Origin of the sequence: Pseudogemmobacter bohemicus (genome assembly GCF_003290025.1) — a bacterium.
Lineage (GTDB): Bacteria > Pseudomonadota > Alphaproteobacteria > Rhodobacterales > Rhodobacteraceae > Pseudogemmobacter > Pseudogemmobacter bohemicus.
In genome coordinates, this window is record NZ_QNHG01000008.1 from 95,847 (window position 1) to 152,796 (window position 56,950).

Genomic DNA, 56,950 nt, shown 5'->3' on the forward strand with positions numbered 1-56,950 from the left:
GGGTTGAAAAGGAATATCACGATGGCCAATGGCACCGTGAAATGGTTCAACTCCACCAAAGGCTTCGGCTTTATCGCCCCCGAAGGTGGCGCCAAGGACGTCTTCGTCCATGTCACCGCGCTGGAACGCGCCGGACTGCGCGGCCTTGATGACGGTCAGGCTGTCTCGTTCGACATCGAGCGCGACCGCAATGGCCGCGAATCGCGCTACGAATCTTACGCTCGCCTGAGTCCAGGCAGCTTTGCTGCGGGTGGGATCGGCACTGTCCGGACCCGCCCGTGCTCCTGAACCGGATGCACATGGTGAATGTGCCGGTTCTCTTCTCCCTGAAAGAGTTGACTTGATAGAAATCCACTGGGGGGAACCCCTGTCCTTTGTCATGTCGCCGGAAGGCGACGTGCAGAAATTCAGTACCATCGAACAGGCAAGATACTGGCTGTCCAGAAAATGGCCGGTGTCAGATGACGCTCGCGAACGTGCGCTGCATCATCTTGATGCTGCCATGGACTGCCTGGGCTCGGTCGGAACCGCGCGCCGTGCCTTCATCGCCGCCGCTCGCAGCGCTGGCTTCGTCCCCGAGGATCTGATCGCCCTTTCTCGCCGTCAGGCCGCTTGAGTTAGGGCCTGCGTGCGCGGCGACCGGGTTTCTTGCTGCAGGACCAGCCCCGGTTGTCTTCGGACCGAGACAGGGTGTCGGCCTTGTCGCTGGTCAAGACTACAGGCCGGATCTTGCGCGAACCTCGGCAAAGGACACCAGTCTGCCCTCTGTCTCATCCCAAAGATGCAGCCGCACCGTCGCAAGGCTTTCGCCAATGGTAAGGCGTTGCGCCTCTGCCAGTTCGCGGTGATCGCGGAGGACTTCGGGCAACCGATAGAACGGAATCCGGGAATAGAGGTGATGCACATGGTGGATGCCGATGTTCCCGGACAGCCATTGCAGCGGCTGTGGCAGCACATAATGTGAACTGCCCTCGAGCGCCGCATGATGCAGCTGCCACTGCTCCCCGCGAGACCAATGGGTCTCTTCGAACTGGTGCTGGACGTAGAACAGCCAGACCCCGATCGTCGCCGCCACGACAGAGGTGGGAAGGAAGATCAGCAGCACCGGCATCAGCCCGCCGAACCAGATCATCAACCCTAGGGCTATGCCGATCATCGCATTGGTGCCCATGGCCGAGGTCCAGTAGCGCCAGCCGGCGTTCATAATGACAACTCATCTTGCGATGACAAGCACAGAGCCCAGCAGTTCGTCGATAGAGTTCGCGTACTGCCGCCGTGGGGGGCATCAAATAGGTGCGCGTTGTCCGACAGCATCACCGGAGGCTTCACGCGCCAGATCAACTGAGCTACTCCCCGATTCTTGGACAGTTTTCGAGGATGTTTAAGCTACTGCCTGTGCCTGCCGGTCGGTTTCGATCCTGTTGAAGTAGACCACGGCGGGGGGCAACCCGCCATGGGCAGTGTGTGGCCGCCGATGGTTATAGAAGCTGACCCAGGATCCGATTGCGGCCTTTGCCTGAGACCCGGTCTCCCAGGCATGCAGATAGACGCATTCGTATTTCAGGGACCGCCACAGGCGCTCGATGAAGACATTGTCGATGCACCGCCCCTTGCCGTCCATCGAGATGCGGGTTCCGACGCGTTTCAGCCGATCTGTCCAAGCGAAGGACGTGAACTGGCTGCCTTGGTCAGTGTTCATGATTGTGGGCGCGCCGAACCGGTGGATGGCCTCGTCCAACGCCTCGACGCAGAAGTCCGCTTCAAGGGTGTTCGATATGCGCCAGGCCAGAACTTTGCGCGTGAACCAGTCCATGATGGCGACCAGATACAGAAACCCCCGCCGCATCGGGAGATAGGTAATGTCGGCGTACCAGACCTGACCGGGGCGATCGACCCGCAGCCCGCCCAGCAGGTAGGGATAGGTCTTGTGGCCCTTTCTCGGCTTGCTGGTGTTGGGCTTCTGGTAAATCGGCATCAAACGCATGAGCCGCATCAGCCGCCGGATGCGCTTCTGGTTCACGCCGTGCCCCTCGTTTTGCAGGTGCCGGGTCATCTGCCGGACGCCGTAGAAGGGCGTATCCATGAACTGCCGGTCGATCAGCTGCATCAGGCCGAGGTTCTGATCAGTCTCTCCAGCCGGCTCGTGGTAGAACGACGAGCGCGAGATCGATAGCAGGCGGCACTGCGCCCCGATCGACAGTGCAGGGTGGTCCCGTTCGATCATCCCACGCCTCACTTTCCGCTCCACGGCTTGAGCTTTCGTGACAAAAAGATCCTATGAGTGCGGCTTAGGGCGTTTGGATAGGCTGGCCGTATTAGATCGTGGATCAGGAGGCCATCATGGAAGGAATAGCAGGCAACGGGGCGAAGACTGCCTATGTCGCGATTGAGTTGAGCAAGAGAAGCTGGATGGTCGGGGCCCTGTTGCCGGACCGTGACAAGCCAAGCATTTACCGACTGTCAGGCGGTGATACGCTCGGACTGCTTTCGCGGCTGGCGAGGCTGCGACAACTAGGGGTTGACCGCTTGGTTTTATGTTTTGAAGCAGGGCACGATGGGTTCTGGCTGGCCCGGTTTCTGCTCTGCCATGGGATCGATGTCCGCGTCTTTGACCCGGCTTCCCTTCAAGTGAACAGACGAGCGCGGCGGGTCAAGACGGATCGGATCGATGTCCTGTCGCTATTGAACGCCCTCGTGGCCGTTGACAGGGGAGACCGCCATGTCTGCTCTATCGTCCGGGTTCTAAGCGCTGAGGAGGAGGATGCCCGACGGTCACATCGCGAACGGGATCGGCTCATCCAGGAGCGGACTGCTCACATCAATCGGATCAAGGGACTGCTCTTTGCTCAAGGTATCCGCGAAGTGGAACCACGGCTACGGCGCGCAAGAATTGATTTTACGGTGCTGAGAACCGGAGAAGGCCACCCTCTTCCGCCCCGCCTTCGCGCTGAACTTGAGCGCGAGTATGCCCGCCTCAATATGGTCGAAGACCAATTGCGCACGGTAGAGAAAGAACGTGATCTGGCCGATGCACAGGATCCGGCGGTAGAAGTCAAACGTCAGAGGCTTGAACAGCTTCAAGGCGTTGGTGGGGCCGCTTCATCCATCATGGCTCGGGAAGTATTTGCCCGTTCCTTCGCCTCGCGCCGACACTTGGCATCCTATCTGGGTCTGACGCCAAGCGCCTATGACAGTGGCGCGGTCACCCGTTGCCAAGGCATCTCGAAGGCCGGCAACAGCTGGGCCCGACGGATCCTGATCGAGATTTCGTGGCTCTGGCTGCGTTACCAGCCCCAGACAGCCTTGGCACAATGGTATGGGCGGCGCACCCGCGGACAGGGTCCGCGCGTGCGCCGCGTGATGCTGGTGGCGCTGGCCCGCAAACTGGCCGTGGTGCTTTGGAGATATGTCGAGACCGGTGCCCTGCCGCACGGGGCAACGCTGTCGCGGAAAGCAGCGTGAGCTTCGAGACCTGAGAGCTTCAGGCCCCTGGCCGGGGGTCAGAAGGCGGGATGACGGGCGTCGTGTCAACGATTGGCATCTCAGCCATGCCGACAAAAAGTGTGAACCCGTCCCCGATCGGACAACGTGTATGCAGGATTGTGGTCAGCCGTCATGGAGCTGCCGGATATAAGTTGATGCGACCCGGATCGCATGCCCAACACGAGCCGATCAGCCCGCCCATACAAGCCCAGCATGCTGCCCGTGATCCCACGGTCGAGCGATGGAGTATGCGCTATTGACAGAATCTCTCTCATATAAATCGTTGGCGACAGCCAGCTCCCCGATCTTGGCGTGCAATGACCGGACCGTCTCTTCATCCACCTCCGTCGCGGGCTTCTTGCCGCCGCGCTCGAAGATGTCCGCAGCCCCGTCGAGCAGCGATTTCTTCCATTGATGGATCATCGTCGGATGCACGCCGTATTCGGCCGCCAACTCCGACACAGTGCGCTCGCCCTTAACAGCCTCAAGTGCCACGCGCGCCTTGAAGCCCGCGTCATGGTTCCTGCGTTTCCGCATTCCTGATCTCCTCGTCCTTGGAGACCAGCAAACGTCAGATCGTAGCTTCCGTCACTGTCCGATTTCCGGGGAGTAGCTCAAACTTCATCTAAAGCGTCACACCATGCCCTGCTTTTTGAACCATGCCACTTCGTCGCGGATCGTCTCGGCGATTGGGCGGAAGGTCAGGCCAAGCTCGTCGTGTGATTTCGCTGGATTGAAACGCGTGCGCTCGGCTTCGGCCCGCATGGTGCGCACGGTGGCGAGGCTCAGAAGTGCTGGGCGGCCAGTGATCCGGGCGACCAGTTCCTGCGATGCCGCAATGGGCCACAGGATCGCGACCGGAATCTTGCGCTTCGGTGCGGGAACCCCGGTGACCTGCTGGTAGATTTGTACCAAATCCGGCATGGCGATATGGTGTCCGGCGGCGAGATAGTGCTCGCCCCTTCGTGCCTTCCCGGCGGCGGCGGCCATGGCAAAGGCCACATCCCGCGCATCGACGAATGAGAATGTTCCGGGTGGAATCCCGGGCAGCGCCCGTTTCAGATAGTCCCGCGTGAACTGACCCGCCGCCGTTGGCCCCAGATCGCCGGGGCCATGCGTCCAGCCCGGCATGACGAAGGCCGCAAACATCTCGGGGTGGCTGCGCAGGAAATCCTGCACAACAGCATCGGACTGTATCTTGCTGCGGTAGTAGTCATCGGCATCCCGCGGGTCGCGGGTCATGCTCTCATTGATCAGCGCGCCGCGCGGACCGTTCACCACGGCGATTGAGCTCGTATGGATGAGCCGGCGCACACCTGCCGCATATGAGGCGGCGATCAGCTCGGCCGTCGCATCGACATTGATCCGTTTCAACATCGCCCAATGCTTGCCGCCGCCATAGCTCTCGCGGAAATAGGCGGCGGTGTGAAAGACCACATCGCAGCCCGTGAGCGCCGGCGCAAAACCCGCAACATCCTGCATATCGCCCTCTATGATCGTCAGCCCGGGGATTTCGCCGAACTGCGCCCTTGCCTTTGCCTGCGATCGGGCCAGCGCCCGCACCACCAGGCCGCGCTCCAGCAGGAGTCGCACGAGGTTGTTGCCCAGAAGCCCGGTCGCGCCGGTGACGAAGACGGTGTGCATGTCGATTATCCTGCCCGGCGCGGAATGCGCCTGTTGCCCTGCAGATAGCGCGGCAGGGCTTTGCGCAGAACGTGCACCATGGCAAAACGGCTTTGCCTGAGTGCAAAGCGAGGTGACGAGATGAACTGGGATGATCTGCGCCTTTTGCTGGCGGTAGCGCGGCGCGGTAGTTTCCTGCGCGCGGGCGAAGCGCTCGGGATCGCGGCCTCGACGCTCTCGCGCCGGATCACCCAGCTGGAGGCGGGGATCGGCGCGGCGCTTGTCGAGCGCGGTGCGGATGGCACCAGGCTGACCGCGCGTGGCGCAGCCTTGGTCCAGGCGGCGCAGGATTTTGAAACTGCGCTGGTGCCGCCACCGGAAACCACCGGCCTTTCTGGTCGCGTCAGGGTCACCGCAGGCGAGGGCTTCATCGGCCCCGTCACCGATGCGGCGGTGGAATTCACGACACGGCATCCTGGATGCACGGTGGATTTCACCGTCACACCCGATCTGGTGAAACTGTCGCAGGGCGCCTCGGATATCGCAATCCGCACGCTGCACATGGGCGAGCCCTCGCTGATCTACACGCGCCTGCCTGACGTGGCCTTCGGCGTCTTTGCCATACCGGATCTGGCTGCCCGGTCCGGCAACGCAGCCGAGAGCCTGCCAATGATCGGGTTGTTGCCGCCACAGGACCAGCTTCCGCATATGAAAGCCGCGCGGGCCGCCGGATTCGGCAACATCCACATCCGGGTGTCCTCCTTTGCCGCTCAACTCGAGGCGGTCAGGCGCGGCCACGGCGCCGCAATCTTGCCACGGGTTCTGGCGACCGGACTCGTCGAGCCATTCCCCGATCTGTCGCTGCCCCGGTTGGAGGTCTATCTTTTCACACGGCCACAGGCCCTGCGGCAGCCTCAGATCAGAGCATTCCTGGACTTGCTGAAGGTGCGGATGCTGGGCTCAAGCGCAGCCGGCCTGCCTGATGCGTGAAACGTGCACTTCCGCGTCCTGTGCCGATGCCCGGTTCCTCACTGGGCTGCCGGAAAATCCTTTGAGACGCAGTCCTTCAGGCTGCCTTCCTCCAGCTCATTCTCAAGCGTGGCGTTTTCGCCCTTCGACCACCAGATATACGGGCCCGAAGCATAGCGTGCGCCCGACCCTGAAACGACATTGACGAAGATGCGCTCCTCACCTTCGACAGGCAACACTGCCAGCGCATTGGCCCCGGCATTGAGATATTGCACCTGGAAGGGCTCTCCCCCGGCGCAGTTATAGGTCGCGGTTGTCACTGTGCTGGTCGCCCCGGCTTGCAACGGAATCGACAAGGACACCTCGGCAAAGGCCGAACCGGCGATCATTGCAGCACCAAAACCCAGGATTAGGGTACGCATGGTGAAAGCTCCTTATTTTCGTCGAGCATAATGCGCCGTCTCACCTGCCTGCAAATCACGAACGGCTGTGAACGGCGGCCGCAGTGATATAGGCGGCCACCTGCTTTGTCGTGATGTCTGCTTCGCTTTCCAGCTGGATATGACGGCGCAACTTGCCCTTGCCCTCAAGCACCTTGAAGGGATCCGAAAGTGCATGACCTTCGCTGAACTCGACGGTCACATGCGATTTATAGGCAAAAACGCCGCAGAAATGACGCGGCGCGCCGAACAGAATACCGCCATATTTGAAGTCCTCGGCAACATCTGTTCCCGACGCCAGCGCCAGCTGACGCAGTGCGCTGACCATCGGAGAGAGTTCACCTCCCTGCAGGCGCAGATCTTCCAGATATTGCGTGATCCTGTCCATCTGGTTTTTCCTCGATCGGGACTGCGACCCGCTCCGGATCGACCATCCAAATATTTGCGCACGATCATTGCAGCCGGTTGCCCACCGCTGCAAGCTTGAGACGGGCAGGCTGGCCCTATTCGCTGGCGGGACAAAAAGGAAGAAAACCAGGATGGCCGTTCCCCAGTCTTCGGACGAGTTGATCGCCGCTGTTGAGACAACATTCGGCAAACTCATCACCGATCTGGAGCGCGTGCCGCCACAGCTTGCACGTGATGCATCGCTGGACGGCCATGTGGCAGGGACGCAGATGAGCCCCGCCGATCTGGTTGCCTATCTGATCGGCTGGAACGAACTCGTGCTGAAATGGCTTGATCTCGATGACCGCGGCGTGACCCCGGACTTTCCAGAGACCGGCTTTCAGTGGAACCGGCTTGGGCAGCTGGCGCAAAAATTCTATGCGGACCATCAGACCGATCCCTGGCCCGCCTTGTTGACCAGGCTGAAAGCGGTCAAGGCACGACTGTCAGAGACGATCGCTGCGCGCTCCGATGCTGAGCTTTATGGCGAGCCGTGGTATGGCAAATGGACGAAGGGCCGGATGATCCAGTTCAACACCTCATCGCCTTACACCAATGCGCGCGGCCGGATCCGAAGCTGGCTGCGCAAGCAGGGCCAATAATGTCGCGCCCCTATCGCATCACGAAGACCTTCGCTCCCTCGCGCGAGGGGGACGTAGAGCTGGAACTCGTCATCGCAAACCCACCCGGCTCTGGCCGCTTTCCGGCGATGATCTTCAACCATGGATCGACCGGACGCGGGCTGAATGAGGCGGTCTTCCGGCGCACGATCAGCCCTGCCGTCATTGCCGGATATTTCGCGCAGCGCGGCTGGATGACAATCTTCCCGCAGCGGCGCGGAAGGGGGAAGTCGGGCGGCGTTTATAGCGAAGGGCTGGCACCGGAGGGAGGCTACTCCTGTCACACGGCAATTGCATTGGCCGGTTTTGAGCGCGCGGTCGAAGATATCGATGATGTGATGGATTATCTGCCCGCGCTGGCAGGCGTCGACATGACCCGTCTGGCCATCGGAGGAGTGTCGCGTGGCGGGATCCTTGCCATCGCCTTCGCAGGTATGCGGCCGGGGCTGTTCAAAGCGGCGGTAAATTTCAACGGCGGCTGGCTCGGGCAAGCCTGCCCGGGCTATGAGGCGCTTAATCCGCAGCTCTTCCGTCGCGGGGCAACCGCAGGCGTTTCTACGCTTTGGCTCCACGGCAGCAATGACCCATATTACAGCATCGCCCATTGCGTGAAAAACCATGCGCAATTTCTGGAGGCGGGCGGCCTGGGCCAGTTTGTCGCTCTGCGCGCGGGTCACGGGCTGATGTTCAAACCGGCACTCTGGTCAGCCCATATGGACAAATATCTCGACGCTCAGTTCCCGTTCTGAGCACCTTCGCCCCTATGTCTCATATTCCCGCCAGAAGTGTGCCAAGTGCCAGCAGCGCGGGCAACGTCTGGATGAACAAGATCTTGCTAGTCGCGGTCGCCGCACCGAAAACCCCTGCAACTGCTACACAGATCAGAAAGAACAGTTTGAAAGCCATTCCGGCCGGCCCCATCACAAGGCCCGTGATAAGCCCCGCTGCCAGAAACCCGTTGTAAAGGCCCTGATTGGCGGCCATCACTTTGGTCTTTGCCGCGAGATCTTCGGTCAGATTGAACGCGCGCCGGGCCCTCGGTGTGGTCCAGAGAAACATCTCGATGACCAGAATATAGATGTGAAGCGCGGCGATCAGAGCAATCAGGATATTGGCGATCATGAGCGAATCTCCTTCAGTTTCGGTGTCTCAGACGCATTCTGGGAGGTTTTCCGGACGTATACGATGCAGAGCAATGCTCCTCTGGTACAGATATTAGGGGCCGCGCGAAAAAAGAGATCCCGTAGATGACCACCTCGACCCAAAGCCGCCGTTCGACCCCGAAAGCTTCTGCGTGACGGCTCCTCGGAAACTTAAGATAGATTGGCCCTGCAACAAAGTTGCGGCCGCGATGGTTGCGCTGCGGACGTGCAGTGAAGTCTTGCAAAACTGAGTTGCCATCGCCCTAATGTCGAATGGAACTTCTGTTATTGGTAGGCGTTTTAGAACATAGTTCCCCACATCCGGGTATCCTCGACATGACCATGCCTCAGATCGCGGCATTCGCCATCATCATCGGTATGATGGCGCTCTTCATCTATGGGCGGTTGCGCTATGATGTGGTTGCAATGGTCGCGCTGGCAGCATCGGTGGCGGCAGGGACGGTGGCACCGGAGAACGCATTCAGCGGCTTCAGCGACGATATCGTCATCATTGTGGCCAGCGCGCTTGTCGTCAGCGCGGCCGTATCGCGCTCCGAGCTTATCGAAATGGCGCTGCGCTGGCTGGTGCGGAAGCTGTCGCGCTTCCAGATTCAGCTTGTGGTGCTGATCGGCTCGGTGACGGTCCTGTCTGCGCTGATCAAGAACATTGGTGCATTGGCGATGATGATGCCTGCGGCGCTGAAGATGGCGAAGAAATCCGGCAATTCGCCCTCGCTCTATCTGATGCCGATGGCCTTCGGTTCGCTCTTGGGCGGTCTGATCACTCTGGTCGGAACGTCGCCCAACATCATTGTCAGCCAGCTTCGCGAACAGATGACCGGCACGCCGTTCCGCATGTTCGACTATGCGCCGGTCGGCCTTGGGCTTTCGCTTGTCGGGCTCATCTTCCTGGTCTTCGCATCCCGTTTTCTGCTGCCGTCAGACCGGCGCGCGACCGCATCGCTGGGTGAGGCGGTCAATATCAGCGATTACAACACCGAGGCCCGGGTCGATGCGGCCTCCGCCCTGTGCGGGAAAACCATTGGCGAGTTCCTCAGCCTTGCAGATGGGGAGGTCACCGTTACTGGGGTAATCAGGGACAAAAAGCGGCGGGCAGTGACGCTTTCGGATTCAAAGATCGAGACCGGGGATATCCTGCAACTCCGCGGCCAGCCGGATAGCCTGGAGCGCGCGGTCACAAAGGCGGGTTTTGTCTTGGCGCGTCAGGATGAGCCAGCACGCGGCGATGCCCCAGCTGGCAAGATCGGCGTGATCGAGGCGGTCATGAAGGTGGATTCGGCGCTGATCGGCCAGACCGTCAAACGGGTGCATCTCTTCGATGAGCATGGCGTCAATCTGATCGCGATCTCACGCTCTGGCCAAAGGATGACGGCTCGGCTCTCAGAGACGGTTCTGGCGCCGGGTGATGTGATGCTGTTGCAGGGCCCTCTGGAAAGTCTGGGCGAGCGGATGCAGGCGCTCGGCCTCTTGCCGCTCGCGGAGCGCGAGATGCGGCTTGGCTCAGTCCGGCGGGATATCTTGCCGGTGCTCATCCTTGCGGTAGCGATGGGGGCGACTGCGTTTGGGCTGGTGCCGGTGGCCATCGCCTTCTTCGGTGCGGCACTGGCGATGATCCTGACCGGGGCGATCAGCCCGGAGGCGGCCTATCAGGCGATTGAGTGGCCGCTCCTTGTGATGCTCGGCGCGCTGATCCCGGTCAGCGAGGCCATGCAGACCACCGGTAGCACGGAACTGATAGGGGATATGCTCTCCTCGATGGCGACGGGGCTTCCGGCATGGGGCGCGGTGGGATTGATCATGATGGTCGCAATGGCCGTGACGCCGTTTCTCAACAATGCTGCGACCGTCCTGGTCATGGCACCGATTGCGGCGATTTTTGCGGAACGCCTGGGCCATGCCCCCGATGCCTACCTGATGGCGGTGGCGGTCGGGGCTGGGTGTGACTTCCTGACCCCCATCGGCCATCAGTGCAACACGCTGGTGCTGGGCCCAGGCGGGTATCGGTTTAGCGACTACGCGCGGCTTGGCGCGCCGCTGTCTCTGCTGGTCGTAGCGGTCGGGGTGCCGCTAATACTGCTCACCTGGCCGGTCTGACCAAGATAGCCACGCTTACAGTCTGAAGCGCTCGTGTTGAGGATCCCCGATCTCGGCTTCTGCTGCGACGCCCCAATTCGACGCAACCCATATGGCGGGATTTCCGCAAACAGCTCGGCGCTCGGGTGGGCCAACATCGGCCCTTGGACGAAGCCGCTCCGCGGCATTGGCGCCCTTGGTGAGGGTTCAGCGATGATATGAGCCGCGTGCATTTGTATGCGGGCATTTCTGTCTGACGATTGGGGACTTTCCCCTTCATCAGACAGGAGGTTTCCATGACGGAGGAACGAACCACTCCGCTGCGCCAGCGGATGATCGAAGACATGCGCATCCGTGGCATGGGCGAGAAGGCCCAGCAAGCGCACATCCGTGCCATCAAGGATTTCGCGGCCTTTCTTGGGCATTCGCCTGATACGGCCACGCGCGAGGAACTGCGGGCCTATCAGTTGCACATGACCGACACCGGCGTCACGCCGTCGACGTTCAATGTGCGGATCGTGGCACTCAGGTTCTTCTTCGGCATGACCTGCGGGCGCGAGGATATGAAGCGGTTCATGCAGTTCAGGACCGAGCCGCGCAAACTGCCGGTAGTGTTCAGCGTCGAGGAAGTCTCCGACATCCTGATGGCGGCGCCTGGACCGGGGCTGAAGTATCGCGCCGCGCTGAGCATTTCCTACGGCGCGGGACTGCGCGCAGCCGAGGTCTGCAACCTGAAGATCGGCGATATCGACAGTGACCGGATGCTGATCCATGTCGAGCAGGGAAAGGGGAGGAAGGATCGCAAGATGATGTTATCGCCGGGCCTTCTGAACCTGCTGCGCGACTGGTGGCGTGAGGCACGGCCAGAGGGCTGGTTGTTTCCAGGCAAGCCGAAGATCAACCCGATCTCGCCGCGCCAGCTGAACCGGGCCTTCACGTCCGCCAGGCACATGGCCGGGATCAGCAAACCGGCGACATTGCACACGCTGCGCCACAGCTTTGCTACGCATCTCCTGGAGGCGAACACCGATGTCCGGGTGATCCAGGTTTTGCTCGGCCATGCCAAACTGACAACCACAGCGCAATATACCCATGTCGCCACCAAGACGATCCGCGATGTTGTCAGCCCCTATGAGATGCTGGCGAAGCTGCAGGATCAGACCGTTAAGCGAAGCCTAGAGTGACCGGCGCCGGGTGTGACCCGGCTGGGGCTGGAGATCGCTGACATCTTCCGCGCCCATGGTCCTGCGTGGCGACAGGCCAATGCGGGGCACGTCAGCCTGCCCCAGCTCAGGGTGATGTCGGCCATCGAGGCCTGCCGGACCGAGGCACTCGGCGGGCATGTGGCGGGCTGTGCCAAATGCGGCTACCACCATATCGCTTACAACTCCTGCAAGAACCGGCATTGCCCGAAGTGTCAGGGATCCGCAGCACGCGACTGGATGGCGGCGCGCGCCGAAGACCTGCTGCCCGTGGAGTATTTCCACGTCGTCTTCACCCTGCCGGCCGAGATCGCGCAGATTGCATTCTGGAACAAGAAGGCGGTGTATGACCTGCTGTTCCGCGCCTCGGCCGAAACGGTCATGACCATCGCGGCCGACCCAAAGCGGCTGGGTGCCCGTGTCGGCATGACCAGTGTGCTGCACACCTGGGGATCAGCACTGACACATCATCCCCACATCCACATGATCGTCCCGGGCGGCGGCCTGTCACCCGAAGGCGCTCGCTGGGTGCCTTGCCGCCCGGGCTTCTTCCTGCATGTGCGGGTTCTGTCACGGCTGTTCCGGCGCCTGTTCATCGAGGGGCTGTGCGCACTGCATCGCGCAGGCGCGCTCAGCTTCTTCGGCGACATGGTCAGGCTGGGGGACGGCGCGGCCTTCGCCGCCTGGCTGACCCCATTCCGCAGATCTGAATGGGTGGTCTATGCCAAGCCGCCCTTCGGAGGACCCGAGGCCGTGCTGGCCTATCTGAGTAGATACACGCACCGGGTGGCGATCTCGAACAGCCGCCTGGTCAGTGTCGATGCCCATACCGTCACCTTCCGCTGGAAGGACTATCGCATCAAGCAGGGCGACCGGCGATCGGTCATGCGCCTGGCCACCGGCGAGTTCATCCGTCGCTTCCTGATCCACGTCCTGCCTGATGGCTTCCACCGCATCCGGCACTACGGCCTGCTGGCCAGTTCGGCCCGCAAGATAAACATCGCGAAGATTCGCGCCTTGCTCGGCGTCCGGCAGCCTGAACAGGTCACCGTGCCGGAACCCCGGACCGATATCGTCCCATTCACCCTGCGCGAACCATGTCCCTGCTGCGGCGGCCCCATGCGCATCGTCGAGATATTCCGCCGAGGGCAGACACCGATGTCGCGGGCCCCACCGAGGGAGCGGGCCGCATGACATATAGCCTGTCATCCGTAGAAAATAGCGGCTGTGCCTCGCAGACCCGGCCAAGTCCGCATGCGCCTATCGCCCCCTGGCGCGCCACACGGCAGCAACCACGGCGCAACCAGCAGCTTTCTCGGAAGCATCGACCAAGTTTGCGCCCTTCTCAGGCGCTATGCGCACCTTCAGCCGCCCTCCCTGACCCAGCCGCTGCCACGCCCGTCCGCGCACTTTCCCCATAGGGTGATCCTAGACCCCCGCGGCTTCCTCCTTGGGAGGTTTTCCAACGCGGGTCGTGGTCGCATATCGATGCAACCGTTACGCCGCGACCCGCATCAGAAAACCTTCACCTTAGCTGCCGGTCGACCTCGATCGATGCTGCTTCGCCGCGTTCTCCAAAGCCGCCGTTCGGCCTCCGCGGCGACACCGAGCAAGTGGCCATTCAAACAGCGCGCAGCAGGGTGCCGCGTATTTGTCCTGAGCGGAAGTGAAGCCGGATGTGTGCGTTGCGGCACCGCACCTGAGACGAACCCGAGAGGCGGACGTCGGTGCGCGGCGCAGCGAACGCTGTGGTCATGGGCTTGTGAGGGTCGGCGTGCAGCCTCGTGGCATACGTCGTTGAGCATGCGGAAATCAGCAATGGCTACCTTCCGTGAACGCCACTGCTATAGACCCAAAATCGCTTGGCAACGGGTTTACGATTGATGTATTTTATGAGACCGCACCCGCGTGGCGCGCTCTTATATAGATGGAAATCGCTAGGGTCAGGACCCATTGATTGTGCTTTTGTTCGGTGATTCAGAAGGTGTCAGGAGACCCTTCTGATGAGCAATCTTTTCTGGCTGACAGACGCGCAGCTGGCGCGGCTTGAGCCCTTCTTCCCCAAGAGCCATGGCCGTCCGCGGGTGGATGACCGCCGCGTTCTGAGCGGCATAATTTTTATCAATCGCAATGGGTTGCGCTGGTGCGATGCCCCTCGTGAGTATGGCCCGCCCAAGACGCTCTATAATCGCTGGAAGCGCTGGAGCCGGATGGGGGTGTTCACCCGAATGATGCACGGACTGGCGTCGGAGGCTGCCGACGAGAAGACCATCATGATCGATGCGACATACCTGAAAGCTCATCGCACGGCCTCCAGCCTGCGGGTGAAAAAGGGGGGCGTGGTCGCCTGATCGGGCGCACAAAGGGTGGTATGAATACCAAGCTTCACGCCGTTGCTGATGCCCAAGGTCGCCCGATCAGCCTGTTTGTCACAGCCGGTCCGGTCAGCGACTACAGCGGAGCCGCTGCTCTGCTGCGCAGCTTTCCAAAGGCAGAGTGGATGCTGGCGGATCGGGGATACGACGCCGATTGGTTCAGGGATGCGTTGAAAGACAAGGGCATAAGCGCCTGCATCCCGGGGCGGAAAACCCGCAAGAAGAAAGTTCGATACGACAAGCGCCGCTACAAACGCCGCAACCGCATCGAGATCATGTTCGGCAGGCTCAAGGATTGGCGACGAGTTGCAACCCGATACGACAGGTGCCCCATTGTCTTCCTCTCGGCCATAGCTCTCGCTGCAACCGTCCTCTTCTGGCTCTAAAGTTAATGAGTCTAGAGCCTAGGTGTCTCGACGAAGATGCCTAGCTCGCCCTGCTTTAGGATGAAGGCCGTCTGCGCCTCTCCCAGCCCAGAAAGGATAGCAGGGAAGCCCAGCTTCAAATGGTCCAGCTTTCAGGGGCCGAGCAGCTAAGAATGACTCTAATTTTAGTCTACATGCGGTTATTCTGTGAGGTGAAGCATCAATATGAGCCAAGTCAGAAAGGTATGCCTTGTCCGAGCATGAGTATTCAGTCGTCGGCCATAGCCGATCCAAGATTGGCATGTACATTGCATTCTTCGCAGGAACGATTGCTGGTGCCTTGGCTACTGGCGCGGGGTTTATCATGACTATCGCGCAGGATGCAGGTTACCTGAGTCTTCCGGAGATAGTCTTCTGGCCCGTCACAGGAGCCGCAGTATTCGCGACGATGTTCTTTGTTTTCGATAGGTTTGGTTGGCGCTGGAAGGGAGTTCGCGCCGCTGTTGGCATTCCTGATGTTTCAGGAACCTGGTTGCTTGAAGGCCTTTCCTATGACCAGGATCATCAGCCGAAATGGCAATGGTCAGGTCAGGTCGAGATCACCCAGAAATACGAGAAGATTTTCGTGTGCCTCCGCACAGTACAGAGCGGATCACAAAGCATCTCGGCGGCTCTGGTCCCTGAGGGCCGCCGGTACAGGCTCATCTATAGTTACAGAAACCAGCCGAAACCGGGAGAGCCGGAGCTTCAGGCCCATATAGGCCACTGCGAACTCCTGTTCGAACCTGACCTTCAGACAGCGGAGGGCAGCTATTTCAACGGCGGCGGCCGCTTCACGCATGGAACCATGAATTTGAAGAGGAGCGTGCCTAATGCCGCGTAATTTTGATGATCGACTTGCGCGTTTGCGTATGCGCCGGATGGACGATCAGAACATTGTTCTTAACTCCCAAGGTTTTGGTGAGGCTTACGAGAAACGCGCGACAAGCAAGGCGACGAAGTATGCCCTCGGTGCGATGCAGGAGGTTGATCCTCGCTCCACCCAGATTTCGCACGAAGAAGCCGAGAAGGTTGAGCGAAACCTGAAAGAAGGCCTTTCCTCAGAAGGGCTGTATCCCGCCTTCCGGCTTCAGGGTTCGGTTCCCCTGAATGTCCATATCCGTGGCGTCAGTGATGTGGACCTGCTCGTTATCGAAGGTGTCTGCCTTCACCGGCAATACTGTGAAGGAAGCTTGAAATCATACCTTCCGTATTCAGGCGTCGGTTCGGTGACCGACGACGTCCTGCTTCTCAGAGCAAAATCAGAAGAGGTCTTGGAACGCCGCTTCTGGGGAGCGACTGTCGACAGGACGCCGGCTAAATCCATTCAGCTTTCGGATGGTGCCTTTCGACGCAAAGTCGATGTGGTCCCATCGAACTGGTTTGACACGGCAACCTATCAGCGGACGCTTGAAGAAGCGCAGCGCGGCGTTGAGATCGTCAACAAGTACACGCGCGAGCACATCACCAACTATCCTTTCATCTATATCGCCGAAATCACTGCCAAAGCCCGCCAGACCAACGAGGGGGCCCGTATGGGTATCCGATTGGCCAAGAATGTTAAGAACGATGCAGACGTCGAAATTGCGCTCAGCAGCTACGACATCGGAAGCCTGATCTACCATTGTCCCAATCACTACATCACGCATCTGGTCGCACGGGACCTGATGATTCTGTCGGGTGTCGAGCGCTGGTTCGATGAATTGTCTCGTGATCATACTCGCGCGACTTCCCTCATGACGCCGGATGGAACGCGGCGCATCTTGAATGACGTTGCAAAATGGGAGGGTCTTGTGAAGCTGTCCGGTGAACTGACCAGCTTGGCTCAGGCCGTCGAGAGGGAGCTTGCGAGCCCCTATGACTTTACGCTTCCAGATCGTGATATGCTCCGTAAGAGATTGAACGATAACTCAATCCCCCTGGCGCCGGAATTTATCGGCGGTGGCATTCGGTTTTGAAAAGCACCATTGAAAGCGGACCCAATGTTCAAGAATCTTCAACGGGAGCTCGAAAGGCTTGGACGGATGAAAGAAATACCCGTCCCTATCAAGCTTGATGCCGAAGGGTATCTCGACAAGGAATGCCCTTCCGAGCCATGCCTTTTCCTCTTCAAGATTTATGGTGAAGACTGGTCGAACATCGTTCGAGACGAAGAGGTGTTCTGTCCATCCTGCGGGCATGTAGCTCCTGCCAAGTCGTGGTATCCTAGGGCGCAGGTAGAGGCTGCCCGAGATTACGCACTCGGTACGATCACCAACTCTATGAACAAGGCGATGAGAGCGGACGCGGCGGCGTCGAAGCGCCGCCAGAACCGCAACTCCTTCCTGAGTATCACCTTGGACGTGAAAGGCGGACGGGACGCCGTACTTGTGCCAGTAGCAGCTGCGGAGCCGATGCGGCTGCGTACATCCTGCGAGAGCTGCGGTTGCCGCTATTCCTACGTTGGCGCTGCATACTTCTGCCCGAGCTGTGGAGCGAACTCTGCAAGCCATACCTTCACGCAAACCTTGAACACGATCCGCACCGCCGCAGGGCTTGGCAAAACCCTGCGGAACACGCTCGGTCCCGATGATGCCGAGGTGATGTTCCGAACGCTTCTGGAGAAGGCCATCCAAGACACGGTAATGTCGTTCCAAAGGTTGAACGAGCAGCTATATGAGCGTCAGAGCGGAAAGACGGCTCGCCGCAATGCCTTCCAGAATCTCGATGCGGGGTCGGACTTGTGGAAGGCTGAGATTGGGTACGCCTATGTCGATCTGATCGGGCAGGCCAAGCTTGACCAGCTCAAGGTTTACTTTCAGCAGCGCCATCTTCTCGCGCATCAGCAGGGAATCGTAGATCAAGACTACATTGATCGAAGTGGCGACAAGACCTACGCCCGAGGGCAACGCCTTCTAATCCGAGATTCCGCGGTACGAGAGTTTGCCGACCTGATCGAAGAACTCAGCCACGAGCTGACGAAGAAGGCAGGGCCCTAATCAGTTGAGTATTGGCCGCTGAACTCAGCATAGCAGACCTTCATCTGCGGTCTGACCACCGTCCGCGATGCAGATGTTTCAGACTTTCATGCGATGCGCATCGAACGTCCGCTTTCCGCCCTTGTCGACATTTTCCTACACAGGAAACCTAGGGAATCAGTCCACCTTCCACTCTATGCCGCCCAAACTTGGTTGAGGATCCTGGCCGCGATCTCGGCCTTGTCCTGAGGCAGGAAGCGCCCGTAATGCTGCGCGACCATCTCTGGCGTATCCTGGATGGCATAGCTGGCCTGCTCGTAGGATCCTGTCTGCTTCAGGATGTGGGTGGCGAGAACGTCCCGCACATTGTGTGGCCCATGGGGCAGCAATCCCTCGATGGCTCCCTTGCCCGTCCACGGATTGTAGATCCCATAGCGCTGGATCGCGGTGCGCCAGGCCTCGTAGAACGTGTTCTGGCCGTATGCCGCGTCGGTGCTCGTTCGTTTCGCCGTCTTGACGAAGAAAGTCCCGGGATCAACCGCCTCGCCGATCAGTCGTTGCCGATGACGCTCAAGCCATGCATCGATCATTTCATAGAGCCGACCGAGGTCGGGCAGGATCAGCCGAAACGGTTTGGACCCGAAGAACGACGAATTCGCATTCTTGAACGCGATGGCGGGGATCAGAATCTCCCAGCCCTGGTCGCGCGTGCTCCAGCGCAACTCACCGCGTTTCATGTCCTCCAACCGGCGCTCGGAGGTCGGCAGGCCACCACGGACGCAAAGCATCAGCTCACGAAGGTTCTTCTGCCGCAGACCGGTGTGCATGCCGATGCGCAGGAGCAGGAAGGTTCTGACCGCTTCAGCAGCCGCTCGCGGATGCAACTCTTCGTCGGGGAGGCGCTGAAGGATCTCCTCCGTGATCTTCCGATACTCGCCGACCGGGCTTGGTGCCTCCAGCACGGGAAGGATCGGCTCGAACGGGTCCCGATGAATACGCGCTACCCTGTCGATCTCCTTCGTGCGCCGCCGGGCATGTTTATACATCCGCTCGCATGTGCCGCCCCAATCTGCTCGCGCCGCAGCAATGTCGTCTGCCGAGATCAATCCCTCGATCACAACCAGATGGTCTGCCAGGCTTGGCATCTGACGCAGCCATCCGGTCTCTTCCCGGCAAAAGGCAGCCGCGATCGACAGCAGGTCGATTTCCCATTTAGTGTAGAAGCCCCGCCGGCGCTCCCGCCATTGCAGATACCAGTCCCAGACCTGAGGAAAAACCATCATCGCGAAGGTGAGGCTATGGGGGTCGGCGCCGAAGCCATGGACCTCGCTTTCCACCGGAGCGGCAAAAGCCCCGAACCACAGCCCGAAATGATCCACCTTCTGCGTAGCGGTTTCGTCGCCCCATACCCCGTTCCGCTGCAGGCCGAATGCTGCAAAGGTTGCGGTCTTGAATCGCAAGAGCGCCGCCATCTCTTCATTCAGTCGCGCGGGCGCTTCGACAATCCCGGCCGTATCGCTCGTCGCGGGGGGCAGCTTACGCCGCGGGCCTGCGGCACAGGCGAAACGAACGGCATAGCGCTGACGCATCATAACCGCCTGATAGCGCCGGTAATCAGTCGATCCGCTGACAATCACCCGGCGCACCCATTCGACAATCTCGACCTGTTCCGCCCGTGACTTGCGGTTGAAATCTTCCGGCAAGTGCCATGCCAGCCGTCGGCGCTCTGCCGGTGTCACATCGTGCAGGATGAAGTCACCCGGGGCGCGCTCAGCCCCTCCCCGCATGCTGGCGAAATATCCTTCCGGAAGCCGATAACGTCGCTCGATCCGCCTGAGGATTTCCAGGCTGATCGCAGATCGTGGCGCTTTCTTGCCTTTGCCCCAGGAGATCAGAGTACTGCGGTGAACCCCGTCCTCCGGTCGCACCACAGCACTATAGAGGTGATAGGTGGTTTCGCCATGACGCACGGCGTGCAGCCGAAGCGCTTCACCGAAACTGCCCGGCTCATCCCATGTCTCGTTCAGCGGCTCTGGAAATTCCTCGATGGGACGCGGCTTTCTGCCCGCATTCGGGTGAGGCCGCCGGACTCGGGGCGCCTTCGGCGGGCGAAGGCGCTGCTCTGTCACTTCGCGCGATACGGCATCAAAGATCGGTTTGAGCAGGGCGCGCACTGCGGAGAGATCACTGGGCTCCATGTCCAAAGATTCTGCCACCGCCCGGAGATCCAGGATACTGCCGCGATAGGGCGGATACTCACCGCGCCCCAAGAATGCGGTCAGGTAGCGGCAGAGGCTTTTGACCTGGTCTGGCGGCAAAACCGGCCCCAGCCTCAGGTCACAATACTCCTGAACCCTTTGCGCGGTCAGTGTCGAATGTCTTGATGTCATCTTCTTGCTTCCATCTATCGCGGGCCGATCGGGCTAGCGGAAGCGCGGGATGTGCAAAAGGCTGCCTGCGAAAGGTGACCCGCGTCGGCCTGAACCCGTGCTGGCAGCATGGCGGATCAAGTCTGACTTGTGCAGGCGGCTATGTGGTCAGAACCGGCAGACCGATCCGATGGAGAGCGACATGTGCAACCGAACCATCACTGCGCCAAGCGCAGCGCAACCTCCATCTGCTCGTGCTCGAACGCCGCCGTGTATGCTGAAGCTGCGGCGCCCCTCATGCCCTGGCTCTGGAAGTGCGCACGCCACTGCTTTGAGATCCCATCGGCAAGGTCACGCGCCAGATGACGCGCTTCGTCCACGGAGATCTCAAAGAAGGGGGCGGCTTCCACGGCAGCGTCCACCGAGGGCTCAAAGCCGCTCAGCGGGCTGATCCCGGTTTCCATCTGCGGCTGGCGCCGCGCCTGCGCATTGATGTCGAAGGCGGGAGAAAGCCGCCATCGATTGTCCCGGACATAGAGGAAGCCGTGGTTCTTCAGGTGATCGTCGGTGTTGTTCACCAGGATCGAGAAGACCATCCGCCGCCAGAGCTCGCGCAGATCGGCCAGCGCGTCGACCGAGATCTCGCGGATCACATCGGCGATGTCAGTATAGTAGCCGGGCGTTACGCCCTGCACCTGCAGTGCCGTCCGGGCCGAAATATAGGGAATGCGCCCGTGCCCCCGGCGGTCAAAGCGACGGATCAGCGCCACCGGCGCCTCGCTGCGCGGCAGCGCGAGCTCCGCCACTGCAGTATTCAGCCCGAGCGCACGGCCAAGGTTGAGGATCGCCACTTCGGCGCGCTCCACCGGCCAGGTGTCGCCCACGGCGGTGAACTTGGCGATCCAGAGCTGATCGCCGTCAATCACATTCGCCTTGGGTCGCGCGCCCCCCAATGATCCCCCTGCCCCGGCCAGAATGCGTGCTTCCTCGGCCGCGCCGAGCGGGTCACGCTCATAGCGCGCGGCAATCGCGCGGATCTCCTCGATATCCAGCCGCCGCGGCACCGGATCGGTCATCTGGGACAGCGGCTGCATCCGCTCATCCAAAAACCGCAGCGCACCTTGCCGGGTGACATCATCCGAGCGCACCAGATAATCGAACTCGGACAGCCCTTCGCCAAGCGTGCGGGCCATCAAACGGCGGCCCCAGCTGTCTGGCGCCGCATCTGCCAAGGCACCCGGCAAGGCATCCCGCGCATCAGCCTGCCCGCTGGCATGGATCGGGCCTGGGCCGAGCGGCAGACCCGGGGCCAGAGCGAAGGCCCCGGCATTGCGCAGCCAGCCGGGGCTGTAGAGGAAAGTCGAATGCTGACGGCGGCCATCGCTTTCGAAATGCAGCCGCCCGACCTCGATCTTCTGCTCCCCGAGCGCGACGATGGCTTCCGGCATCAGAAGGCCGTCCCTTCGTCGCTGTCCTGGCCATTGACCTGCGGGGTGGCAGTGCCCGTCACTGGTTTGCGGCCCCGGCCGATCCGCTTGGGCAGATTGGCATGGTCGATCATCAACCCGGTGTCGTCACTGGCAGGATCCAGCAACCGCTCGAGTCGCGGCAGCTCACCGAGCGCCAGAAGTGCCATGGCGAGTGTTTCGAGCCGGGTGCCGGGCTCGCCCTTTTCCAGCCGGATCACGGTTCCCTCGGCCACGCCGATCCGCGCCGCGAAATCCTTCACCGGGATGCGGCGCTTCTTGCGGGCGACCTGTATGTCCTGCCCCAACTGGCGCAGAACTTTCTCGACACGAAGGGAGGACATCCTTCACTTCTCTATGTTATGGTATTTCCATGCATAGCATCAAAATATGGATGTTTAAATGCCGAATGAGTGGCCGGCAGGAGGAGTGTGCCCGCCTCAGGCTGTCAGCCGGCTTCGACGCGATAGCCACGCCGTTGCTTTGCGGTGACCAGCTTCGTCAAAGCCGCCTGAGCCTCCTCCGCATGCTCAAAGGTCTCAAGCATCAGCCGGCCCGGCCCGCCGATGCGCCCCCAACGCCGCACCACCGATACCCCGCCAAACAGGGTCGGCTGGATTTCCGCCGCATAAAAGCGGCGCATGTTGCGCTCGGGGGTCGATCCGCTGAAGGTGAACGGGCTCATCCATGGTAGGAGCATCGCATCAATGTCCACTCTACGTCCAACGACAGTTTGGAATCCTGTTGCCCGAAGCGATTCACAACCCTGATGCAACGCCCTTGGTCGGCCATCGGCTCACATGCCGGTATCAACGGGTACTATGATCATCCCCAGATCAGCTCAGGGAGAGCGGCTGCGAGCGGCCGACCGAGTAGGGCGCGGTCCGGGAGGGGCCAAGATCCAGAGCATCAGATCAACAGACTCGGTTGGCAGGAAGGGTGTCGCAGAGACTTGGAGCCAGCCTCAATCAAGGTTTCCCTTGAATGCTTCAGTTCAAAAATGAAAAAGTGCCTCAACCACTGAACTATTGAGACCGGCGGAGCATACGTTGATTGAGCTGAAAATCGAACTTGTTGGCATCCAACCACCCGTCTGGCGCCGGATAGTCGTTCCGAATGACATCACCTTGGACATCCTGCATTCCGTGCTCCAGGGCGCTATGCCTTGGCAAGACTATCATTTGCATGAGTTCGAGATTGGCGAGGACAGGTTCGAGGCCCGCGACGAAAGTGACGACAGCTGGGACCCAAACGATGGCCGGAAGGACGAGAAGGGGTTTGCGCTCGGGAAACTGGTCAAGAAGGGCAGTCAGTTCACATACACTTATGACTTCGGCGATGGTTGGAGGCATCTCGTAACCGTCGAGAAGGTTGGCAAACTGGCCGGAAGACCAGATCAGGACTTTCCTGCCTGTGTTGCCGGAGCGCGCGCGTGCCCGCCAGAGGACAGTGGAGGGCCTTACTCTTACGATGATTTTGTCGACGCATTGACCGACAAAGACCACCCGGAACATCGTGGTACAAAGCAATGGGCGGGCGCGTTCGAACCGGAAGTGTTCAGCGTACAGCAAGCCAATGCCGCCGTCGGTGCGATGTTTGTTTGGGCAAAAGAACGTCGCGACCGAAGGTGAAGCTAGCCATGTTCACAAATGGCGGAGCCATCGCCTGATGCAGGCTATGTTAACGAAGCCGCGGAAACTGCCTGCGGCCCTGTCATATCGAGTTGCCAGCCGACGGCTGTTCTTGAGCTTGTTGAAGCAACGCTCGACCATGTCGCGTGGCGTGTAGAAGCGTGATTTCTATGCCTCCGTAGTGCGGAACCTGGAAGAGAACGCCGAGGTCTCTCCGAAGGGTGTCTTCATTTTCATGCACGAGAACGAATACTCCGACCGGAGTATCGAAAATAGCGTATTCGCCATTGCCCTAGCCCAACAGCGCGGCACCGATAGCTAAACGTTGGCCCCTTTTCCGAGGCCGTGATAATGCGCTGCGCCTTCTGCTAGCTGCCCACCGCCGCCGCGTTTTCCTCACCATAGCAAGGAATGCTGCGAATACGGCAGAGAAGTTGCATCGGCCGGGGCAATAGAGGCTAAAGCCCGATCGGGGTGGCATCCAGTCTTCAAGCATGCGGATCAGGCAGCCTACGGCAATGTCGTCCGCCACGTCCTGCTCATGGATGAATGTCACCCCGGTGCCTTTCAGCACTGCCATGCGGGCAGTTGCCGCTTCCCCACCGGCCTGTCGGCCGCAAACTAAAGCGCATAAAGCGATTGAAGCAGTGCAAGCCCGGCAGCACGGTCAAGCGCGACCCCAAAGCTTGTCGGGTCAAATGCGTCATCCTTACCGACCAACACCACGTATGATCGCAGGTCTTCCTTCAACCTGCATTCCCCAAGTGGCGTGTCGTTTGAGGTGAAGATCGCCTGTATCCGAGCGCTAGACAAGGATTTTCTGCCGCAAGCGGCACCTGCGGTCGCGCAGACTGCTGGATCTGGACGGATCAGACCGCGAAGCCGCTGTTTCCTTGCCCAGGGGCGGCGTTTTTCAGCGCAGCGGACAGATCTGTCCAGCCGCTTTCGTTCAGTTTGAGCGTGGATCGCGATCATGCGCATAGCGGTGGCGCTCGCAATCGGCGGATAGCGGCGAGGATGGCGCGTACCATCGTGCCGGTGACAGCGACCTCGGCCAGCTGGAAGGTGATGGTGCGGGCGTGACGGACCACACGTGCCCCGATCTTGATCAGCTTCAGTTGCAGGCTGGTCAACGACCAGTCGGCCATGGCCTCGGGCAGCTCGATGCAGCGCAAGAAGGTGGCCAGGTTGTACGCCAGGGCGTGCAGTTGCAGCCGCACCTCATTGTCGCGGAACTTCCGGCACGACAGCCGCGTCCAGCGAAAGGCGTATTTGCCCTCTTTGATGTGCTGCTCGGCGGTGCCGCGCTGGTTGTAGAACCGCACCACCCAGTCCGGCTCCATCGGCAGGTTGGTGACGATGAAGCCGACACGCGGGAACAGTTCGCCCGGATGCCATTCGATCTTGGCGATCACCCGGCGTTCCTTGTCCCAGGACGCCGCCTGATACTCGAATTCCTCGAAGAACCGCTTGACCTTGGTCAGTGACGGCCGCCCGACAGGGCGCGTTAGCCGATGCGCGATCTTGTCCTTGAGGACCGCGTTTGCGGGCAGCCGGATGGCGTAGAAGAACCGCGCTTCTTCCAATCGCTCATAGATCGCCGGGATCGCGTAGGCAGCATCGGCCCGGAAGAACCTGCCACCAAGGTCGCGCTCCGCGTAGCGCGCAATGACGGGGTCGAGAACATCACGCCAGCCATCGGCGCTGTGGACGTTGCCATGGCGCAGGGCGCAGCGTTCCAGCATCCCGAACTGGTTGAACAGAAAGTTGGGGTGATAGCAGCTACAGTCGAAATGGCCATTCCAGGCAGACCCTTCCTGGTCGCCATGGGTCGGGCTGACCGAGCTGTCCATGTCCAGAACGATGTACTTCAGCCCGTTACGGTCATGGAACCGGTCGATCCATTGCCCGTTCAGGTCGGCCAGCGCGGCACGGTTCCCGGCCAGAGCCAGCGTCTCGGTCTCGAACCGTCCCATCTGCGATGCCGAGGCCGCTTGTGCATCGACCGCTCTGCCGCCGACAACTTGGCGCATGACCGGATCGCAGGCGAGACGGTTGGCGTCGTTGACATCCTCGTATCCGGCCAGCCGCCCAAAGACTGATTGCCGGAACAGGCCGTCGAGCCGATGGACCGTGTTCTTGCCAGAGCGAGTATCGCGCAGCGCCGCTGACGCCAAATCGGACAACCCGAGCGCGTCATCAAGCTCGCGCATCACCAGAAGGCCGCCGTCGGAACTGAGCTGCGTGCCGCGAAATTCCAGCCGCACGCGAGGGTCGAAATCCACCCGATCTGCCCGTTGCAAGCCCGCACCCTCTGGGTGATCCATGAAACGCGCCCCTCGCAGCCTTCAACACCATGTTTTATATAGGAAATATAATGGTCAGGACAGCGAAATCAGCGCCTTACTTGGGAAATGTGGGTTCAATGGCTCCGGCACGAGAATGGTATCTCCCGCAGGCAGAAGTTGCAGCAGCCTGAAAACATCATTGCGATGTTTCCGGATATCGGTGCCTTTTGCTGTCAAATCCCCGCCATCGCGCCGTCGCGACAGATCCACGAATGCCCGTGCCTTGAAGGGGATCAAAAGCCGCTCGTCCAAGACATGCACACCATCCACGGAACGGCGCGCCGACAGCAGCGCATTGTAATAGTCGTCGTCCAGCAGAATGGCGGAAAGACTCAGCATCTCATCCGGAACCTCGACGACTGTAAGCCCCGCTTCCTCTGGTGCCGGCAAGTGCGCAGGCGGTCGGGCGAACAGCTCGATCATCGCTGGATAATCGACGTTGGCCGGGCGATGAAAACGATAGAACTCGCGGCGGCCATCTGCGCGCTCCCGGGCCTGATACCCGCCGGCATCCAGAAATCCCTTCAGTGCCAGCACAAACGCCGCGTCGATCACCTCGACACAGAGAACCATGTCGATGTCCTGGGTGGCGCGGAACTCAATACCGGCCTCATCGAAGATCAGGGAGCAAGCCGATCCGCCAATGACGGCATAATGTGCTTCATGACCGGCGAAGTGCTCTCTGAATCTGTTCAGTCCCGGTACCATGCGAACTCCGTCATTGCCTCTCGTGCCGCTGCGGCAACCCGCTCGTCAGCATGTTCTCTGAACTGAAGATAGAGTGAGATCCGGTCAGGTTGATGCCTAGGTACGATCTGGTCCGGATCGTACCACCAGACATCAATGCCAAAATCCGGCTCATCGGAAATCGGGACCTGATCGCCGTAGTCCCCAGCCTGTACCCGCTTCCAGTCTTTTGGCCCTGCGGCGAAGACAGGTTTCGGTGGCGGAGACAGCTGGCTGATTTCGGCCAACGCGCTCTCACCTCCCTTGGCGAGGTCCTGCGGCAGGGTAGTGCCGTAGAAGCCTTTCGGGATCCGCCGCGCCCGATACCAATGCTGAGCCCGCACGGGGGGACGGAGGAGAGGTTCGGCCAAATGGAAAACCTCTTCCTCCGGTAATCTGAACAAGATGATTTTGCTGCGGCCACGCGAATGGATCTCGGCAAGACCATGCGCCGCAATCTCCTCAATCGCCCTCCCGCAGGTCATCGCCGAGTATCGAACCACATCAACCAGTCGTCCAGGAGCCTGACCGTCGACATCCCCCAAAGTCAGGTGCCGCAAGAGCAAGACCTGCGCAGCAGGCGAGAGCCTGTCATCCGGTGTCTCCGACCGGCGCCGGAAATGCTCCCGAAGGTCCAACCCAACGTTTGGTAGGTAAAGCTGATTGCCGGGGACGACAAAGGGCACGCCAGCCTCGATCAGGCGCCCCCGTTGGTAGCCGGTCATGCTATCGGTCACAAAAACAGCCGGCCCGTTGAATGCCTTTGTCAGCCGCTCAATCCGCTTCGCAAGATCGCCCGGAGTCAGGTCGACAGCTTGCCCATCCATTACAAACAGCAGTTTCTCCCCCAAGAGCTCCCCACGCCACAGGCCAAACTCGCGGGTGAGATAGACCGGGACGCCCGACGTATCAGCCCAGGGGGCAAGCCGCAGGCCAGCATGCAGCGTCGCTTCCAGATAGTCCTGCAAGCGGCGCATCAGTTTATCGTGCTTATGGTCGTCAGAAGCTAACATCAAAAACGACACTATCAGTGCTAATGTTAGCAATCAATAGTAGTGTTAAACTAAAGTATCACAGATCATAAACCGAATTCGACAGTCAACCTGAGAGCCGTTTAGCGGCTAGCCTAGTCTGCTTCCTCACCCGAAATCGGCAGATCCAGCGCGATGTCAGCCGAGGGCTTCAGCAGTCCCGCATCTTGCAGCGCTTCGAGGTCCGGCAGGTCTCGCAGGGTTTCCAAACCGAACTGCACCAGAAACCCCGGCGTGGTGACATAAGTGTAGGGCGCACCGGGTTCGGGGCTGCGCGGGCCGCGAGCTATCAGGGCCTGGCGGTGCAGCCGTGCGATCAGATCACGGCTAACCTCGCGGCCGGTCAGGCGCGAGATCGCGCCGCGCGTTACCGGTTGCATATAGGCGATGATGGTCAGAACGAGGGCTTCGTTCTGGGTCAGATCACGGGTGGTATCACACTCACCGCGCGCCGCCCGGATCGCAGCCGCATGGTCCGGCCTGGTGCGGAATTGCCAGCCTCCCGCAACGCGCGCGATCTCGTAGGGACGCCCCGCCAGTTCAGCAGCAATATCCTCGATCAGCAGATCCAGCGCACAATCCCGGCCCACCACCCGGGCGAGCACCTCCCGCCCCACCGGCTCGGAGGCGGCGAACAACACAGCCTCGACCCGTGCCATCCATTCGCGCCAGCGCAACGCCCGCGGCAGATCAGCGAGTTCGATATCCAGCGGCTCGGCAGCTTTCTGGGCCATCGTCACAGCCCGTAAAGCCGAAAGGTCGCCCGCCCGGTCAATTCGCGCACCAGCCCGAGGGACGTCAGGCGATCAAACAGCCGTCGCGCGGCGCGATCACTGGCCTCGGCCCCGGCCTGAGCGGTCAGAGCATCCTCGGTCAGTAAGGCGGCAATGATGGCGGCGGTGTCTTTTCCCGATCGCCGCAGATTTGCCGCGCGCAGAGCAGTGGCGCGGCGGGTCAGATCGATGTGCAGATCAAAGGCAGCAACCGCACCCCTGCCCCAGGCACTCGCGCAGGCCGCAATCCATGCATCCCCTTCAAGCCGGAAGGCTGCCCGCGGCAAATGTGCTGCGAGCAGCGGCACCGGCCGATCCCAGCCAAGCGCCCGAGCCAAAAGCGCATCCGCCACCCAGAGGGAAAGGCCGCGCCAAGCTGGACCAAGGGCGAGCACCTCCCGCGCGGCCTCGGCCGCGAAGCGCAGCGGCGGGGTGCGCCCGACAAACCGCGCGCCGAGGTCACGCAAGACCTCCGCACCCGGCCCAGGCGGCAGATCAAAGAAGCCAGGGAAACGCACAGGCCAGTCGGCTGATCTCAGCGCCCGTGCCTCGCCCAGGGCGCGCCAGCCGATCAGCATCCGCCCGGCGGGGCCGGGATCATCCCCGGGTTTTCGCAGCGCGAAGGCATCGCGCAGTTGCGCCTCGCCTTCCCGGTGCCCTTCCAGCCGGGAAATCGCCGCTGCGCTCGAGAGCGCGAGCCGCTTGCGCCAGAGGATGCCGACCGGGTCGTCAGACCGGGCAATCGGGTCCCACACAGCAAGGGCTGCCCCGGCGGAAAACATCGCTGTTTCAACATCATTGCGGCCCGCGCCCTGCCGGATCCAGCGCGGCAGGGCCGGTGGATTTGCGCGAGACAGGGGAGGTTTCACAGAGCGGGACATGGCAGGACGCTAGCAGGTCTCGGCGCTTTATGCTAGATAAGGTTCCAATATCCGCCGCGCCTGTCATTCCCTTATAATGTCCAATAAGGTTGCATTATCGGACTAATCTGCATATTCTGCGCAGATGTTGCCTGTTGCTCGCATTTCACCGTGTCGGATAACCGGAATTCATGAGATTCAAGCACTTCGTCGAAGAGCATGCCTGGGTTCATGAGATTCTGGCGCGGTATTCATGAGACTGGACGCGCCGGTATTTGTGAGACTGGCGCCGTATCGATGGTTTCGCGACGATCTGGCGCGCGCTCTCGTCGCGCTGAGCACGCCAGAGACGGGCAGAGATACGCCTTCTCAACACGAGAGGCCATGAACTGAGCGCAGCTTGCACCCGCCCTTCCCCGTCCGCATCACTGGCGAGCAGAACGTCGATCGCACGCGCGACAGGATCTTCAGCTATCCGGCCTATGTGAGCTGCTGCTGGTTTCGTGGACACGAAGATAAGATCGTGACCAAGGAACTGGAGAGTGGATATGACGAGACGGAAGTTCAGCCGTGAGTTCAAGATCGAGGCCGTCAGGCTGGTGACGGATCGGGGTGTTGCTGTGGCACAGGCCGCGCGTGACCTCGATGTGGCGGAGAGCGTGCTGCGGCGGTGGATGCGAGAGCTGACAGCCACGCCGGCGGTTGCGTTTCCCGGGAACGGGCAGATGCGGGCCGATCTGGCCGAGATTTCGGCTTTGAAGAAAGAGGTCGCCCGGCTCCGGGCGGAGCGTGACATCCTGAGGAAAGCCGCAGCTTTTTTCGCGCGCGAGGCGATATGAGGTTCGCCTTCATTGCCAAACACCGCCACATCTGGCCGGTCAGCTGGCTCTGCAAGGTTCTTGAGGTTTCGCGGTCCGGCTTTCATGCGTGGCTCAGCCGCCCACCCAGCACGCGCGAGATCCATGACGCGAAGCTCGTCGCAGCGATCGAGACGAGCTTCGGGGCCAGTGACCGGACCTATGGCGCACGTCGTGTCTGGCGGGATGTTCTTGAGGGCGGGCTTGCCTGTGGGCTTCACCGGATAGAACGGCTGATGCGGATCAATGCCTTACGGGCGCGACCCAGGCGTCGGGGAAAGCCCAGGGACGATGGGGAACGGTCGGTCATCGCCGACAATCTTCTCGACCGGAACTTTCAGGCAGACCGGCCGAACCAGAAGTGGCTGGCCGACTTTACCTACATCTGGACCGCGGAGGGCTGGCTTTACGTCGCTGTTGTTCTCGACCTCTTCTCCCGGCGCGCCGTGGGGTGGTCCATGAAAGCTGATCGGGATGCCTCACTGGTCATGGACGCGCTGATGATGGCGGTCTGGCGACGCGGGAAGGCCGACGCGCTGCTGCATCACTCGGACCAAGGGTCGCAATACACGAGCGAGCAGTTTCAAAGGCTTCTGGCCGACAATGGGATCACCTGCTCGATGAGCCGTGCGGGTAACGTCTGGGATAATTCCGCAATGGAGAGCTTCTTCTCAACGCTGAAGACCGAACGGACAGCCATCAAGGTCTATCGCACTCGCAATGAAGCGCGGGCCGACGTCTTCGATTACATCGAGCGCTTCTACAACCCGCGCAGAAGGCATTCGAAACTGGGCTACCTCAGCCCAATGGAGTTCGAGGCCCGCGCTATGCTAGCTTAACCTGCTGTCCACGAAACCGGCGGCAGCTCAATGCCAACCGTCAGTGCAAAGGATTGCAACAGCGAGCCCTGAGCGAGGCTGCGCGGCCCAGACAGGACCGGTTTCGTCAGCACCGGGGCCACCCGATCGTATTCGGGAACGATCACCGTTAGCGCCTGTCGAATGATCGGCGTCGTGAGGAATTCGTGGTAGTCCCGCCGGGTCTGCAGCGACATGCGCGGTTGCTCCCTCAGGGACAGCGGCGAGGCACGCCGGTGTCGCGCCGTCAGCAGCGCCAGCATCTCGGCCGGGCCGAAGCCCTGCTGCCCGACGCCATGCGCCCAAGCCTCGAGAACGGTCGCACCGGCCTTCGCAGTCCTCTCCAATGCGGCCATCGGCCCGGCGCCCAGTATGGCCGGAAGCGAGCCGCCGGCGGCATCCTGTAAGTCCGCGACGTGGACCGCACAGTGAAAGACCCAAGGCAGCGCCGAAGTTCTTCGACGGATGTCCGATGGGCAAGCCGGGCAACGACGTCCATGCCCGCGTGCGATCATCATACGCGCTTCAGGCCGCAGATCCCAAAACGTCATCGCCCGCACAGCTTCAGGCGAAAGACCGGTCCGGGTCGCGATCAGAGCCCCCTGCCCTTCCGAAAGACGCCATTCCAGATCGAACACGTTGTGCCCCTGCAGGCCAAGCGCGGCGACAAATTCCGAAACCGTCATGGCGTAGAACGGGGCCATGCGCGCGGCCCAGGAGGAGAACCGTTCATCGGCGTCAGGGGCGTAGACAACCGGCAGGCGCCCGTGCCCCGTCACACCGGCTCCCCCAGGACCGACTGCAATCGGTCGCCGCCCAGAATATCGCGCGAGAGGATGCGTTCCTCGCCGCTTTCGATGGCGCCGATCGCCAGCTGCGACAGGATCGAGAAAATGCCCGAGGTGATGCCGCCGGTCACCTTGATGATCCGCGTGAGCGCCTGTCCGTCGATCTGGCTTTCGCGTCGGAGCGGCAGCGTGCGCGCGAGCGTACTCATCAGCCCGTTCAGATCCTCGCCCTCCCGCCAGGGCGGCAATGCGAAGGCCTCGAAGCGGCGCACCAGTTGATCATCGGTGCGCAGCGCGTTGCGAGCCTGCGCTGTACCGACACAGACCAGCGGGACGCGCAGCTCGTTGCCCAGAAAGCGCAGCATGTTCAAGAATCTCGCCTGTTCTCGGATCGTCCCCGCCTGCAGGCTGTGGATCTCGTCGATCACCAGCATCCTTGGGCGCAACTCGGCGAGCAGTCGCAAGGCCAGGCTTTCCAGCACGGAGAGCGTCGCCCGCGGCGGTTCCGGGGCACCAATCGCCGCCAGGAGCCGGCGGTAGAAGCGCGATTCGTCGGGCCCGGATACCATCTGTACGGCGACGACCGGCATATGCAGCCGTCCGCTCATCTCCTCGAAGCTGGCCGCGTGATCGCGGGTGAACTTCTCTATGATCATCGTCTTGCCCATGCCGCTCTCGCCGACAATGAGCAGGTTCGGCATGCGGGCACGCTCGGGAAACGACATCAGCGTTTCCAGCTTCTCCAGGGCGGCCTCGGCCCTGGGATAAGAAATCCAGCGGTCGGCGCGAATCCGAAGAATGCGGTCCTCGGCGCTGAGCGCGGCGATCTTGCCGGCTCCCGGATAGAGATGCGGGAACTCAGTCATCGTCGTACCACTCCTCGACCTTGAAACCGGGGTGGCTGAGGAACGGGCTCCCCTCCCCTTCCGGCGCGCGCAGGGCATCTCGCGCGGCGGCATCCGGTGTAACATCGATCATCGACAGGGGCGCCAAATGCGCCCGCCGCGCCTGATGGCGCCGCGTGACTTTGGTCTGCCGTACGGCGGTGTCGACGAGCTCGCGCTGCGCCTCGATCGTCCTGAAAATCAGTTCCTCGTCCACAGACCGGCGCCCAGCTTCGCGCAGCGACCGCCGCGCCGCACGGTGTTCCCAGAGCGTGATCGCAGGCCGTGTCAGGTCCGCCGGTCGGGCTTCGATGATCCCCTCATCTGTCAGGACGAAGATGCGCGAGAGATCGCGCGGGTCGTATTTGAGCGTGAACTTGCGGCTCGCCCGGCCCATCAGCCAGCGCAACTCGTCCGACCAGTAGCGGATGTGGAAGAGGTGCAGGCCGTCGCGCTGCAAAACCCGCTGCTCGGAGGGCAGAAAATCGACTAGGAACTGCCTGAGATCGGCCGGCATGCGAAGCCGGACCTCGTTCACCCGCGCCTCCCAAGCCGCCGCAGGCGTGGTTTCCAGCGCACTGTGGACCCGCGCATGGTAGGAGCCGGTAATTTCGAGCGCGAGCCAGGTCTCCAGCTCATCGAGTGTCATCACCGCCTCGGCTTCGGCATCGAGATCGCCGCGCTCGAAAATGTTCGAGAAATGCGAGCCCGGCAGCAGGTGAATCGCGCCCATCATCGTTCCGATCAGCCGCTCGATATGGCCGCCATAGCGCGGCGTTCCCGGTGGTCGGTGCCGCAGATCGATCTGGTATTCGGAACAGGCCCGCTCGAAGGCACCAGCGTGAAACTCCGCGCCATTGTCCACGTAAATTGCGCTCGGGATACCCTGCGCAGACCAATCCGCGCTGATTCCGCGCGCCGTGAGCCAATGCGATTTGTCCATCACCGCATGGGTCAGACACAGCGCAACGGCCAGAAGCGAAGGAGGCTCCAGTGACAGGTGAAACCCCATAATCATGCGGGTGTTCACGTCGATTGCCACGGTCAGCGTCGGGCGACCGAGCGGGCGCCGCGTGACCGGATCGACCACCGTTACGTCGGCCTTGGTATGATCGATCTGGACGATTTCCAACGGGTGGCTCGCAGCGAGACCTCCCGGCGTGGCCAGATGGCGTCGCTCGGCCTTGTCCTTGCCTTCTCGCCGGGACATCAGCTTTGCCTGGTCGCGCCCCTCCAGCCAGCGATCCAAACGGCGGATCGAGGGCGGCGCCAGCCCTTGCGCCCGACAATCAGCGGCAACCTCGCGCCAGAACCGCGTCCTGGTGGGCTTGCGACGGGTGGCATAAAACCCCTTGAAATGGCGAGATACGATTTCTTCCACCGCCGGATCGAGGGGCTGCATGCCCGGCTTCGGCCCGCGCGTGTTACGTAGAAGTGCACTGGTCCGCCCGTCCTCGCGGAACTGCTTCACCAGACGAAAAAGCGTGGATCGGCTGACATTCAGCTGATGCATGGCCAGTTCGACAGCGCTCGGGCTCAGCCGTTCCGGCAGCTCAGCCAGCGCCCGGGCGCGAAATTCGGCCTCTTCCCAATCCTTGTCAGCAACAGGATTATCGGACATGATCTGCTCCGTGCGCGGATGTCGGGCCGTCTCACAAACATGAATCAAATCGGTGCCTAATCTCATATACCCTGAATCAGTCTCAGAAATGAGACGCAGGCAAACCATTGAAAACAAATGGATCGCAGTCTCAAAAACTCCGGCAGACCGACAGAATTCGCGCACGGGAGACATCAGCGAAGCCCTGCAGCACAGGGAATTTCAGTGGAATTGACGGCGCAACCGAGCGGAAGAGGCCGGAAAGCACAATGATGCAACGCTGCCCGGTCTCTGCTAGACTCAGGCCAACAGACAGGATTTTCGTGATGCGCACCAAGCCCACCCAACATCAGACGGACCTCCCCCGTCGCATCACGCCCACCGCGAAGCTTCTCGCGAGCGCGATCGCCAGCCAGGAAATCGAAGGCCTCCATCTCAGCTCACAGGCGGCAGCCGAGTTCCGCCAAGTAGAAGCCGGAACCCTGAGCCTGTCCGATTTGCGCACTCGACTGCTGGAACGCTATCGCAGACCGTCCTCTGCGGACTGACACATGACCAGGTACGACAGCGACGACCGCGACCTCTATCCGGGTTCGGGCGTGCTCATCAATCTCCTCGGGATCAGGGATCAGGCCGAGCTTGACGACGCCGAAGCCACGATCGTCCTAGCCGCCACACTTGAGATCGGCGCATCCCCCCTGCCCGAGCCTCCTGAAGGACCCGGTTTCTCCTATCTCCTAGCTATCCACCGGGCCTTGTTCGGCGACATTTATGCCTGGGCCGGAACGGCCCGGGAGGTGGACATCTCCAAGGGCGGCAATCGCTTCGCCAACTGGCGCTTCATCGAGCAAGAAGGCGCGCGGCTGGCTGCGGAGTTAGGGCGAGAGAACTGGCTCGCCGGATTGCCCGCCGATCACTTCGCCGAACGCATGGCTTGGTACATGGGCGAGTTGAACGTCCTTCATCCCTTCCGTGACGGCAACGGCCGCGCCTTGCGCGAGTATGTGCGCTACCTTGCGGAACGTTCTGGCCATCCCCTCACCTGGAAAGGCGTGCCGCCCAACGAGATGCTGACGGTGTCGATCGCAGCCTATCGCGGCGACACCGTCCCGCTGGCAGCCTTACTCTTGCGACAGATCGGAGCGGCAGGCCGCGATGACTGATATACCCCCCTCCCCTACCCCACCAGAGCATCAGCCCCCTGCCCTGCGCGATCTGGCGGAGCGCGCTCGCGGTTATGCTGAGGCGGCGAGCTCCGCCAATACCCGCAAGGCCTATGCCTCCGACTGGAAACATTTTGCCGGCTGGTGCCGCCGCGAGGGGCTGGATGCGCTGGCCCCGAGTCCGCAGGTGATCGGTCTCTACATTACGGCCTGCGCCAGCGGTGCGCGCTCGGTCGGTGGCCGCAAGAACGCGGTCTCCACCATTGAGCGTCGGCTCTCGGCACTGGTCTGGGCTTATACGCAGCGCGGCCTAGCCCTCGGCCGCCGCGACCGGCACATCGCCACCGTGCTGGCCGGGATCAGGAACACCCATGCATCCCCACCGCGTCAGAAGGAGGCCGTCCTGCCGGAAAATCTGCTCGCGATGCTGGAGACCTGTGATCGCGGCACCCTGCGTGGCCTGCGCGACCGCGCCATGCTGCTGGTCGGCTTTGCCGGCGGACTGCGCCGCTCGGAGGTGACTGGGCTCGATGCGGGTCGCGGCCAGACCGAAGACGGCCGGGGCTGGGTCGAGGTATTGCCCGATGGGTTGCTGGTCACTCTGCGCGGCAAAACCGGATGGCGCGAAGTCGAGATCGGCCGCGGCTCGTCCGCCGCCACCTGCCCAGTCGAAGCCCTAGAAACCTGGATGAAGCTCGCCCGGATCAGCACGGGACCGCTGTTTCGCCGGGTTACCGGCAGGGGAAAGGAGGTTGGCCCGATGCGACTCAATGACCGCGAGATCGCCAGACTGGTCAAGCGCACCGCATTGCAGGCCGGACTCCGCGGCGACCTACCCGAGAAGGACCGCCCTGCCCTCTTCGCGGGACACAGCCTCCGCGCCGGCCTTGCCTCCTCCGCCGAGGTGGATGAGCGCCACGTCCAGAAGCAGCTCGGCCATGCCAGCGCCGAAATGACCCGCAGGTATCAGCGCAGGCGCGATAGGTTTCGAGTGAATCTGACCAAGGCAGCAGGTCTTTGACGCGTGACCCGACCCATTGACCACAAAACGTCCGGATCCTAGGTCAAAGCGATTCTCTCTGCATCCTGGCTACCTGCACCACAAGCTGTTAGGTGCCATAGCTGCACCACTACCAGTGGTACAAGCGCGATCTAAGCGACCCTTCTTACTCAGGCGTTTCTATTTTAATTTCAAGATCTTGAGGTCCAATGGGAAACCTCAAGTTAGCAGTACTGATGCTGCGCGACCTAACACTCCGCAGAAAAAGTTTGCCAAGGCGCTACTTGCGTGGCAATCGTTCGACTACAGCGGAAATCCCAACTGTTGCCATTCTTGGCATATTTCTCTATTTTCCGCGCAGCACGACAAGAGCCGCACACCGGCCAACGAGGGCAGCATGAACGAGATTGATCGGCCCGACCATGGGCGTATAGATAGCCGCCGCATAACGGGCTTCGCCGATAGTCTCGCGAGTTCGCTGGATCGGCAGATGAAGCATGCGTATCGGCCGGAAGGTCAGAAGAAGCAGCGCCTTTTTAGCGCCCGCGAGTTGACGGACCTCACCGGCATTTCAGCATCCAACCTCCGCCTGCGACACAACGAAGATCCTGAATTCCCGCCCTTCGAAAGCGACGCACGTGGTCACCGATGGTACACAGCTGAAACCATGGACCGCATTCGCGACCACATGTTTCGTACTGCTAAGAACGGAGAGGCGTTCCGTCCGGGCAGGCGAGAGGGCGACTCGCTTCAAGTAATCTCGACAGTGAATTTCAAGGGCGGGTCGGGAAAGTCGACAACAGCAGTCCACCTAGCACAGCGCTATGCGCTTAGAGGCTATCGAGTGCTTGCGATCGACATGGACCCGCAAGGAAGTCTGACGACAATGTTCGGTTACCGTCCGGAGCTTGAGTTCTCCGAACACGGAACCGTTTATGATGCTCTCAGGTATGACGAGCTGCAGGTTCCGATTAGCCAAGTGATCAGGAAAACATACTTCCACAATCTCGATCTGGCACCCGGCGGCTTGGCGCTGGCCGAGTACGAGACGACGACCGCATACGCCCTGACAAGGAAGATTGTTCCGAGCTTTGCTCAACGACTCACCTTCCAACTGGATGAGGTTGAGAAAAATTATGATCTGGTCATCATCGATTGCCCTCCGCAGCTCGGTTTTATTACCCTCTCAGCGATCGCGGCTTCGACAGGTCTGATCGTCACCGTTGTGCCTAGCATGTTCGATGTAGCCTCCATGTCCCAGTTTCTCAAACTAGCTGGTGAACTCTTCGAAACCATTGAGCAACTGACCAACCGACCGGTTTCATGGGACTTTTTAAAGTTCTTGCTGACGCGGTACGAACCTTCGGACGCTCCACAGACACAAATGGCTGCCTATCTTCGATCCATTTTGGCGGGTCATGTGCTTACCGAGCCAATGCTGAAATCCACCGCTATTTCAGATGCCGGCATTACACAGCAGACCATCTACGAAGTGGAGCCGGGCGACTTCGTCAAGAAAACCTTGGAACGAGCAGTCACCAGTATGAATGCAGTCGGTGACGAAATCGAGCAGTTGATCCAGAACTCCTGGGGGAGGAACTGATGGGACGTAAGAACCTTCTCGACCTCGCAAACGAACACGCCGCACATGACTCCAGTGCAGGTACGCCAGAGGATGCCCGGAAACCTGGGCCGACAACTGCGGTCAATAGCTTGCGAGACTCCATGCGAGATCTCGGTCTGAATGGTGTTCAGGACCTTGACGCCCATCAGATCGAGACTGATGGGCCACAAGATCGGTTGACGGTCAATGATCCGGAGCTCGCACAACTCGCCGAGAGTATCAAAACGTACGGACAGCAAGTCCCCGTCCTCGTACGGCCGATACCAGGGCAACTGAATCGCTACATCATCGTTTACGGTCGGCGTCGACTGGCTGCGATCAGATCGATCGACCCTAAGATCAAGGTAAAGGCCCTCATCCGGAACGTCGATGAACGGGAAGCCATTATTGCGCAAGGGCAAGAAAATAATCAGCGGCTGGACCCGTCACACATCGAGAAGGCACTATTCGCGTTTGAGCTAAGGCGGCTCGGGTACGATAATCGTGTTATCCAAGATGCATTAAGCATTGATCGATTTGCATGCTCAAAGATGCTTCGGCTCGCGGAGATCGTACCAAAGGATCTGATCGAGAAGATCGGAGCCGCCCATGACATTGGGCGCCGTCCCTGGACTGCGTTTGCTGAGCTCGTTGTGAAGCTGGGGAAACCCGGGGCCAAGGCTGCATCCGATGCACTCAGCAAATGCCCGGAGAACACCTCTAGCTCTGATAGATTTAATATTGCATTACAATCGCTTAGGAAAATTCTGGTTTCAGATGATGGCGCTACCTCCGCCAACTCTGTGGTCCGTGGACCACAGAGTCGTCTGCTCGGACTTCCAGGCCCTGCGCCACAGGTTTCCCTGACGATTTCTCGCAAATCCTTGTCGCTCACCCTCAATATCGACGATGGGCCCGACTTCGCTCAGTGGTTGGCCGCACAAGCTGAAGGCGTCATCAGAGAGCTTCAGGACCGCTGGGTCAGAGAAAAGACTGAAGAGGCCTGACTCTTCAGTTGTCCATGTAACATCTAACCAGAAAGGAGCACGTAACGAAGGTCGGAAAAGAAAGAGCCCCCCGAAGTCACCCTCGGAGAGCCCAAATCAGTGTGTAAGCAGCTCTGATTTATAGGCACATCTGGACCAAGGTCAAGAACAACCGATTCGGTTGACTCAATATTTTTGCCTATTCAAGAGGCCGATGGGATGGACGGGGGTCCTCCCCTACCCGCTCTTCTCGTGAAATACGATGAAAGCACTCAGTCGCTCACTCTCCCGTGCTGTAGGCAACGGGTACAATGATGTTGTGCCTAGAGATGCGAATGAAACATCTTCGCTTTGGCAAGTATTCCGCAACCTAGTAGCTGCCAGGACCACACTTGATGTTTCCCCTCAAGCACTCGGGACTTTGCGTGCTCTGATAAGCTTCGTCAAACCGAGCCGTGGCCTTGTCGTCTTTGCATCGAACAGGACGGTTTCCGAACGAGCCGATGGAGCTTCGGAACGATCGATCAGACGGCACATCGCTGAGCTGATCTCGGCCGGCCTTCTCTCTCGCAAAGCAAGCACAAATGGCAAGCGATACAAGGTTGCCAACCCCGACGGACATGATGACGTTTATGGATTGGATGTATCTCCTCTGCTCTACAGAGCAGCTGAGTTCGAAAGCCTCGCTGCAGAAGCCGCAGAAGAAACCCTACGGATCAAGCTTCAACGGAAGCGTCTTTCAAGCCTAATCTACGCCGCAAGGGAGCTCCTGCCTACAGGGCGCCTTGCTGAGGTGACCCGGGCCTTAAGGCGGAGGCACAATTCTGCATTCTATTCTGCCCTCTACAGACAAGTTGCGGCAGAAGCTGCCGAAGCAGAACAACAGCGTTTTGCTACCCGGACGACCGATGAACAGCTTCAAAACTCAGCAATTCTGGCCTCCAATGACGGTCAGAATGACCGCCACAAGATCAAATCTAATAAAGAAGAATTTGATTCTGATTCACCTCAGCGCAACGAAGTCACAAATAGCGAAGCTACGGAGCCTTCCGGTATTCTTAGAACAATAGCTGATCGATATCCTGACGCGCTTGCCTGGGCAGAAGCCCCCGTGACCAGCTGGCACGGACTCGAAAAGCTCGCTTGGAATCTTGCCAATTGGTGTGGCATCGGTGACAAGTTGCGCCAAAAGGCGCATGCGGCAGTATCTTCTGAAGTGTTCATATGCGCAGCACTGCATATTGCACAAGCAAGCCATAGGATACGAAACCCTGCAGCATACTTCGCGGCGGTGACCCTTGGCAAACGGCGCGATACATTTCACCCTCTCACGGTGGCTGCCACTTGAGTGCACCCCTTGATCACGATGATGTGGTCCATGGACCAACCGCCTCTGCAAAAGATGAACACTTGGATGTCCAATCAGGATGTGGTCCATGGACCACACATCTGAGTCCGCGCACGACAAAGCCGCTCCTCAATGAAAATCCCTGCTGTGGAACAGCTTTCGCGCCTGCTCGCGAGGATGTCGCGCGACCGCCCTGCCCCCGGTTCGGATCGGCCGCACCGTCTCCCCTGCCCTCTCGGTCTCGGCCCCGATCTTCAGTTGCTGCCCGATCGTCGCAAGGCGCGGCGAAAGATCTTCGATCTGCTCTGCAACGAGGTGAACAACAGTGCCATCCCGCTCTATCCTGCCGGTTACCCGCAGCAAGCGCCCAGCAATCACCGCCTTTCGAAAGACCTCATAGACCTTCTTCCAGACAACGACATTGGCAACGCCGGTCTCATCCTCCAGTGTGAGGAAGACAACACCGGACGCTGTTCCCGGTCTCTGGCGTGTGATGACGAGGCCGGTGACGGTCGCCCTGCCCTTCGCCTCTGACAGCTGTTGATGTGGCAGGCTCTCCGCCAAGTTTGGCCGCAACAGCTCCAACGGATGAGCCCGCAGCGAAAGCCGAAGCGCCAGATAGTCCTCGATCACCTCCTGCCCGAGCGTCATCTGCGGTAGATGCACAGAAGGTTCCGCGCCCCCTTCCCCATCCATGCCGAACAGCGGCAGCGGCTTTGGCGCTCTCAGGGCTTTCGCCTGCCAGAGCATGTCCCGCCGGTTCTGCCCGAGGCAGGCAAAGGCGTCCGCTTCCGCCAGACGCTCCAACGCGTCGGGATGGACACCTGCCCGCCGCCACAGGCTCTCGACATCGGGATAGCCGTTCCCGCGGGCGGCAACGATCCAGCCCGCATCTTCTTCGCGCATGCCCTTGATCTGGCGGAACCCGAGCCGCAAGGCGAGCGCATCGTCCGGCCGGCGTTCCAGGGTGCAATCCCATTCCGAATGGTTCACAGAGACCGGCCGCACCTCGACGCCATGATCGCGGGCATCCCGGATCAGCTGCGCCGGTGCGTAGAAGCCCATCGGTTGCGCGTTCAGGAGTGCACAGGTGAAGATCGCCTGATGGTGATGCTTCAGCCAGGCCGAGATATAGACCAGCCGCGCGAAGCTCGCGGCGTGACTTTCCGGGAACCCGTAGCTGCCAAAGCCCTCGATCTGGGCAAAGCAGCGTGCCGCGAATTCGGCGTCATAGCCGCGTGCCAGCATACCGCCGATGAACCTGTCCCGGAATGAGCCAATGGTTCCCATCCGTTTGAAGGTCGCGAGGCTGCGGCGCAGCCGGTCTGCTTCCGCCGGCGAGAAGCCCGCCGCGACCACCGCGATCTGCATCGCCTGCTCCTGAAACAGCGGAACACCATAGGTGCGTCCAAGCACTTCCATCATCGCGGGGCCCAGATCCTCGACCTTCTCCTTCCCCTGTCGGCGATTTATGAAGGGATACACCATGCCGCCCTGGATCGGGCCTGGCCGGACGATGGCGACCTCGCAGACCAGATCGTAGAATTTGCGCGGCTGCATCCGAGGCAGAAAGTTGAGCTGCGCCCGGCTTTCCACCTGGAAGACCCCGATGGCGTCAGCGCGGCAGAGCATCTCATAGACCTGACCATCCTCGACCGGGACATTCGCAAGCGTCAGCTTCCCGCCGCGGTGATCCTCGATCAGCCCGAAGGCCTTGCGGATTGCCGTCAACATGCCGAGCGCAAGGATGTCCACCTTCAGAAGGCCGAGCGCGTCGATATCGTCCTTGTCCCATTCGATGACGGTGCGATCCTCCATCCCCGCATTCTCGATCGGGCACAACTCGTCCAGCCGGCCATGTGTAATGACGAAGCCGCCGACATGCTGCGACAGGTGCCGGGGAAAGCCGATGATCTCGCCAATCAATTGCATGGCCAGAGCGACACGGGAGTTGTCCGCGTTCAACCCGGCATCCCGCAGCCGGTCCTCTCCCGGCGCCGAAGAGGATGATCCCCAGATCTGCCCCGAGAGCCGGGCGATCACATCCTGACTCAACCCCATGACCTTGCCGACCTCACGGATCGCAGCCCGCGACCGGAAATGGATCACGACAGCGGTCAGGCCAGCGCGCTCGCGGGTATAGCGTTCGTAGATCCACTGGATCACCTCTTCCCGCCGCTCGTGCTCGAAGTCGACGTCAATGTCGGGTGGTTCGCCACGGTCCTTCGAGATGAAGCGCTCGAAGATCAGGGTGATGGTCTTCGGCGGAACCTCGGTGATGCCGAGAAGATAGCAGACCACCGAATTGGCGGCCGACCCGCGCCCCTGGCAGAGAATGCCACGGGACCTAGCGAAGACCACGATGTCATGGACCGTCAGGAAGTAGGGAGCATATTCCACCTCGGCGATCAGCCGCAGTTCCTTCCCGACCCGCGTCACGATCTTTGGCGGTGCACCGTCGGGATACCGGCGCTGGAGCCCCTCGCGGACCAGACGCTCCAGCCTTGCCTGCGCCGGTTCGTCGTCCCGGGCTTCATCCGGATACTGGTAGCGCAGCTGGTCGAGCCGGAAGGCGCAGCGGTCTGCGATCTCGACCGAGCGGCGTATCGCCGCCGGGTAACGATGGAACATCCGGGCCATCTCGGCACCAGACTTCAGGCGGCGTTCGCCATTGGCCAGCCGTCGCTCGCCGATGGTGTCGATGGTACAGCCCTCACGCAGGCAGGTCAGCACATCCGCCAGCGGGCGCCGTGCCGAGCGGTGCATCATGACTTCGCCCACGGCGACCTTGGGCAGGCCTGTAGCCTGGGAGAGGATGGCGATCCGATCTATCCGCTCCTGATCCTGTCCGTCATAGAAGGGCGCTGCCCCGAGATAGCATTGCCCGGCGAACCTGCGGGAAACCCGTCGAAGGCTGCTCTCTATCCGATGAAGTGCGGGCGGCTCAGCGTCCAAGAGATCTGGCGGCAGCGCGATCAGGATCATGCCCAGGCCCCAGTCCAGCAGATCCGCCTCCTGAAGATGGCACTCGCCCTTGGGGGCGCGGCGCTTGCCAAGGGACAGGAGCCGGGTCAGCCGCGACCAGGCCGCTATATCGGTGGGCAGGGCCAGCCAATCGACCGGGCTGTCGGTGAAGACCAGACGCGCGCCGGGGATCAGGCGGGGCAGGGGGCTCTCCGGCTGGATCCCCGCAACGCTCGGGGGCTGGCCGCTTAACAGCTGCTGCCGGCTGGAGGGATCGGTGATCTGCTGTGACCGGATCGCCGGACCTTCGTCACCGGCATGTTCGGCTTCCCGCAGCCGCGTCAGTTCCTTCAGGGCCGAGAAGGCCCGCACCACACCCGCTACTGAATTCCGGTCGGTGATCGCGATGGCCATCAGCCCCAGTTCGGCCGCCCGCGTCACCAGCTCCTCGGGATGCGACGCGCCGGTGAGGAAGGTGAAGTTGGTGGTGACGCAGAGTTCGGCATAGGCGGTCACAGGAATGTCCCCTGCACGGCCCAGGCCGGGGCCATGGGGGTATGGAAGAGCCAGAGCCGTGGCCCTTCCTTCGTCTCGATCCGCCAATAGTCCCGAACGCCGCTGCGCCAGGCCGGATCATCGAACCACCATTCCGGGGTGATCCTCTCCGGTCCGGCCGCGCGCAGGGTGGTGAAGCTCATCCGTCGCCAGCGAAACCGCGCCGGGGGATGCCCGGAGGCGGAGGTGACCGGCTCCGGCGGAAAGATCATGGCCGGTCGGCGGGGACGCTTGCGAAAGGGCAGGGGGGTCACCTCGCTATAGGCGGCGGGCACCGTCAGGAAGCTGCGCTCCGGGATGCGGCTCTCGGCGGGCAGAAACCGCAGGACGTGGTCGAAGCCCAGCCGATTGCCGAGGCGGGAGATCAGGTCGTTGAACTCGTCTTCCTGCCCGACCTTCGCCTCTCCAATCTGTTGCGGGGCCAGGGGTTCGGTCACCACGGCCTCGATGCGAAGCGCGTCGATCCCATAGCCGGATCGACGTCTTCGACGCCCTTGCGGAACAGCGCCGATATGCGCTCGGGATCCCGCATTGCCCGCGCAAGACCAACCTCGACCGTGACGGTTGCCTTGTCGACCCGACGCAGTTCCAACCGGACGCGCCGCGCACCCATATGGGCTGAGACCAGCTTGCCGCACAGGCGCTCGAGCAGGCGGTCCAGCCCCGCCATCACATCACCCGTCAGCCCGATCGGTTCAGGCAGTGTCATTCTCACCCCGAACTGCGGCGCCTCGGGCAGGGCACCGACAGGCTCAGGCATGGTGCCGAGCATCTGGTCCAGCGTCGTGACCAGCCCCGGCCCGAACCGGCGCGCGAGCGGAGCCCGGGGCAGGGGGATCAGATCGGCGATGCAAGAAAGTCCCATGCGCGACAGCCCCTCGGAAATCTCCGGTGAGATGCGCAGCGCCGAGACCGGCAGACGGCCGAGCCGCTCCGCCAGCAATCCATCCGGCACGATCCCGCCGCCATGGCGGGCGAGCGCATGCGCGCCGCCGCGGCTGCCGGCAATCGCGCTTTGCGCGTTAAGACCCGCCCGGATCAGCCGGGCATGGAGATCACCGCGCAGATCCTCCTCGCCGCCGAAGAGATGTGCGACCCCGGTGATGTCCGCGATCAACCCATCGTCACCATCTATTGCGACCTGGGGCGCATAGCGCACCGCCCACCGGCGCAAAGCCACAAGAGCTGCCGTCTCACGTACGGGATCCGCGAGGCGCGTCGCCAGATCAGGCACAAGGGCGCGGGCATCTGCCAGAGGCATGCCGCGATGCAGCCCCTGAGCTCTCGCAGCTGCATTAAGACAGCGCAGCTGATCGGCATTGCCCACGCGATGCGTCAGGGCAAAGGGCCCCTCGACGGGGCGTGTCCGCAGGCTGACGTCACTGGCCAGCCTCGGAAACCATATGGCAAGCAGTCGTCGCGCCATCCCACTGCACGGGTAAGATCCTCATGTTCCTGCTTTGTTCGATACGAGACCCTTGCGATCATGAGGCGATGGCGCGGACACAAAAACCACCGAAGAACGCATATGGAAAGCCGGCTGCAAGCGTAGCGGTCTTTCTGGTTTTGTCGTTCGCCCTGATATGCAGGGCGCGCAGGTGAATGCTGATCAATTATCGATGTCACTCATTGCATTCATCAGGGCGGTTTCCAGCATTCGCCGCTGGTCCGCCTCGGGAATTGCGAGCAAGCCTTTAGGTTCAAGTATTGCGCGATGCGTTACGAAGCCGCTGAGGAGGCTTATCGCGAAATGAGCCCGACCCGAATCGAGGTGGCCGAAAGCCCTACTCAAAGGGAGAGCGAGTGATGCGTCGATGAATTCGGTAATGATATTGTGCGCTTCGCTGCAGAGGCTGGACTGAACCAACAGATGCAGCGGGCGGACATCCTCGAGCTTCTGCGGACAACACACAAAAGCCAAGTTGCAAAGCCGCCGGATCATGGCCGGGCCGTCCGACTGCGGGGCCGCGATGTCATCCAGTGGTCCAAGTGTCAGAAGCGCCTGACGGAATATCTCAGCCTTGGAGCCGAAGGAGCGATGGACATAGGCGACATCTACCCCGGCTGCGGCGGCGATATCGCGCAGGCTGGTATCGGAATAGGGCATCCGCGTGAAAAGAAGCATCGCCGATGTAAGAATACGTTCTTTCCCGGTTGTGTTTCCTGGCGCGCGGCCGCTCTCGCTGGCTGGGGTCATTGTCCTGGGCATATGCGATCTGTTTGGTCTGCTGCGTATAAGGTTGTAACGGATGATTGCAGCCTGGACGGCGCCACGTTTCAGGGCAATTCCGGTCAGGTCGCCGTTTCTAGCTGTTTTCCCGACGGGGAACAACCGGATGCCTATTTTCTGAATTAGAGATACCGGTTTTCCTGGTGTCATCGAGCGTTGACAACCCTGGGCCGCAGGGCGAAAACCGCACGGAGACAGGCGCAAAGCATCAGAGGCAGGTCATGGCAAAGCCCAGCAGGAACATCATCATTCTGGGCGGCCTCGCCGTTCTCGCCGCGCTTGGCTGGCTGGTCTGGGACCGGCTGCAGCCCGCTGGGCTGCCTGCGGGATTTGTCAGTGCCAATGGCCGGATCGAGGCGACCGAGGTGGATATCGCGGCGCTGACCGGCGGCCGGATCGCCAAAATCACCGCCGCCGAGGGTGATCTCGTCAGCGCGGGCGATGTGCTCGTGCAGATGGATGTGGTGCAGCTGAACGCGCAGAAACGCCAGGCCGAGGCGCAGCTGGCCCGTGCCGAAATCGGGGTCGAAACCGCAAAAGCTTTGGTCGCCCAGGCTGAGGCACAAGAGCGCGCGGCACAGGCGGCGGTCGATCAGGCCGGCTCGGTGGCAGAGGCGGCAGCCTTGCGGCTTGAACGCTCTGAACATCTGGTGAAGACCAATGCGATTTCGCAGCAGGTGCTTGATGACGACCGGGCCCGCGACACCCAGGCCCGGGCCGGGGTGGCCTCTGCCGAGGCCAGTCATGCGGCGGCGCTGGCCGGGATCAGCTCCGCAAAGGCCCAGGTGGTCGATGCGGGTGCGGCCGTTGAGGCGGGAAAAGCGTCGATCGATGCGATCCAGGCCACCTTGGACGATGCGACGCTGACCGCGCCGCGCGCGGGCCGCATCCAGTATCGCATCGCGCAGGAGGGTGAGATCGTCGGCTCTGGCGGGCGGATCCTCAGCCTCGTCGATCTGGGCGATGTCTATATGACCGTCTTCCTGCCGACCTCGCAGGTCGGTCGGGTGCAGGTGGGCTCTGAGGTGCGGCTGGTGATGGATGCGGCGCAGGAGCTGGTGATCCCGGCCACGGTCTCTTATGTCGCCGATGTGGCGCAGTTCACGCCGAAGACGGTCGAAACCGCCGATGAGCGCGAAAAGCTGATGTTCCGCGTCCGCGCCCGTATCGACCCGGAGCTGCTGTCGCGCCATATCGAATATGTCAAAACCGGCCTGCCGGGCATGGCCTATCTGCGGCTCGACCCCAATGCCGCCTGGCCTGACTTTTTGGCCAATGTCGTGAAATGAGCGGCCCCGTTTCTGGTGCAGTTGCTGGGGTCTCCGGCCTGACGCTGCGCTATGGCAGGGTCACGGCGCTGGAGGATGTGACGCTTGAGATCCCCTCGGGCCGCATGGTCGGGCTGATCGGGCCGGATGGGGTTGGGAAGTCGAGCCTCTTGTCGCTGCTGGCGGGCGCCCGCGTGATCCAGGACGGCGCGGTCGAGGTGCTGGGCGGCGATATGCGCGATGTGGCGCATCGTAACCGCGTCTGCCCGCGCATCGCCTATATGCCGCAGGGTCTGGGCAAGAACCTCTATCCGACGCTGTCGGTTGAAGAAAACCTCGATTTCTTCGGCTCGCTTTTCGGTCACAACAAGGCGGAACGCGAGCGCCGGATCACCGATCTGCTGGCCGCGACCGGCATGACGCCCTTCCGCTCGCGTCCGGCTGCGAAACTCTCGGGCGGGATGAAGCAGAAGCTGGGCCTGTGTTGCGCGCTGATCCATGATCCGGATTTCCTGATCCTCGACGAGCCGACCACCGGCGTCGATCCGCTGTCGCGCCGCCAGTTCTGGGATCTGATCGACCGCATCCGCGTGACCCGGCCGGGGATGAGCGTGATCACTGCCACCGCCTATATGGAGGAGGCTGCGCGCTTTGACTGGCTGGTGGCGATGAATGCGGGGCGGGTGCTGGCGAGTGGCACCACCGGTGATCTGCTGTCGCGGACCGGGGCTGATAACCTCGACGCCGCCTTCATCGCGCTTTTGCCCGAGGAAGATCGGGGCGAAGACAGCGCCGTGGTGATCCCGCCGCGCATCCGTGATGACAGCGAGATTGCCATCGAAGCCGAGGGGCTGACGCAGCGCTTTGGTGATTTCGTCGCGGTCGACAATGTGTCCTTTCGCATCCCGAAGGGCGAGATTTTCGGCTTCCTCGGCTCGAACGGCTGCGGCAAGACGACGACGATGAAGATGCTCACGGGGCTTTTGGAGCCGAGCGAGGGCCGGGCGAAACTCTTCGGCCATGAGGTGGATGCGAGCGATCTGTCGGTGCGCCGCCGGGTCGGGTTCATGTCCCAGGCATTTTCGCTTTATGCCGAGCTGACGGTGCGCCAGAACCTGGAGCTGCATGCGCGGCTTTTCGATATGGCGGCGGAGAAAATCCCCGCCCGGGTTGAAGAGATGATCTCGCGTTTTGACCTGGCCGATGTGACCGACAGCCTGCCCGAGGCGCTGCCTCTGGGCATCCGCCAGCGGCTCTCGCTCGCGGTGGCGATGATCCATGCGCCCGAGATCCTGATCCTTGACGAGCCGACTTCGGGGGTGGACCCGGTGGCGCGCAATGGTTTCTGGCGCATTCTGGCAGAGCTGTCGCGCAAGGATGGCGTGACGATTTTCGTCTCGACCCATTTCATGAATGAGGCTGAATGGTGCGACCGCATCAGCCTGATGCATGCGGGCAAGGTGCTGGTCTCTGACACCGCCGAAGGCATTACCCGGACCAAAGGCTGCGCCACGCTGGAAGACGCCTTCATCGCTTATCTTGAAGAGGCGATTGCCGAGACGGCACCCGCGCCTGCGCTTGCACCCGAGGCCCTGGCGGCTCCGGCTCCGGCAGCCGGGCTGGCGCACCCCGCGCCGCAATCCGCCTTCAGTCTGCGGCGTCTGCTCAGCTATTCGCAACTCGAAAGCCTCCAGCTGCAGCGCGATCCGATCCGGCTGACGATGGCGCTGCTTGGCAGTCTTCTTCTGATGATCGTGATCGGGCTGGGCATCAATATGGATGTCGAGGATCTGACCTTTGCGGTACTCGACCGCGATCAGACCACCACCAGCCGCAGCTATATCGCCGATATCGCGGGCTCGCGCTATTTCATCGAGCAGCCGCCGCTCTCGAGTTACGACGAGATTGACGCAAGGATGCGGTCTGGCGAGGTGGCGCTGGCGATCGAGATCCCGCCTGGCTTTGCTGCCGACATCGCGGCGGGCCGCAACGTGCAGGTCGGTGCCTGGTTTGACGGTGCCAACCCCACCCGGGCCAATACGGTGCAGGGCTATGTGCAGGGCATGCATGCCGACTGGATCCTGCGCCAGGCCCGCCAGATCTATGGCGATGCTGCCACAACCGGCAGCTTTGAACTGGTGACCCGCTACCGCTACAACCCCGATGTGCGCAGCCTGAACGCGATGGTGCCGGCGATCATCCCGATCCTCCTGCTGATGATCCCGGCGATCCTGACCACGCTCTCAGTGGCACGTGAACGCGAACTTGGCTCGATCATCAATTTCTACGTGACCCCGGTGACGCGGCTGGAGTTTCTGATCGGCAAGCAACTGCCCTATATCGCGCTCGCCATGCTGAATTTCTTCCTGATGATGGCGATGGCGGTCACCTTCTTTGCGGTGCCGTTCAACGGGAACTTCTTCGGCTTCACCCTTACGGCGCTGATCTATGTCTGCGCGACCACGGCGCTTGGCTTCCTGGTGTCCGTCTTTATCGCAAGCCAGGTGGCGGCGCTTTTTGCGACCGCGCTGCTGACGCTGATCCCGGCGGTCAGCTATTCGGGCCTGATCGACCCGGTCTCGTCGCTTTCGGGCTTTGGCCGGGTGCTGGGTGAGGTCTACCCCTCGACCTGGTTCATCACCGCCGCGCGCGGATCCTTTTCCAAGGCCTTCGGACTGGCAGAGCTGGCCGGGCCGATGCTGGCCATGGGGATAGCTGTGCCGGTGATCATCGGGCTGGCGGCGGTCTTCCTGCAAAAACAGGCGAAGTGAGGGGCGGATGAACCTGCGCAACACCTTCAATCTGGGCGTCAAGGAATTGCGCGGGCTGTGGCGCGATCCGGTGATGCTGGTGCTGATCGTCTATTCCTTCTCGCTCTCGGTCTGGACCTCGTCAAATGCCGCGCCCGAGGCGCTGACAAATGCCGCGATTTCCATCGTGGACGAGGATCAGTCGCATCTGTCTTCACGCATCACCTCGGCCTTTTACCCGCCTTATTTTGTCGCACCGCAGATGATCACCACAGCCGAGATGGATCAGCGGATGGATCAGGGCCTCGACACTTTCGCGCTGAACATCCCGCCGGATTTCGCGCGTGATGTGCTGGCGGGGAAAAGCCCGGCGATCCAGTTGAATATCGACGCGACCCGGATGAGCCAGGCCTTCACGGGCGGCGGTTATATCCAGCAGATCGTATCCTCCGAGGTGTCGGAATATGTCGCAGGCTACCGGGCCGCGACCGCGCTGCCGGTCGATCTGGCGCTCCGCGCGCGCTATAACCCCTCGCTTGATCCGAAATGGTTCGGGGCGATTTCCAGCGTGATCCAGTCGATCACCATGCTGTCTCTGGTGCTGACCGGGGCGGCACTGATCCGCGAGAAGGAGCACGGTACGGTCGAACATCTGCTGGTGATGCCCGTCACCGCGACCGAGATCATGTTTTCCAAGATCTGGTCGATGGGGCTGGTGGTGCTGCTTGGCTCCGCCTTTTCGCTGGTCATGGTGGTGCAGGGGCTGATGGCGGTGCCGGTACAGGGCTCCGTCCTGCTGTTTCTGGCAGGTGCGATGCTGATGGTCTTCGCCATGACCGGCCTTGGTATTTTCCTTGCGACCGTTGCGGGGTCGATGCCGCAATTCGCGCTTCTTCTCATGATGGCGCTCTTGCCGCTGCAGGTGCTGTCGGGCGCGATGACGCCGCGTGAATCCATGCCCGAGATCATCCAGACCATCATGCTCGCCGCGCCGAACACGCATTTCATCATCCTCTCGCAAGGGATCCTGTTTCGTGGTGCTGGGCTGGATGTGGTCTGGCCGCAGTTCCTTGCACTGGCGGCAATCGGGGTGGTGCTCTTCCGGCTGGCGCTGATCCGGTTCCGTAAATTCCTGAGGTGAGGCCGGATGCTGCCCCGGATATTCCTGATCGTGACTTTGGCGCTTGCGGGCTGCAATTCCCGTCCGGGGCCCGAGGTTCTGACCCCTGACACTTCACAGCCTCCTGCGGGGGCCCGCATTGTCAGGGTTCTTGCCGTGACAACCCGCGCGCCCGAGGCGCAGACGCCCGGCAGCTATGGTGCCACCCGCGCCGCCAGCCCGGGCTGGCTGTCCTATGAAGTCTCAGTGCCGCCGGGGCATCAGCCGGGGCAGATCGAATGGCCGGATCGCAGCAGCAGCGCCGCCCGGAATTTTGTGGTGCGCAGCCAGACACTGCTCAGCCGCGAGGGTTTCGCAAAGCGCCTGCCGCGCGAAGGGGTTGGGCTTTATATCCACGGCTTCAACACCCGCTTTCACGAGGCCCTGTTCCGCACTGCGCAGCTTTCGGTCGATGCACATATGGAAGAGGAACCGATCCTTTTCACCTGGCCCTCGGCGGGCAATGCGGGTGCCTATCTGGCTGATCGTGATGCGTCTGATTTCTCGCGCGCGGCGCTGGCTGATCTGCTGCGGCTTCTGACAAAGGACCGGCCCGTGTCAAAGCCGGTGCCGGTGCTGGCCCATAGCATGGGCGCGCGGCTGACAATGGAGACACTGGTGCAGCTGCGCCTTGCCGGGCGGGGCGATGTGCTGGATCGGATCGAGCTGATCCTCGCCGCGCCGGATATCGATATCGACCTGTTCCGTGCCCAGATGGCGAGCGTTGGAAAGATGCGGCATCCGATCACGGTTCTGGTCGCATCGGATGATCCGGCGCTGAAGATCTCCTCCCGGCTGGCGGCACGGCGGATGCGGCTTGGCCTTGCCGATGTGCATGATCCGGCGATCCAGCGCCTCGCCGTTGAGAGCGGCATTCGCATTATCGATATCACCGAAGTCGAGACCCGTGATCCCGCCCATAGCCGCTATGTCGGCCTGATTTCCGGCGAGGCCGGAACCGCAGCCGATGTGACGTTATTCGGTGAAATCAGACAGGCCGGGGCCTTTGTCTTCAATCAGGTCGGCGGCGCGCTCAATAGTATAGGGGGAGCACTGGCCGAGTGACGGGGTGCCGGTCAGGCCGATTTCGGCGCGAGCGTCATCAACCGCGTCATCGCCTCAAAGCCGCGCTGCGCGCTGTTTTGCCAGTAATCCGTCACAATCGCCGAGGCCGCGACCGGGGATTCCGCGCTTGCCAGCAGATGCAGAAGCTTTGCCTGTTCATCGGCGGCCCCGGCCAAGATCGAACAGCCTTCCTGCCAGATTTGCGGCGCAAGGATCGCGCTTTTCCTGGCGGTTTCAAGCATCTGCTGCGGCAGGTTCAGCGGGTCGCTGTTCAACCCGGTGGCGGTTTTTTCAGCGGTTTGACGGCGCATTGCGACAGGTCTCCTGCACGGGGTGTTACACGCAATGAGTGTGCAAAGGAAAAGCTTTACATTCTTTGATCTCGATCAACATATGTTGATAATCCTGTGCTAGTTTCTGCCGGCAAAACTGGAGACGCGAGATGGCACTTCCCCCGAAATCAGACCGCCAGGACACTTCGTCGGAGGAAGCTCTCGGCATCGAGGCCTTCCAGGCCTTTGACCGTATCCGCGAGGCGCTTTCGGGCCAGTTTACCGGGGGAATTTCGCCCGGCTCACTGATGATGGCTTATGCCGACTGGGCCTTTCATCTGGCCCAGGCTCCCGGCAAGCAGGCGGAACTGGGCGTCAAGGCGGGGCGTAAATGGCAGCGCCTGCTGGCCCATCTGATATCTTCCGCGATGGATCCCGAGGCCGCGCCGGTCATTGCGCCATTGCCCGGCGACCGCCGTTTCGCAGGTGAATCCTGGGCAAAGCCGCCCTTCAGCTGGATGTCGCAGGCGTTTTTGCTTCAGCAGCAGTGGTTGCATAACCTGACCCATGAGGTGCCGGGCGTCACCAAACACCACGAGGATGTGGTGTCCTTTGCGGCGAAACAGATGCTTGATGTGGTCTCGCCCTCGAACAATCCTTTCACCAACCCCGAGGTGCTGGCGCGGACCTGGGCCACGGGTGGCATGAACCTTGTGAAGGGCTGGCAGAACTGGCTGGAAGATGCCCGCCGCCAGATCACCCAGCAGCCCCCCGAAGGCGCCGATGGCTTCACGCCCGGCCGGAATGTGGCGGTGACGCTGGGCAAGGTGATCTTCCGCAACCATCTGATCGAGTTGATCCAGTATGCGCCTGTGACCGAAACCGTGCATCCCGAGCCGGTGCTGATCGTGCCGGCCTGGATCATGAAATATTATATCCTCGACCTCAGCCCGGAAAACTCGCTGATCCGCTGGCTGGTGGCGCAGGGTCATACGGTTTTTGTGATTTCCTGGCGTAATCCGGGCGCTGAAGACCGCGATCTGACGCTGGAGGATTACCGGCAACAAGGCGTGATGGCAGCACTTGATGAGATCACCCGCCTGGTTCCTGATCAGAAAATTCATGCCACCGGCTATTGTCTTGGCGGAACTTTGCTGTCGGTTGCGGCAGCCGCGATGGCGGGGCAGGGGGATGCACGCCTCGCGTCGCTGACGCTGCTCGCGGCGCAGGTGGATTTCACCGAACCGGGCGAACTTGCGCTGTTCATCGACCCGAGCCAGCTGCATTTCCTCGAAAGCATGATGTGGAATCGTGGCTATCTGTCCGCCGATCAGATGGCCGGGGCATTTCAGCTTTTACGCTCGAATGACCTCGTCTGGTCCCGGATGGTGCATGAGTACCTGATGGGCGAGCGGACGGCGATGAATGACCTCATGGCCTGGAACGCCGACAGCACCCGGATGCCCTATCGGATGCATGCCGAATATCTGCACAGGCTTTATCTGGAAAACGAGCTATCTTCGGGCCGCTTCACGGCCGGGGGCAAGCCGGTTCTGTTGCAAAACATCCGGGTGCCGGTCTTTGCCGTCGGGACCGAGCGCGATCACGTCGCGCCGTGGAAATCGGTCTACAAAATCCACCAGTTCACCGATTGCGATGTGACTTTCGCGCTGACCTCTGGCGGGCACAATGCGGGGATCGTCTCTCCGCCTGGCCATCCGCGCCGTCGCTATCGGCTGGCGACCCGCGCGCATGGCGATGCGCTTTTGCCGCCCGAGGTCTGGACTGACGCCAATACACCCACCGAGGGGTCCTGGTGGACCCCCTGGCAGGCCTGGCTTGCCGCACATTCCTCCGCGCCCGCAGCGCCGCCCGCCACGGGTGAGGCGCTGGATGATGCGCCCGGCACGTATGTTTTTCAAAGGTGACATAATGAGCCATAGCCTCACCAACCATCTGTTCCACCAGATGAAGATCGGCGACCGTGCCAGTCTCAGTCGCCATGTCGGCCCCGAGGATATTGCGCTGTTCGCAGCCGTTTCGGGTGATGCGAACCCCGCCCATCTTGATCCCGGTTTCGCCGCGCATGGGCCTTTTGGCCATGTGGTGATCCATGGCATGTGGACGGCTGCGCTGATCTCGGGGGTGCTTGGCACCCGCCTGCCGGGGCCGGGGACGATCTATCTTGACCAGCAGATCCGCTTTCAAAAGCCGGTGTCCCCCGGCGATACCATAGCTGCCGAGGTCGAAGTGGCTGAACTGATCGAGGGCAAAAACCGTGTCCGTCTGACCACCACCGCCCGCAATCAGCTGGGCGAGGTGGTGCTTTCGGGTGAGGCCCTGGTGCTTGCGCCGCTTGAACAACTGACCTGGGTGCCCGGGAACCTTCCCGAGGCGGTGATCCTGCCGAAAGGACGCTGGCAGGGCTTTGTCGAAGAGGCCCGGGCCCTGCCGCCGGTCAGCGCGGCGGTGGTGCATCCCTGTTCGAAATCCGCGATCCTTGGCGCGGTTGAGGTCAGGGATGAGGGCCTTCTGGATCCGATCCTGATCGGCCCCGGCGCAAAGATCCGCGCGGCGGCAGAGGAGGCCGGGGTCTCGCTCGACGGTTTCCGGATCGAAGAGGTTGAACACAGCCATGCGGCGGCGGCGCGGGCGGTGGAACTTGCCGCGAAGGGTGAGGTCCAGGTGCTGGTCAAGGGCAGTCTGCATTCGGATGAGCTGCTGGCCGCCGTGGTCTCGAAAACCGGGGGTCTGCGCACGGAACGACGGATCAGCCATGTCTATGCGATGGATGTGCCGGCCTATGGCAAGCCCGTGATCGTCACCGATGCCGCGATCAATATCGCGCCGACGCTCGAGGATAAGCGCGACATCTGCCAGAATGCTGTCGATCTGATGCGGCTCCTGGGGCGTGATCAGCCGAAAGTCGCGGTGCTGGCGGCGGTCGAGACGGTGAACCCGATGATGCCCGCCACGCTGGATGCCGCCGCGCTGACGGTGATGGCGGCGCGCGGCCAGATCACCGGCGCGCTGGTCGACGGGCCGCTGGCCTTTGACAATGCGATCAGCCCCGAGGCGGCGGCGACCAAGGGCATCACCTCTCAGGTGGCGGGCGAGGCCGATATCCTGGTGGTGCCGGATCTTGAGGCCGGGAATATGCTCGCCAAACAGCTGATCTATTTCGCAGGGGCGACGGCGGCGGGGCTGGTGCTGGGCGCGCGGGTGCCTATCGTGCTGACCAGCCGCGCCGATCCTTTGTCGGCCCGTATCGCCTCGGCCGCGCTGGCGAAACTGGTCGCGATCCGCAAGGCGGAGGCGAATGCATGACCCGCGATCTGATCCTGACCTTCAATGCCGGCTCTTCGACCATCAAACTGGGCTTTTACGCGCTGGAGATCGCCGGGCCGCGCCCGCTGGCCTCTGGCGTGATCGATTTCCGCGATGCGCCTTTCGCGGTGCGTCTGAAGCGGGAGGATGAGACGCTCTCCGGTCCGATCAGTGCCGATCCGGGCGATCTGACGGCGGTTCTGAACCAGGCTTTCGCCTGGCTTTCCGGGCAGTTCGACCTCTCGCGCCTCGCGGTGATCGGGCATCGGGTGGTGCATGGCGGGGATGTTTTCAAAGGCCCGGCGCGGATCACCGATCAGGTGATCGCCCAGATCGACGCGCTGGCGCGGCTGGCGCCCTTGCATCAGCCGCAGAGCCTCGCGCTGATCCGCGCGATGCGGGCGCTTTACCCGGATGTGCCGCAGACCGCCTCTTTCGACACGGCATTTCACGCGACCAACCCGCCCCTGATGCGCCGCTTTGCCATCCCGCGCGCGCTTTATGACCAGGGGGTCAAGCGCTACGGTTTTCACGGGTTGTCTTACCGCTATATCGCCGGGCAACTGGGCGATCTGGACCCGGATGCGAGGGTGATCGCCGCCCATCTGGGCAGCGGTGCCAGCCTTTGCGCGATCCGGGGCGGCGAGAGCATCGACAGCTCGATGGGGTTTTCGACGCTGGACGGAATCCCGATGGCAACGCGTTCAGGCGCGCTGGACCCTGGTGTCATCCTGCATCTGATGGGCGAGATGGGGCAAAGCCTGAAACAGGTCGAGACCATGCTTTACCGCGAAAGCGGGCTGCTTGGCGTCTCCGGCTTTGAGGCTGACAGTCGCGAGCTGATGGCCAGCCCCCGCCCCGAGGCTGCCGAGGCGATTGACCTTTTCTGCCTGCGCATCGCGGGCGAGGTGGCGCGGCTGGCCGCCAGCATGGGCGGCATCGATGCCATCGTCTTCACCGCAGGGATCGGTGAACACCAGCCCGACATCCGCGCCCGCGTGGCCGCGCGTCTGGCATGGGTGGGGGCAGATCTTGACCCAAAGGCCAATGCGGCGGGTCTGCGCCGGATCAGCAAGGCAACCAGCCGCGTGAAACTCCTCGTCATTCCGACCGATGAGGAAAGCATCATCGCCCGCGAGGCAGCAAGCGAGGGAACAGAGACATGATTGATCTGACGGGCAAACGCGGCCTCGTGGTCGGTGTGGCGAATGAGGCGAGCATTGCCGCCGGCTGCGCCCGGGCTTTTCGCGCGGCAGGGGCAGAGCTGGCGCTGACCTGTCTGAATGAAAAGGCGCGGCCCTGGGTGGCGCCGGT

Annotated in this window: 50 protein-coding genes and 4 pseudogenes (1 of these 54 running past the window's edge); 29 read left to right on the forward strand and 25 right to left on the reverse strand. The window is 61.5% G+C overall.

The genetic code is table 11. From position 1 onward, the window contains the following. Positions 1-21 precede the first annotated feature (21 nt). A pseudogene (locus DRF71_RS26440) lies at positions 22-229 on the forward strand (cold-shock protein). A gap of 111 nt (positions 230-340) precedes the next feature. Continuing rightward, complete coding sequence (locus DRF71_RS26445) at positions 341-616, forward strand: DUF982 domain-containing protein (RefSeq protein WP_232831710.1); 276 nt, start codon at positions 341-343, stop codon at positions 614-616. A 99-nt stretch (positions 617-715) separates the two neighbouring features. Here DRF71_RS26445 and DRF71_RS26450 read toward each other — a convergent pair. Together DRF71_RS26450 and DRF71_RS26455 are read right to left on the reverse strand one after the other, a co-directional pair. Next, a pseudogene (locus DRF71_RS26450) lies at positions 716-1,189 on the reverse strand (fatty acid desaturase family protein); the annotation flags it as partial. A gap of 237 nt (positions 1,190-1,426) precedes the next feature. Then, positions 1,427-2,275, reverse strand: a pseudogene (locus DRF71_RS26455) (IS3 family transposase); the annotation flags it as partial. Positions 2,276-2,340: 65 nt separating this feature from the next. On the opposite strand from DRF71_RS26455, the gene DRF71_RS26460 reads away from it, so the two are divergent. Further along, a complete protein-coding gene (locus tag DRF71_RS26460) occupies positions 2,341-3,462 on the forward strand; it encodes an IS110 family RNA-guided transposase (protein WP_112313474.1) in 1,122 nt (373 codons plus the stop codon). A gap of 210 nt (positions 3,463-3,672) precedes the next feature. On the opposite strand, the gene DRF71_RS26465 is transcribed toward DRF71_RS26460, so the two are convergent. Continuing rightward, positions 3,673-4,020 (reverse strand): transposase, encoded by a 348-nt coding sequence (locus DRF71_RS26465; protein WP_112313416.1) that lies wholly within the window; start codon positions 4,018-4,020, stop codon positions 3,673-3,675. 96 nt (positions 4,021-4,116) lie between these two features. Then, a complete protein-coding gene (locus DRF71_RS26470) occupies positions 4,117-5,127 on the reverse strand; it encodes an SDR family oxidoreductase (RefSeq protein ID WP_112313417.1) in 1,011 nt (336 codons plus the stop codon). A gap of 78 nt (positions 5,128-5,205) precedes the next feature. On the opposite strand from DRF71_RS26470, the gene DRF71_RS26475 reads away from it, so the two are divergent. Next, entirely contained in the window at positions 5,206-6,096 is an 891-nt protein-coding gene (locus DRF71_RS26475) for a LysR family transcriptional regulator (protein WP_198672406.1), read from the forward strand. Between the two features lie 38 nt (positions 6,097-6,134). Here DRF71_RS26475 and DRF71_RS26480 read toward each other — a convergent pair whose 3' ends face one another. Continuing rightward, on the reverse strand, positions 6,135-6,497 hold the full coding sequence (locus tag DRF71_RS26480) for an MliC family protein (RefSeq protein WP_112313419.1): 363 nt from the start codon (positions 6,495-6,497) through the stop codon (positions 6,135-6,137). A 55-nt stretch (positions 6,498-6,552) separates the two neighbouring features. Further along, positions 6,553-6,903 carry a DUF1801 domain-containing protein gene (locus DRF71_RS26485; RefSeq protein WP_112313420.1) on the reverse strand — a complete coding sequence of 117 codons (351 nt, stop codon included), beginning with the start codon at positions 6,901-6,903 and terminating at the stop codon, positions 6,553-6,555. Between the two features lie 151 nt (positions 6,904-7,054). Between DRF71_RS26485 and DRF71_RS26490 the strand changes: the two genes are divergently transcribed. Then, complete coding sequence (locus DRF71_RS26490) at positions 7,055-7,564, forward strand: ClbS/DfsB family four-helix bundle protein (protein WP_112313421.1); 510 nt, start codon at positions 7,055-7,057, stop codon at positions 7,562-7,564. Then, a complete protein-coding gene (locus DRF71_RS26495) occupies positions 7,564-8,331 on the forward strand; it encodes an alpha/beta hydrolase family protein (protein WP_112313422.1) in 768 nt (255 codons plus the stop codon). Before DRF71_RS26490 ends, DRF71_RS26495 begins: the two co-directional genes overlap by 1 nt. A 19-nt stretch (positions 8,332-8,350) precedes the next feature. On the opposite strand, the gene DRF71_RS26500 is transcribed toward DRF71_RS26495, so the two are convergent. Then, on the reverse strand, positions 8,351-8,704 hold the full coding sequence (locus tag DRF71_RS26500) for a DUF1304 domain-containing protein (protein ID WP_112313423.1): 354 nt from the start codon (positions 8,702-8,704) through the stop codon (positions 8,351-8,353). Between the two features lie 356 nt (positions 8,705-9,060). On the opposite strand from DRF71_RS26500, the gene DRF71_RS26505 reads away from it, so the two are divergent. The 7 genes from DRF71_RS26505 to DRF71_RS26535 all read left to right on the forward strand — a co-directional run bounded on the left by DRF71_RS26505 (position 9,061) and on the right by DRF71_RS26535 (position 17,777). Next, on the forward strand, positions 9,061-10,839 hold the full coding sequence (locus DRF71_RS26505; protein WP_232831707.1) for an SLC13 family permease: 1,779 nt from the start codon (positions 9,061-9,063) through the stop codon (positions 10,837-10,839). A gap of 275 nt (positions 10,840-11,114) precedes the next feature. After that, positions 11,115-12,002, forward strand: coding sequence for a tyrosine-type recombinase/integrase (locus DRF71_RS26510; RefSeq protein ID WP_112313425.1), 888 nt, complete (start codon positions 11,115-11,117; stop codon positions 12,000-12,002). Positions 12,003-12,014: 12 nt separating this feature from the next. Beyond that, complete coding sequence (locus DRF71_RS26515; RefSeq protein WP_112313426.1) at positions 12,015-13,214, forward strand: IS91 family transposase; 1,200 nt, start codon at positions 12,015-12,017, stop codon at positions 13,212-13,214. Positions 13,215-14,023: 809 nt separating this feature from the next. Beyond that, a protein-coding gene (locus tag DRF71_RS26520) for an IS5 family transposase (protein WP_112313427.1) occupies positions 14,024-14,781 on the forward strand; the annotation gives its coding sequence in 2 pieces (ribosomal slippage) (positions 14,024-14,345 and positions 14,345-14,781; 759 coding nt in all). 229 nt (positions 14,782-15,010) lie between these two features. Continuing rightward, positions 15,011-15,643 carry a Cap15 family cyclic dinucleotide receptor domain-containing protein gene (locus DRF71_RS26525; RefSeq protein ID WP_157971295.1) on the forward strand — a complete coding sequence of 211 codons (633 nt, stop codon included), beginning with the start codon at positions 15,011-15,013 and terminating at the stop codon, positions 15,641-15,643. Further along, positions 15,633-16,757, forward strand: coding sequence for a hypothetical protein (locus tag DRF71_RS26530; RefSeq protein WP_157971296.1), 1,125 nt, complete (start codon positions 15,633-15,635; stop codon positions 16,755-16,757). Before DRF71_RS26525 ends, DRF71_RS26530 begins: the two co-directional genes overlap by 11 nt. 24 nt (positions 16,758-16,781) lie before the next feature. After that, a complete protein-coding gene (locus DRF71_RS26535; protein ID WP_112313430.1) occupies positions 16,782-17,777 on the forward strand; it encodes a hypothetical protein in 996 nt (331 codons plus the stop codon). 173 nt (positions 17,778-17,950) lie between these two features. Here the strand turns inward: DRF71_RS26535 and DRF71_RS26540 are convergent, their stop codons facing one another. From DRF71_RS26540 to DRF71_RS26555, 4 genes are all read right to left on the reverse strand, one after another. Beyond that, complete coding sequence (locus DRF71_RS26540; RefSeq protein ID WP_112313431.1) at positions 17,951-20,146, reverse strand: hypothetical protein; 2,196 nt, start codon at positions 20,144-20,146, stop codon at positions 17,951-17,953. A gap of 197 nt (positions 20,147-20,343) precedes the next feature. Continuing rightward, positions 20,344-21,573, reverse strand: coding sequence for a type II toxin-antitoxin system HipA family toxin (locus DRF71_RS26545; RefSeq protein ID WP_112313432.1), 1,230 nt, complete (start codon positions 21,571-21,573; stop codon positions 20,344-20,346). After that, the gene (locus tag DRF71_RS26550) at positions 21,573-21,935 is read right to left on the reverse strand and encodes a helix-turn-helix domain-containing protein (RefSeq protein ID WP_157971297.1); all 363 of its coding nucleotides are present in this window, start codon (positions 21,933-21,935) and stop codon (positions 21,573-21,575) included. Before DRF71_RS26550 ends, DRF71_RS26545 begins: the two co-directional genes overlap by 1 nt. A gap of 104 nt (positions 21,936-22,039) precedes the next feature. Beyond that, positions 22,040-22,291, reverse strand: a complete 252-nt coding sequence (locus DRF71_RS26555) for a WGR domain-containing protein (protein ID WP_198672409.1) — start codon at positions 22,289-22,291, stop codon at positions 22,040-22,042. A gap of 349 nt (positions 22,292-22,640) precedes the next feature. On the opposite strand from DRF71_RS26555, the gene DRF71_RS26560 reads away from it, so the two are divergent. Continuing rightward, positions 22,641-23,222, forward strand: a complete 582-nt coding sequence (locus DRF71_RS26560) for a plasmid pRiA4b ORF-3 family protein (RefSeq protein ID WP_112313434.1) — start codon at positions 22,641-22,643, stop codon at positions 23,220-23,222. A 12-nt stretch (positions 23,223-23,234) separates the two neighbouring features. On the opposite strand, the pseudogene DRF71_RS26565 reads toward DRF71_RS26560, so the two are convergent. The 6 genes and pseudogenes from DRF71_RS26565 to DRF71_RS26595 all read right to left on the reverse strand — a co-directional run. Further along, positions 23,235-23,378, reverse strand: a pseudogene (locus tag DRF71_RS26565) (IS5/IS1182 family transposase); the annotation flags it as partial. Positions 23,379-24,193: 815 nt separating this feature from the next. Next, complete coding sequence (locus tag DRF71_RS26575; protein WP_006473457.1) at positions 24,194-25,549, reverse strand: IS1380-like element IS1247 family transposase; 1,356 nt, start codon at positions 25,547-25,549, stop codon at positions 24,194-24,196. 54 nt (positions 25,550-25,603) lie between these two features. Beyond that, positions 25,604-26,278 carry a hypothetical protein gene (locus tag DRF71_RS26580; protein WP_112313436.1) on the reverse strand — a complete coding sequence of 225 codons (675 nt, stop codon included), beginning with the start codon at positions 26,276-26,278 and terminating at the stop codon, positions 25,604-25,606. Then, entirely contained in the window at positions 26,263-27,273 is a 1,011-nt protein-coding gene (locus DRF71_RS26585; protein WP_232831709.1) for a hypothetical protein, read from the reverse strand. Before DRF71_RS26585 ends, DRF71_RS26580 begins: the two co-directional genes overlap by 16 nt. A 149-nt stretch (positions 27,274-27,422) precedes the next feature. Next, positions 27,423-28,061: an SMC-Scp complex subunit ScpB gene (scpB, locus tag DRF71_RS26590; RefSeq protein WP_112313438.1), complete on the reverse strand. Its 639-nt coding sequence runs from the start codon at positions 28,059-28,061 to the stop codon at positions 27,423-27,425. Positions 28,062-28,063: 2 nt separating this feature from the next. Then, complete coding sequence (locus DRF71_RS26595) at positions 28,064-28,981, reverse strand: DUF1403 family protein (protein WP_112313439.1); 918 nt, start codon at positions 28,979-28,981, stop codon at positions 28,064-28,066. Positions 28,982-29,508: 527 nt separating this feature from the next. On the opposite strand from DRF71_RS26595, the gene DRF71_RS26600 reads away from it, so the two are divergent. Then, a protein-coding gene (locus tag DRF71_RS26600; RefSeq protein WP_112313440.1) for an IS3 family transposase occupies positions 29,509-30,656 on the forward strand; the annotation gives its coding sequence in 2 pieces (ribosomal slippage) (positions 29,509-29,767 and positions 29,767-30,656; 1,149 coding nt in all). Here DRF71_RS26600 and DRF71_RS26605 read toward each other — a convergent pair. Genes DRF71_RS26605 through DRF71_RS26615 form a run of 3 tightly spaced genes read right to left on the reverse strand, consistent with a single transcriptional unit; the run spans position 30,653 to position 33,967 of the window. Further along, positions 30,653-31,453: a TniQ family protein gene (locus tag DRF71_RS26605; RefSeq protein ID WP_112313441.1), complete on the reverse strand. Its 801-nt coding sequence runs from the start codon at positions 31,451-31,453 to the stop codon at positions 30,653-30,655. The genes DRF71_RS26600 and DRF71_RS26605 overlap by 4 nt on opposite strands. Then, the gene (locus tag DRF71_RS26610; protein ID WP_112313442.1) at positions 31,450-32,328 is read right to left on the reverse strand and encodes a TniB family NTP-binding protein; all 879 of its coding nucleotides are present in this window, start codon (positions 32,326-32,328) and stop codon (positions 31,450-31,452) included. The genes DRF71_RS26605 and DRF71_RS26610 overlap by 4 nt, the downstream gene beginning before the upstream one ends. After that, on the reverse strand, positions 32,321-33,967 hold the full coding sequence (locus tag DRF71_RS26615; protein ID WP_112313443.1) for a Mu transposase C-terminal domain-containing protein: 1,647 nt from the start codon (positions 33,965-33,967) through the stop codon (positions 32,321-32,323). The genes DRF71_RS26610 and DRF71_RS26615 overlap by 8 nt, the downstream gene beginning before the upstream one ends. A gap of 305 nt (positions 33,968-34,272) precedes the next feature. Between DRF71_RS26615 and DRF71_RS26620 the strand changes: the two genes are divergently transcribed. The 6 genes from DRF71_RS26620 to repC all read left to right on the forward strand — a co-directional run bounded on the left by DRF71_RS26620 (position 34,273) and on the right by repC (position 40,046). After that, a complete protein-coding gene (locus DRF71_RS26620) occupies positions 34,273-34,494 on the forward strand; it encodes an antitoxin VbhA family protein (protein WP_112313444.1) in 222 nt (73 codons plus the stop codon). 3 nt (positions 34,495-34,497) lie between these two features. Beyond that, positions 34,498-35,109 (forward strand): Fic/DOC family protein, encoded by a 612-nt coding sequence (locus DRF71_RS26625; RefSeq protein ID WP_112313445.1) that lies wholly within the window; start codon positions 34,498-34,500, stop codon positions 35,107-35,109. Then, positions 35,102-36,130: a tyrosine-type recombinase/integrase gene (locus DRF71_RS26630; RefSeq protein ID WP_112313446.1), complete on the forward strand. Its 1,029-nt coding sequence runs from the start codon at positions 35,102-35,104 to the stop codon at positions 36,128-36,130. The genes DRF71_RS26625 and DRF71_RS26630 overlap by 8 nt, the downstream gene beginning before the upstream one ends. Positions 36,131-36,506: 376 nt before the next feature. Further along, entirely contained in the window at positions 36,507-37,712 is a 1,206-nt protein-coding gene (gene repA / locus DRF71_RS26635) for a plasmid partitioning protein RepA (RefSeq protein WP_112313447.1), read from the forward strand. After that, positions 37,712-38,719, forward strand: a complete 1,008-nt coding sequence (gene repB / locus DRF71_RS26640; RefSeq protein ID WP_112313448.1) for a plasmid partitioning protein RepB — start codon at positions 37,712-37,714, stop codon at positions 38,717-38,719. Before repA ends, repB begins: the two co-directional genes overlap by 1 nt. Before the next feature lie 241 nt (positions 38,720-38,960). Further along, positions 38,961-40,046 (forward strand): plasmid replication protein RepC, encoded by a 1,086-nt coding sequence (gene repC / locus DRF71_RS26645; RefSeq protein WP_112313449.1) that lies wholly within the window; start codon positions 38,961-38,963, stop codon positions 40,044-40,046. Positions 40,047-40,175: 129 nt separating this feature from the next. Here repC and DRF71_RS26650 read toward each other — a convergent pair whose 3' ends face one another. The 4 genes from DRF71_RS26650 to DRF71_RS26660 form a co-directional block, all read right to left on the reverse strand. Then, complete coding sequence (locus tag DRF71_RS26650; RefSeq protein WP_112313450.1) at positions 40,176-43,526, reverse strand: error-prone DNA polymerase; 3,351 nt, start codon at positions 43,524-43,526, stop codon at positions 40,176-40,178. Further along, on the reverse strand, positions 43,523-44,002 hold the full coding sequence (locus DRF71_RS29285) for a hypothetical protein (RefSeq protein WP_332872090.1): 480 nt from the start codon (positions 44,000-44,002) through the stop codon (positions 43,523-43,525). The genes DRF71_RS26650 and DRF71_RS29285 overlap by 4 nt, the downstream gene beginning before the upstream one ends. Further along, entirely contained in the window at positions 43,999-44,991 is a 993-nt protein-coding gene (locus DRF71_RS26655; protein WP_332872091.1) for a Y-family DNA polymerase, read from the reverse strand. The genes DRF71_RS29285 and DRF71_RS26655 overlap by 4 nt, the downstream gene beginning before the upstream one ends. A gap of 183 nt (positions 44,992-45,174) precedes the next feature. After that, entirely contained in the window at positions 45,175-45,762 is a 588-nt protein-coding gene (locus DRF71_RS26660) for a TetR/AcrR family transcriptional regulator (protein WP_112313451.1), read from the reverse strand. A 254-nt stretch (positions 45,763-46,016) separates the two neighbouring features. Between DRF71_RS26660 and DRF71_RS26665 the strand changes: the two genes are divergently transcribed. Genes DRF71_RS26665 through DRF71_RS26680 form a run of 4 tightly spaced genes read left to right on the forward strand, consistent with a single transcriptional unit; the run spans position 46,017 to position 52,037 of the window. Next, complete coding sequence (locus tag DRF71_RS26665; RefSeq protein WP_112313452.1) at positions 46,017-47,084, forward strand: HlyD family secretion protein; 1,068 nt, start codon at positions 46,017-46,019, stop codon at positions 47,082-47,084. Further along, complete coding sequence (gene rbbA / locus DRF71_RS26670) at positions 47,081-49,834, forward strand: ribosome-associated ATPase/putative transporter RbbA (RefSeq protein ID WP_112313453.1); 2,754 nt, start codon at positions 47,081-47,083, stop codon at positions 49,832-49,834. Before DRF71_RS26665 ends, rbbA begins: the two co-directional genes overlap by 4 nt. 7 nt (positions 49,835-49,841) lie before the next feature. Continuing rightward, complete coding sequence (locus DRF71_RS26675; RefSeq protein WP_112313454.1) at positions 49,842-50,954, forward strand: ABC transporter permease; 1,113 nt, start codon at positions 49,842-49,844, stop codon at positions 50,952-50,954. 6 nt (positions 50,955-50,960) lie between these two features. Continuing rightward, positions 50,961-52,037 carry an alpha/beta hydrolase gene (locus DRF71_RS26680; RefSeq protein ID WP_112313455.1) on the forward strand — a complete coding sequence of 359 codons (1,077 nt, stop codon included), beginning with the start codon at positions 50,961-50,963 and terminating at the stop codon, positions 52,035-52,037. An 11-nt stretch (positions 52,038-52,048) separates the two neighbouring features. Here the strand turns inward: DRF71_RS26680 and DRF71_RS26685 are convergent, their stop codons facing one another. Next, the gene (locus DRF71_RS26685) at positions 52,049-52,348 is read right to left on the reverse strand and encodes a hypothetical protein (RefSeq protein WP_112313456.1); all 300 of its coding nucleotides are present in this window, start codon (positions 52,346-52,348) and stop codon (positions 52,049-52,051) included. A 131-nt stretch (positions 52,349-52,479) separates the two neighbouring features. Between DRF71_RS26685 and DRF71_RS26690 the strand changes: the two genes are divergently transcribed. The 4 genes in view from DRF71_RS26690 to fabI are tightly spaced (at most 4 nt apart) and all read left to right on the forward strand, a layout consistent with a single transcriptional unit that may run on beyond the window. Further along, complete coding sequence (locus tag DRF71_RS26690) at positions 52,480-54,237, forward strand: PHA/PHB synthase family protein (RefSeq protein WP_112313457.1); 1,758 nt, start codon at positions 52,480-52,482, stop codon at positions 54,235-54,237. Between the two features lie 4 nt (positions 54,238-54,241). Beyond that, the gene (locus DRF71_RS26695) at positions 54,242-55,636 is read left to right on the forward strand and encodes a bifunctional enoyl-CoA hydratase/phosphate acetyltransferase (RefSeq protein WP_112313458.1); all 1,395 of its coding nucleotides are present in this window, start codon (positions 54,242-54,244) and stop codon (positions 55,634-55,636) included. Next, the gene (locus DRF71_RS26700; protein WP_112313459.1) at positions 55,633-56,802 is read left to right on the forward strand and encodes an acetate/propionate family kinase; all 1,170 of its coding nucleotides are present in this window, start codon (positions 55,633-55,635) and stop codon (positions 56,800-56,802) included. The genes DRF71_RS26695 and DRF71_RS26700 overlap by 4 nt, the downstream gene beginning before the upstream one ends. Continuing rightward, positions 56,799-56,950, forward strand: partial view of an enoyl-ACP reductase FabI gene (gene fabI / locus DRF71_RS26705; protein WP_112313460.1) — the 5' portion only. The gene runs 613 nt beyond the window's last position; only the first 152 of its 765 coding nucleotides appear in the window; the start codon lies at positions 56,799-56,801; its stop codon lies off the right edge, out of view. Before DRF71_RS26700 ends, fabI begins: the two co-directional genes overlap by 4 nt.

Excerpts from the sequence above, each read along its gene's own strand:
- DRF71_RS26460 (WP_112313474.1), top strand. The coding sequence starts at position 2,341 with ATGGAAGGAATAGCAGGCAACGGGGCGAAGACTGCCTATGTCGCGATT.
- DRF71_RS26465 (WP_112313416.1), bottom strand. The coding sequence starts at position 4,020 with ATGCGGAAACGCAGGAACCATGACGCGGGCTTCAAGGCGCGCGTGGCA.
- DRF71_RS26470 (WP_112313417.1), bottom strand. The coding sequence starts at position 5,127 with ATGCACACCGTCTTCGTCACCGGCGCGACCGGGCTTCTGGGCAACAAC.
- DRF71_RS26475 (WP_198672406.1), top strand. The coding sequence starts at position 5,206 with ATGGCAAAACGGCTTTGCCTGAGTGCAAAGCGAGGTGACGAGATGAAC.
- DRF71_RS26480 (WP_112313419.1), bottom strand. The coding sequence starts at position 6,497 with ATGCGTACCCTAATCCTGGGTTTTGGTGCTGCAATGATCGCCGGTTCG.
- DRF71_RS26485 (WP_112313420.1), bottom strand. The coding sequence starts at position 6,903 with ATGGACAGGATCACGCAATATCTGGAAGATCTGCGCCTGCAGGGAGGT.
- DRF71_RS26490 (WP_112313421.1), top strand. The coding sequence starts at position 7,055 with ATGGCCGTTCCCCAGTCTTCGGACGAGTTGATCGCCGCTGTTGAGACA.
- DRF71_RS26495 (WP_112313422.1), top strand. The coding sequence starts at position 7,564 with ATGTCGCGCCCCTATCGCATCACGAAGACCTTCGCTCCCTCGCGCGAG.
- DRF71_RS26500 (WP_112313423.1), bottom strand. The coding sequence starts at position 8,704 with ATGATCGCCAATATCCTGATTGCTCTGATCGCCGCGCTTCACATCTAT.
- DRF71_RS26505 (WP_232831707.1), top strand. The coding sequence starts at position 9,061 with ATGACCATGCCTCAGATCGCGGCATTCGCCATCATCATCGGTATGATG.
- DRF71_RS26510 (WP_112313425.1), top strand. The coding sequence starts at position 11,115 with ATGACGGAGGAACGAACCACTCCGCTGCGCCAGCGGATGATCGAAGAC.
- DRF71_RS26530 (WP_157971296.1), top strand. The coding sequence starts at position 15,633 with ATGCCGCGTAATTTTGATGATCGACTTGCGCGTTTGCGTATGCGCCGG.
- DRF71_RS26535 (WP_112313430.1), top strand. The coding sequence starts at position 16,782 with ATGTTCAAGAATCTTCAACGGGAGCTCGAAAGGCTTGGACGGATGAAA.
- DRF71_RS26540 (WP_112313431.1), bottom strand. The coding sequence starts at position 20,146 with ATGACATCAAGACATTCGACACTGACCGCGCAAAGGGTTCAGGAGTAT.
- DRF71_RS26545 (WP_112313432.1), bottom strand. The coding sequence starts at position 21,573 with ATGCCGGAAGCCATCGTCGCGCTCGGGGAGCAGAAGATCGAGGTCGGG.
- DRF71_RS26550 (WP_157971297.1), bottom strand. The coding sequence starts at position 21,935 with ATGTCCTCCCTTCGTGTCGAGAAAGTTCTGCGCCAGTTGGGGCAGGAC.
- DRF71_RS26555 (WP_198672409.1), bottom strand. The coding sequence starts at position 22,291 with ATGCTCCTACCATGGATGAGCCCGTTCACCTTCAGCGGATCGACCCCC.
- DRF71_RS26575 (WP_006473457.1), bottom strand. The coding sequence starts at position 25,549 with ATGGATCACCCAGAGGGTGCGGGCTTGCAACGGGCAGATCGGGTGGAT.
- DRF71_RS26580 (WP_112313436.1), bottom strand. The coding sequence starts at position 26,278 with ATGGTACCGGGACTGAACAGATTCAGAGAGCACTTCGCCGGTCATGAA.
- DRF71_RS26585 (WP_232831709.1), bottom strand. The coding sequence starts at position 27,273 with ATGCGCCGCTTGCAGGACTATCTGGAAGCGACGCTGCATGCTGGCCTG.
- scpB (WP_112313438.1), bottom strand. The coding sequence starts at position 28,061 with ATGGCCCAGAAAGCTGCCGAGCCGCTGGATATCGAACTCGCTGATCTG.
- DRF71_RS26595 (WP_112313439.1), bottom strand. The coding sequence starts at position 28,981 with ATGTCCCGCTCTGTGAAACCTCCCCTGTCTCGCGCAAATCCACCGGCC.
- DRF71_RS26610 (WP_112313442.1), bottom strand. The coding sequence starts at position 32,328 with ATGACTGAGTTCCCGCATCTCTATCCGGGAGCCGGCAAGATCGCCGCG.
- DRF71_RS26615 (WP_112313443.1), bottom strand. The coding sequence starts at position 33,967 with ATGTCCGATAATCCTGTTGCTGACAAGGATTGGGAAGAGGCCGAATTT.
- DRF71_RS26620 (WP_112313444.1), top strand. The coding sequence starts at position 34,273 with ATGCGCACCAAGCCCACCCAACATCAGACGGACCTCCCCCGTCGCATC.
- DRF71_RS26625 (WP_112313445.1), top strand. The coding sequence starts at position 34,498 with ATGACCAGGTACGACAGCGACGACCGCGACCTCTATCCGGGTTCGGGC.
- DRF71_RS26630 (WP_112313446.1), top strand. The coding sequence starts at position 35,102 with ATGACTGATATACCCCCCTCCCCTACCCCACCAGAGCATCAGCCCCCT.
- repA (WP_112313447.1), top strand. The coding sequence starts at position 36,507 with ATGAACGAGATTGATCGGCCCGACCATGGGCGTATAGATAGCCGCCGC.
- repB (WP_112313448.1), top strand. The coding sequence starts at position 37,712 with ATGGGACGTAAGAACCTTCTCGACCTCGCAAACGAACACGCCGCACAT.
- repC (WP_112313449.1), top strand. The coding sequence starts at position 38,961 with ATGAAAGCACTCAGTCGCTCACTCTCCCGTGCTGTAGGCAACGGGTAC.
- DRF71_RS26655 (WP_332872091.1), bottom strand. The coding sequence starts at position 44,991 with ATGGCGCGACGACTGCTTGCCATATGGTTTCCGAGGCTGGCCAGTGAC.
- DRF71_RS26660 (WP_112313451.1), bottom strand. The coding sequence starts at position 45,762 with ATGACCCCAGCCAGCGAGAGCGGCCGCGCGCCAGGAAACACAACCGGG.
- DRF71_RS26665 (WP_112313452.1), top strand. The coding sequence starts at position 46,017 with ATGGCAAAGCCCAGCAGGAACATCATCATTCTGGGCGGCCTCGCCGTT.
- rbbA (WP_112313453.1), top strand. The coding sequence starts at position 47,081 with ATGAGCGGCCCCGTTTCTGGTGCAGTTGCTGGGGTCTCCGGCCTGACG.
- DRF71_RS26675 (WP_112313454.1), top strand. The coding sequence starts at position 49,842 with ATGAACCTGCGCAACACCTTCAATCTGGGCGTCAAGGAATTGCGCGGG.
- DRF71_RS26680 (WP_112313455.1), top strand. The coding sequence starts at position 50,961 with ATGCTGCCCCGGATATTCCTGATCGTGACTTTGGCGCTTGCGGGCTGC.
- DRF71_RS26685 (WP_112313456.1), bottom strand. The coding sequence starts at position 52,348 with ATGCGCCGTCAAACCGCTGAAAAAACCGCCACCGGGTTGAACAGCGAC.
- DRF71_RS26690 (WP_112313457.1), top strand. The coding sequence starts at position 52,480 with ATGGCACTTCCCCCGAAATCAGACCGCCAGGACACTTCGTCGGAGGAA.
- DRF71_RS26695 (WP_112313458.1), top strand. The coding sequence starts at position 54,242 with ATGAGCCATAGCCTCACCAACCATCTGTTCCACCAGATGAAGATCGGC.
- DRF71_RS26700 (WP_112313459.1), top strand. The coding sequence starts at position 55,633 with ATGACCCGCGATCTGATCCTGACCTTCAATGCCGGCTCTTCGACCATC.